This window comes from Marinomonas lutimaris (assembly GCF_019426345.1).
Taxonomy (GTDB): Bacteria; Pseudomonadota; Gammaproteobacteria; order Pseudomonadales; family Marinomonadaceae; genus Marinomonas; species Marinomonas lutimaris.
On record NZ_JAHLLW010000006.1, the window covers coordinates 173015 to 226905 of the forward strand.

At 42.3% G+C, this 53891-nt stretch carries 54 protein-coding genes and 6 tRNA genes (1 of these 60 cut by a window edge); 24 read left to right on the forward strand and 36 right to left on the reverse strand.

Annotation, left to right across the window (positions count from 1 at the left end):
- The 19 genes from KPL72_RS09445 to lptM all read right to left on the reverse strand — a co-directional run.
- Positions 1 to 610, reverse strand: partial view of a hypothetical protein gene (locus tag KPL72_RS09445; RefSeq protein ID WP_219702564.1) — the 5' portion only. It extends 191 nt beyond the left edge of the window; 610 of the gene's 801 nt are visible here — the first part of the coding sequence; the start codon lies at positions 608 to 610; its stop codon lies off the left edge, out of view.
- Positions 579 to 2129, reverse strand: a complete 1551-nt coding sequence (locus tag KPL72_RS09450; RefSeq protein ID WP_219702565.1) for an HD-GYP domain-containing protein — start codon at positions 2127 to 2129, stop codon at positions 579 to 581. Before KPL72_RS09450 ends, KPL72_RS09445 begins: the two co-directional genes overlap by 32 nt.
- 22 nt (positions 2130 to 2151) lie before the next feature.
- On the reverse strand, positions 2152 to 3462 hold the full coding sequence (gene flgL / locus KPL72_RS09455; protein WP_212916270.1) for a flagellar hook-associated protein FlgL: 1311 nt from the start codon (positions 3460 to 3462) through the stop codon (positions 2152 to 2154).
- Positions 3463 to 3465: 3 nt separating this feature from the next.
- Entirely contained in the window at positions 3466 to 5442 is a 1977-nt protein-coding gene (gene flgK, locus KPL72_RS09460) for a flagellar hook-associated protein FlgK (protein ID WP_219702566.1), read from the reverse strand.
- Between the two features lie 109 nt (positions 5443 to 5551).
- A complete protein-coding gene (gene flgJ, locus KPL72_RS09465; protein ID WP_219702567.1) occupies positions 5552 to 6538 on the reverse strand; it encodes a flagellar assembly peptidoglycan hydrolase FlgJ in 987 nt (328 codons plus the stop codon).
- Between the two features lie 8 nt (positions 6539 to 6546).
- Positions 6547 to 7635, reverse strand: a complete 1089-nt coding sequence (locus KPL72_RS09470) for a flagellar basal body P-ring protein FlgI (protein ID WP_212916273.1) — start codon at positions 7633 to 7635, stop codon at positions 6547 to 6549.
- A 49-nt stretch (positions 7636 to 7684) separates the two neighbouring features.
- Complete coding sequence (locus tag KPL72_RS09475; RefSeq protein WP_212916274.1) at positions 7685 to 8536, reverse strand: flagellar basal body L-ring protein FlgH; 852 nt, start codon at positions 8534 to 8536, stop codon at positions 7685 to 7687.
- Between the two features lie 13 nt (positions 8537 to 8549).
- Positions 8550 to 9335, reverse strand: a complete 786-nt coding sequence (flgG, locus tag KPL72_RS09480; protein WP_212916275.1) for a flagellar basal-body rod protein FlgG — start codon at positions 9333 to 9335, stop codon at positions 8550 to 8552.
- A gap of 62 nt (positions 9336 to 9397) precedes the next feature.
- Positions 9398 to 10141 carry a flagellar basal-body rod protein FlgF gene (gene flgF, locus KPL72_RS09485; protein ID WP_212916276.1) on the reverse strand — a complete coding sequence of 248 codons (744 nt, stop codon included), beginning with the start codon at positions 10139 to 10141 and terminating at the stop codon, positions 9398 to 9400.
- Between the two features lie 139 nt (positions 10142 to 10280).
- Positions 10281 to 11978 carry a flagellar hook-basal body complex protein gene (locus KPL72_RS09490; protein ID WP_212916277.1) on the reverse strand — a complete coding sequence of 566 codons (1698 nt, stop codon included), beginning with the start codon at positions 11976 to 11978 and terminating at the stop codon, positions 10281 to 10283.
- Between the two features lie 12 nt (positions 11979 to 11990).
- Positions 11991 to 12695 (reverse strand): flagellar hook assembly protein FlgD, encoded by a 705-nt coding sequence (locus tag KPL72_RS09495; protein ID WP_219702568.1) that lies wholly within the window; start codon positions 12693 to 12695, stop codon positions 11991 to 11993.
- A gap of 10 nt (positions 12696 to 12705) precedes the next feature.
- A complete protein-coding gene (flgC, locus tag KPL72_RS09500; RefSeq protein WP_048814395.1) occupies positions 12706 to 13155 on the reverse strand; it encodes a flagellar basal body rod protein FlgC in 450 nt (149 codons plus the stop codon).
- Between the two features lie 5 nt (positions 13156 to 13160).
- Entirely contained in the window at positions 13161 to 13553 is a 393-nt protein-coding gene (gene flgB, locus KPL72_RS09505; RefSeq protein ID WP_212916279.1) for a flagellar basal body rod protein FlgB, read from the reverse strand.
- Positions 13554 to 13801: 248 nt separating this feature from the next.
- Complete coding sequence (gene trxA, locus KPL72_RS09510) at positions 13802 to 14128, reverse strand: thioredoxin TrxA (RefSeq protein ID WP_212916280.1); 327 nt, start codon at positions 14126 to 14128, stop codon at positions 13802 to 13804.
- Positions 14129 to 14232: 104 nt separating this feature from the next.
- Positions 14233 to 14946 (reverse strand): HAD family hydrolase, encoded by a 714-nt coding sequence (locus tag KPL72_RS09515; protein ID WP_219702569.1) that lies wholly within the window; start codon positions 14944 to 14946, stop codon positions 14233 to 14235.
- On the reverse strand, positions 14943 to 15608 hold the full coding sequence (locus tag KPL72_RS09520) for a DUF484 family protein (protein WP_219702570.1): 666 nt from the start codon (positions 15606 to 15608) through the stop codon (positions 14943 to 14945). Before KPL72_RS09520 ends, KPL72_RS09515 begins: the two co-directional genes overlap by 4 nt.
- A 7-nt stretch (positions 15609 to 15615) precedes the next feature.
- Positions 15616 to 16446, reverse strand: coding sequence for a diaminopimelate epimerase (gene dapF, locus KPL72_RS09525; RefSeq protein WP_219702571.1), 831 nt, complete (start codon positions 16444 to 16446; stop codon positions 15616 to 15618).
- Positions 16447 to 16456: 10 nt separating this feature from the next.
- Complete coding sequence (gene lysA, locus KPL72_RS09530; protein ID WP_219702572.1) at positions 16457 to 17710, reverse strand: diaminopimelate decarboxylase; 1254 nt, start codon at positions 17708 to 17710, stop codon at positions 16457 to 16459.
- 14 nt (positions 17711 to 17724) lie between these two features.
- Positions 17725 to 17844: an LPS translocon maturation chaperone LptM gene (lptM, locus tag KPL72_RS09535; protein WP_212916285.1), complete on the reverse strand. Its 120-nt coding sequence runs from the start codon at positions 17842 to 17844 to the stop codon at positions 17725 to 17727.
- A gap of 224 nt (positions 17845 to 18068) precedes the next feature.
- Between lptM and KPL72_RS09540 the strand changes: the two genes are divergently transcribed.
- Positions 18069 to 18980, forward strand: coding sequence for a hypothetical protein (locus tag KPL72_RS09540; protein ID WP_219702573.1), 912 nt, complete (start codon positions 18069 to 18071; stop codon positions 18978 to 18980).
- An 87-nt stretch (positions 18981 to 19067) separates the two neighbouring features.
- Here the strand turns inward: KPL72_RS09540 and argH are convergent, their stop codons facing one another.
- Positions 19068 to 20468 (reverse strand): argininosuccinate lyase, encoded by a 1401-nt coding sequence (argH, locus tag KPL72_RS09545; protein ID WP_212916287.1) that lies wholly within the window; start codon positions 20466 to 20468, stop codon positions 19068 to 19070.
- A gap of 156 nt (positions 20469 to 20624) precedes the next feature.
- On the opposite strand from argH, the gene hemC reads away from it, so the two are divergent.
- The 5 genes from hemC to KPL72_RS21210 are packed head-to-tail and all read left to right on the forward strand — an operon-like array spanning position 20625 to position 24902.
- Positions 20625 to 21548 (forward strand): hydroxymethylbilane synthase, encoded by a 924-nt coding sequence (gene hemC / locus KPL72_RS09550; protein ID WP_219702574.1) that lies wholly within the window; start codon positions 20625 to 20627, stop codon positions 21546 to 21548.
- Between the two features lie 20 nt (positions 21549 to 21568).
- Positions 21569 to 22321 carry a uroporphyrinogen-III synthase gene (locus KPL72_RS09555; RefSeq protein WP_219702575.1) on the forward strand — a complete coding sequence of 251 codons (753 nt, stop codon included), beginning with the start codon at positions 21569 to 21571 and terminating at the stop codon, positions 22319 to 22321.
- A 1-nt stretch (position 22322) separates the two neighbouring features.
- Positions 22323 to 23576 (forward strand): uroporphyrinogen-III C-methyltransferase, encoded by a 1254-nt coding sequence (locus KPL72_RS09560; RefSeq protein WP_219702576.1) that lies wholly within the window; start codon positions 22323 to 22325, stop codon positions 23574 to 23576.
- Positions 23577 to 23635: 59 nt separating this feature from the next.
- On the forward strand, positions 23636 to 24112 hold the full coding sequence (locus KPL72_RS21205) for a heme biosynthesis HemY N-terminal domain-containing protein (RefSeq protein ID WP_430010739.1): 477 nt from the start codon (positions 23636 to 23638) through the stop codon (positions 24110 to 24112).
- A complete protein-coding gene (locus KPL72_RS21210; protein WP_249422171.1) occupies positions 24081 to 24902 on the forward strand; it encodes a heme biosynthesis protein HemY in 822 nt (273 codons plus the stop codon). Before KPL72_RS21205 ends, KPL72_RS21210 begins: the two co-directional genes overlap by 32 nt.
- A 91-nt stretch (positions 24903 to 24993) precedes the next feature.
- Here KPL72_RS21210 and KPL72_RS09570 read toward each other — a convergent pair whose 3' ends face one another.
- The 3 genes from KPL72_RS09570 to KPL72_RS09580 form a co-directional block, all read right to left on the reverse strand.
- Positions 24994 to 26541, reverse strand: a complete 1548-nt coding sequence (locus tag KPL72_RS09570) for a methyl-accepting chemotaxis protein (protein ID WP_212916292.1) — start codon at positions 26539 to 26541, stop codon at positions 24994 to 24996.
- 101 nt (positions 26542 to 26642) lie between these two features.
- Complete coding sequence (locus KPL72_RS09575; protein ID WP_212916293.1) at positions 26643 to 27554, reverse strand: hypothetical protein; 912 nt, start codon at positions 27552 to 27554, stop codon at positions 26643 to 26645.
- Positions 27555 to 27608: 54 nt separating this feature from the next.
- Positions 27609 to 27794 carry a hypothetical protein gene (locus tag KPL72_RS09580; protein ID WP_212916294.1) on the reverse strand — a complete coding sequence of 62 codons (186 nt, stop codon included), beginning with the start codon at positions 27792 to 27794 and terminating at the stop codon, positions 27609 to 27611.
- Between the two features lie 91 nt (positions 27795 to 27885).
- Between KPL72_RS09580 and yaaA the strand changes: the two genes are divergently transcribed.
- Positions 27886 to 28668 carry a peroxide stress protein YaaA gene (yaaA, locus tag KPL72_RS09585; protein ID WP_212916295.1) on the forward strand — a complete coding sequence of 261 codons (783 nt, stop codon included), beginning with the start codon at positions 27886 to 27888 and terminating at the stop codon, positions 28666 to 28668.
- Between the two features lie 28 nt (positions 28669 to 28696).
- Here the strand turns inward: yaaA and prmC are convergent, their stop codons facing one another.
- From prmC to hemA, 3 genes are read right to left on the reverse strand one after another with little or no spacing between them, the layout of a single operon-like run.
- Positions 28697 to 29551, reverse strand: coding sequence for a peptide chain release factor N(5)-glutamine methyltransferase (gene prmC / locus KPL72_RS09590; RefSeq protein ID WP_219702577.1), 855 nt, complete (start codon positions 29549 to 29551; stop codon positions 28697 to 28699).
- Between the two features lie 28 nt (positions 29552 to 29579).
- The gene (prfA, locus tag KPL72_RS09595) at positions 29580 to 30668 is read right to left on the reverse strand and encodes a peptide chain release factor 1 (RefSeq protein ID WP_212916297.1); all 1089 of its coding nucleotides are present in this window, start codon (positions 30666 to 30668) and stop codon (positions 29580 to 29582) included.
- 3 nt (positions 30669 to 30671) lie between these two features.
- Complete coding sequence (gene hemA, locus KPL72_RS09600) at positions 30672 to 31940, reverse strand: glutamyl-tRNA reductase (RefSeq protein ID WP_212916298.1); 1269 nt, start codon at positions 31938 to 31940, stop codon at positions 30672 to 30674.
- Positions 31941 to 32162: 222 nt separating this feature from the next.
- Here hemA and KPL72_RS09605 point away from each other — a divergent pair, with 222 nt between their 5' ends.
- The 14 genes from KPL72_RS09605 (at position 32163) to KPL72_RS09670 (ending at position 40242) form a co-directional block, all read left to right on the forward strand.
- A complete protein-coding gene (locus KPL72_RS09605; RefSeq protein WP_249422172.1) occupies positions 32163 to 33950 on the forward strand; it encodes a tetratricopeptide repeat protein in 1788 nt (595 codons plus the stop codon).
- The gene (gene lolB / locus KPL72_RS09610; protein ID WP_219702579.1) at positions 33947 to 34525 is read left to right on the forward strand and encodes a lipoprotein insertase outer membrane protein LolB; all 579 of its coding nucleotides are present in this window, start codon (positions 33947 to 33949) and stop codon (positions 34523 to 34525) included. Before KPL72_RS09605 ends, lolB begins: the two co-directional genes overlap by 4 nt.
- Positions 34510 to 35427, forward strand: a complete 918-nt coding sequence (ispE, locus tag KPL72_RS09615) for a 4-(cytidine 5'-diphospho)-2-C-methyl-D-erythritol kinase (protein WP_219702580.1) — start codon at positions 34510 to 34512, stop codon at positions 35425 to 35427. Before lolB ends, ispE begins: the two co-directional genes overlap by 16 nt.
- A 38-nt stretch (positions 35428 to 35465) precedes the next feature.
- Positions 35466 to 36413 (forward strand): ribose-phosphate diphosphokinase, encoded by a 948-nt coding sequence (locus tag KPL72_RS09620; protein WP_110577430.1) that lies wholly within the window; start codon positions 35466 to 35468, stop codon positions 36411 to 36413.
- A gap of 69 nt (positions 36414 to 36482) precedes the next feature.
- The gene (locus KPL72_RS09625; protein ID WP_012071272.1) at positions 36483 to 37061 is read left to right on the forward strand and encodes a 50S ribosomal protein L25/general stress protein Ctc; all 579 of its coding nucleotides are present in this window, start codon (positions 36483 to 36485) and stop codon (positions 37059 to 37061) included.
- Between the two features lie 21 nt (positions 37062 to 37082).
- A complete protein-coding gene (gene pth / locus KPL72_RS09630; protein WP_219702581.1) occupies positions 37083 to 37667 on the forward strand; it encodes an aminoacyl-tRNA hydrolase in 585 nt (194 codons plus the stop codon).
- Positions 37668 to 37692: 25 nt separating this feature from the next.
- Positions 37693 to 38784 (forward strand): redox-regulated ATPase YchF, encoded by a 1092-nt coding sequence (gene ychF / locus KPL72_RS09635; RefSeq protein WP_212916303.1) that lies wholly within the window; start codon positions 37693 to 37695, stop codon positions 38782 to 38784.
- 114 nt (positions 38785 to 38898) lie between these two features.
- Positions 38899 to 38973: transfer RNA gene (locus tag KPL72_RS09640), tRNA-Gln, on the forward strand.
- A 10-nt stretch (positions 38974 to 38983) separates the two neighbouring features.
- Positions 38984 to 39060 (forward strand) — tRNA-Met (locus tag KPL72_RS09645).
- Positions 39061 to 39171: 111 nt separating this feature from the next.
- A tRNA-Met gene (locus tag KPL72_RS09650) sits at positions 39172 to 39245 on the forward strand.
- Positions 39246 to 39259: 14 nt separating this feature from the next.
- Positions 39260 to 39334 (forward strand) — tRNA-His (locus KPL72_RS09655).
- Positions 39335 to 39359: 25 nt separating this feature from the next.
- Positions 39360 to 39433, forward strand: a tRNA-Met gene (locus KPL72_RS09660).
- A gap of 14 nt (positions 39434 to 39447) precedes the next feature.
- Positions 39448 to 39522: transfer RNA gene (locus KPL72_RS09665), tRNA-Gln, on the forward strand.
- Between the two features lie 114 nt (positions 39523 to 39636).
- The gene (locus KPL72_RS09670; RefSeq protein WP_212916304.1) at positions 39637 to 40242 is read left to right on the forward strand and encodes a TIGR04219 family outer membrane beta-barrel protein; all 606 of its coding nucleotides are present in this window, start codon (positions 39637 to 39639) and stop codon (positions 40240 to 40242) included.
- Positions 40243 to 40351: 109 nt separating this feature from the next.
- Here the strand turns inward: KPL72_RS09670 and clpB are convergent, their stop codons facing one another.
- From clpB to rluD, 3 genes are all read right to left on the reverse strand, one after another.
- Positions 40352 to 42940 carry an ATP-dependent chaperone ClpB gene (gene clpB, locus KPL72_RS09675; protein ID WP_219702582.1) on the reverse strand — a complete coding sequence of 863 codons (2589 nt, stop codon included), beginning with the start codon at positions 42938 to 42940 and terminating at the stop codon, positions 40352 to 40354.
- Between the two features lie 124 nt (positions 42941 to 43064).
- Positions 43065 to 43811 carry a peptidoglycan editing factor PgeF gene (gene pgeF, locus KPL72_RS09680; protein ID WP_219702583.1) on the reverse strand — a complete coding sequence of 249 codons (747 nt, stop codon included), beginning with the start codon at positions 43809 to 43811 and terminating at the stop codon, positions 43065 to 43067.
- A gap of 59 nt (positions 43812 to 43870) precedes the next feature.
- A complete protein-coding gene (gene rluD, locus KPL72_RS09685; RefSeq protein WP_212916307.1) occupies positions 43871 to 44854 on the reverse strand; it encodes a 23S rRNA pseudouridine(1911/1915/1917) synthase RluD in 984 nt (327 codons plus the stop codon).
- 159 nt (positions 44855 to 45013) lie between these two features.
- Between rluD and KPL72_RS09690 the strand changes: the two genes are divergently transcribed.
- Positions 45014 to 45856: an outer membrane protein assembly factor BamD gene (locus tag KPL72_RS09690; RefSeq protein ID WP_212916308.1), complete on the forward strand. Its 843-nt coding sequence runs from the start codon at positions 45014 to 45016 to the stop codon at positions 45854 to 45856.
- Between the two features lie 16 nt (positions 45857 to 45872).
- On the opposite strand, the gene KPL72_RS09695 is transcribed toward KPL72_RS09690, so the two are convergent.
- Together KPL72_RS09695 and KPL72_RS09700 are read right to left on the reverse strand one after the other, a co-directional pair.
- Positions 45873 to 46526 (reverse strand): glutathione S-transferase, encoded by a 654-nt coding sequence (locus tag KPL72_RS09695; protein WP_346729508.1) that lies wholly within the window; start codon positions 46524 to 46526, stop codon positions 45873 to 45875.
- 132 nt (positions 46527 to 46658) lie between these two features.
- Entirely contained in the window at positions 46659 to 46871 is a 213-nt protein-coding gene (locus tag KPL72_RS09700) for a cold-shock protein (protein ID WP_212916310.1), read from the reverse strand.
- Positions 46872 to 47345: 474 nt separating this feature from the next.
- Between KPL72_RS09700 and KPL72_RS09705 the strand changes: the two genes are divergently transcribed.
- Complete coding sequence (locus tag KPL72_RS09705) at positions 47346 to 48557, forward strand: ammonium transporter (protein WP_219702585.1); 1212 nt, start codon at positions 47346 to 47348, stop codon at positions 48555 to 48557.
- A gap of 105 nt (positions 48558 to 48662) precedes the next feature.
- Positions 48663 to 49139, forward strand: a complete 477-nt coding sequence (locus KPL72_RS09710; RefSeq protein ID WP_346729509.1) for a DTW domain-containing protein — start codon at positions 48663 to 48665, stop codon at positions 49137 to 49139.
- Here KPL72_RS09710 and KPL72_RS09715 read toward each other — a convergent pair.
- The 5 genes from KPL72_RS09715 to KPL72_RS09735 form a co-directional block, all read right to left on the reverse strand.
- Positions 49129 to 49836: a fumarylacetoacetate hydrolase family protein gene (locus KPL72_RS09715; RefSeq protein WP_219702587.1), complete on the reverse strand. Its 708-nt coding sequence runs from the start codon at positions 49834 to 49836 to the stop codon at positions 49129 to 49131. The two genes, KPL72_RS09710 and KPL72_RS09715, sit on opposite strands and share 11 nt — an antisense overlap.
- Before the next feature lie 27 nt (positions 49837 to 49863).
- Positions 49864 to 50502, reverse strand: coding sequence for a cupin domain-containing protein (locus tag KPL72_RS09720; protein WP_219702588.1), 639 nt, complete (start codon positions 50500 to 50502; stop codon positions 49864 to 49866).
- Positions 50503 to 50760: 258 nt separating this feature from the next.
- Positions 50761 to 51744, reverse strand: a complete 984-nt coding sequence (locus KPL72_RS09725; protein ID WP_219702589.1) for a porin — start codon at positions 51742 to 51744, stop codon at positions 50761 to 50763.
- 425 nt (positions 51745 to 52169) lie between these two features.
- On the reverse strand, positions 52170 to 52715 hold the full coding sequence (locus KPL72_RS09730; RefSeq protein WP_219702590.1) for a DUF2058 domain-containing protein: 546 nt from the start codon (positions 52713 to 52715) through the stop codon (positions 52170 to 52172).
- Positions 52716 to 52865: 150 nt separating this feature from the next.
- Positions 52866 to 53075, reverse strand: coding sequence for a cold-shock protein (locus KPL72_RS09735; RefSeq protein WP_012071288.1), 210 nt, complete (start codon positions 53073 to 53075; stop codon positions 52866 to 52868).
- Between the last annotated feature and the right edge of the window lie 816 nt (positions 53076 to 53891).

A 53891-nucleotide genomic window follows, 5' to 3' on the forward strand; every position in this document is an offset into this window, starting at 1 on the left:
AACGGTGAACGGTGAACGGTGAACGGTGAACGGTGAACGGTGAACGGTGAACGGTGAACGGTGAACGGTGAACGGTGAACGGTGAACGGTGAACGGTGAACGGTGAACGGTGAACGGTGAACGGTGAACGGTGAACGGTGAACGGTGAACGGTGAACGGTGAACGGTGAACGGTGAACGGTGAACGGTGAACGGTGAACGGTGAACGGTGAACGGTGAACGGTGAACGGTGAACGGTGAACGGTGAACGGTGAACGGTGAACGGTGAACGGTGAACGGTGAACGGTGAACGGTGAACGGTGAACGGTGAACGGTGAACGGTGAACGGTGAACGGTGAACGGTGAACGGTGAACGGTGAACGGTGAACGGTGAACGGTGAACGGTGAACGGTGAACGGTGAACGGTGAACGGTGAACGGTGAACGGTGAACGGTGAACGGTGAACGGTGAACGGTGAACGGTGAACGGTGAACGGTGAACGGTGAACGGTGAACGGTGAACGGTGAACGGTGAACGGTGAACGGTGAACGGTGAACGGTGAACGGTGAACGGTGAACGGTGAACGGTGAACGGTGAACGTTATGAAATGTGGTTAATAAACTGCAAACCATATGCTTGAGGATCTACTTCTTTTTCTATTCTCACCTCTGTTCTCAAGTTAGCAGATTTATTCAACTCAATATCAGAAGCTTCAACAAACGCCTTATTCGTAGCGCTATAAACCTGACGAACCAAAGAAGGCTGAAAAGATTTATTCAGCGTCAAAACAAACCCAACACGCCCGTTAGATAGGGAAACACAAGAACCAACTGGAATACTACCAATGCTTTTTAAGAAGACCATCAGCAGTTTTTTATCGAATGCTAAACCTGACTCTTTGCTCATCTGCTGACATGCCTTTATTGGGCCCATAGAAGGTTTATGCGGCTGCTCTGAGGTCATTGCATCATATGCATCAATGATTGCCGCAATCTTTCCATAGACTGAAATTTCTTGATCCTGCTTACCTGCAGGATAGCCAGAACCATCAATTTTTTCATGATGATCAGACAGCATTTGATATACCGCCTTAGGCACACCATCGCATTTTTGCAAGATCTGCTCTCCAAACTGAATATGCCTGCGAAATAAATCAAACTCACTATCCGTCATTTTTGTCGTTTTTGCTACCATTGCCGCAGGCAAACGAAAACGCCCCAAATCAAACAATAGAGCACCAAGCGTAATCACCTCTACATAGGCATTCGACAATTTCATTGCTTTGGCAAAGTGAATACCAAGTACAGCCATACCCATAGCGTGCTGCTCCAAATAAATTGAAGCATCTTTTATATGGCGTATTGCCATGAGCGAAAAATTATTACGGGTATGAGACTCAATAAGCCGACGACAGAACTTCATAAGCTCCAACATTTCTAACTGCTCACCGTGTTTAAAGCGCTCTACCTGAGTAGATAATAAAGAGTATCCATCCTGAAATATTTTAAGCGCGGTAGTGGTTTCATCATCAAATGAAGTTGGAATAAATTTACTTTCTATAGGAACTTTTTTGAGCGCTGCAGATTTTGACACTTGTTGTTCAATGTCGACCGCTGGCCCCAAGCCATTCGGTACACTGCCTTTATTTAGATCTCCACTCTTATCCATTCGAGCTTTATAACTCAGGATATATTCTCTGGTTTGCTCGTTTAATTCTTGTCGAAAATAACGAAAGAGACTTTGGCTTCGACCATGCTTACTGCGTAACTCTTTTGTGTTTAAATCCGGATTAAGCTTTTTAAGGCTTCTTACTGAGCGACCACTAGCAATAGACATACATAAAATAAGAAATCGCTCTTGAGCATCATATAAGCGTTCACGTCGACTGTTTAATAGCTTGTCGTCAGAAAAGTAAGGATCGTAGGGAAGGAACTCAGAATCTAAAGTGGGACGCAGCACATCAAAGGTTATTTGACGCATAGCCACACCGACAATGCGATCTTTTCGACCGTGCATTTTTATCAGGCTTTGAACCCGCTTACTGCCAACAATTGTATCTTTAATGTCCAAGATACTGAGTATTTCATCCATATCGAAATACCCAACATTGATATCAGCCCCAAAACAGGACTCCATTTTAAATACTGACATCTTTTACCTTATACCCTAAAACTTACATCTTATTAAATAGGGAAAGATTACTCATACGAGTAAACACCTTTTGTGAAGCTGTTAACGCCGACTCCTTCATTGACAATTCCGTAGCTGCTTCAGCCATATCCAAACCAGCTATACGATCTTGAGCGGTTGCGTTGGCCAGCTGATTTGCCAAACTGTAGCTCGATCGATCACGTAACACATTTAAACGCGCACCCACGGAGGATCGAGCATCCCCCACTTTTTGTTGCGCATTCTTAATACTACTGGAGGCCTCAAAGAATGCTCGCTCACGCTCAGCATGGGTTGAATAACGATCTTTCAAAACCGCTAAGGAATCGTTAATTTCATTCAACACATTATCACGAACAGGTTTGTCTAATTGAATATCAGCCACCGCACCTGGTTCGCCTCTCATCATAAAAGACATACCACCAAAGTTAATTGGCTTACCTGCAATGTATTTGCCTGATGCGAGAACCTCACCGTTATTGTTCGTGATGGCGTAAGTACCTGGTGTGCCATCAAAGCTTCGCCTTCTGTCTTGGTCTTCTTTCGTGTCAGAACCCAAGCGTAATGAATCCAAGGCTGGCGCAACTTCGCCCTCTTGCAATATAGGGGAAGTTGTCAGCTGAAATTGATTCAGCAATGGGTTTTCTGGGTCATAATTTTGCGCCATGAACTCATCAAAGTCGCGCTGCTCGGCAACTTCTGCGGTAAATTTCACGTCACCAAGTAATACCTCTGAAGAAAAACTACGACTTGTCCAGACATCTTGAAACAATGCTTTACCAGAATCGGAAACAGGGATTTTCATATCCTCAGAGATTTGAGCGAATTTCTGTCCTTCATTGCCGACCCATTCATAGCGACCTTCGCCATTTATGACAAAAGGCGGTCCCATGGTATCAGTACCAGCAAAAATATAGTTACCGTCGGCACTTTTGGAATTCATTAACTCCGCCATAGTACCTGTAATCAAGCTAATTTCTTGGGCGATTGCGTCAAGGTCTTCTTGGGTGTTGATATCATTTTGCCCTTGGATAAATAATTTACGCACATCGTCCATAGCATCATTTAAGCTGTCTAAGGCGACCTCCTGATACTCCAGATGACCATTCGCCATGGTAATAGCTTCGTCAAACTGTTTAAGGCGATTATTATTACCTTCGTACATTAAGACTTGGCTAGCACCAACAGGATTATCACTCGGCTTTACTATGTCTGTTTGCGCACCGATTTTACCTTGGATATTCAGGATCTTATCGTTAGCCTTGCTAATAGCTCTGCTTGATTGATCATAAATTAGATTATTCGTAACACGCATAAATTACCTCATAATCCCTAACAACGTTTCAAACGTGGTACGGGCAGCAGTTACCACCTGCGCAGACGCGGAATAAGACTGCTGGTATTTCATTAAGTTGACAGCCTCTTCATCGAGACTGACTGCCGATAAACGATCTCGGCGCTTAATACTGTCATTCATTATGACTTCACTCGATTCAGCATGGCCCGCCGATTCAGCTGCTTTGGTACCAATATAGGAAACATAACCTGCAAACGCCTTGGTCAAGCTCGCTTTTCCCTCCACTAAATGGGAATTTTGTAGATTCACCAAGGCCAAACCATTAAAGTTATCGGACGGACCTATATTTTCTGTAGTGATGGAAAATTCATCTCCTTTTTGAGGCACAGAAGAAATAGAAACATCAAAGCCAGCCTCTTTTGCTAAACCAGCCTGCTCTAGCAAGTTGGAGTATTGCTGCACATTATCCACTTTAGCCAGCTCGACACCGGAAACATCACGTATCACATAAGAGTTGGGGGAGGTAAAGTAAATTTGGTGCGGTGCACTTGGGTATAAACTTCCATCCATTGCAAAAGCAGAAGAGTCATGGCTCGTATTGGTGACCGCTGATAACGAAATTCTCGCATCGGATAAGTTATTTGAGCTTGTGGAAACCCCTACTGGAGCACTCAATGCCAAGGCATCGCCATTTTTGGCATTCATACTCAAACCGATCGCAGCTCCTGCGCTGGGAGAGAAACTAAACACATCATCTTCATCAAACTTACTTAAGTCAGCGACACGAAGATCTAAACCTAGTTCATCAATCTTATAATACCCTTTGCTATCTGGAGTCATTGCAGTTAGATCAAATACAACAGACTGACCCGCCGCCTTATCATTCAAGTCGTACTTAGTAATGGCAAAGCGATCATCATCCGTTCGAGTGAGCTTATAAGTATCGGTAGTAATTTTAGAGGACTCCCCACCAGAGACTTTTACTGAGATATTTGGCAACTTATCTATATTATCGCGAGTTGAAAAAATCTGAATAGGACGACGTTCAAATAAATCGATGCCAAATTCACCTTTTGCATCCAACCCTTTAGCATTTTGGGTATTCAAAGCATCAGACATCACAATAGCATGCTGCCCAAGAGTACGATCAGCTAATTCACCAAAACCAGAACGAAAATCTACTAAAGCACCAAGACTACCACCTAAGCCTTTGGTCTTTAGCGCAACATTATAATCACCAAAATTGACGACTAAATCGACTTTATTGGGACTAATCGCATTGGGTAGTGCTTTTAATTCGGTATGTTGTTGGTCCATAATCAAAGGCTGCCCACTCCCTAGTTGAACAGACATCAGTCCTTTTTCATCATACTGAACATCAATATCTATATATTTGGAGAGATCCTTGGCTAACAGTTCTTGCTGATCTCTTAGCTCATTAGCTGGCGATCTTGATAACCCTTCTTCACGCAAGACTTTGTCATTTAATTCTGAAATTTTGGAAGTGATCGCATTAATGTCTACTAATGATGTTTCCAACTGCTGATCAACCAAGTTTTCTTGATCCTCGATCATGCCCGATAGGGTCTTATATTGATTCACTAAGTTATTCAAACTGGAATGCGCCAACTCTCTTAATGAAGATGAAGTTGGATCGTTATTAGCGGCTTGAAGAGCACCAAAGGCTTTATCCAAATACCCAGTCAATGCAACACTGTCTTCCGCGAATAGACTGTCTGAAGCACTAAGTAACGAGCTATAGGTATCGTGATATGAATAATCAGACACGTCTGAACGTACTTGGGTACTAACAAACTTATCTACTAGTCGGGAGGTATCTTGAAGTACCACACCGCCCATAGGTGAAGTAACAGTATTAGTGCGCTGGCGGCTGTAACCTTCGGTATCCACATTGGCCGTATTTTGCCCAGTCGTATTAATACGGGCATTACTAGACAGTAGTCCAGACAAACCAATTGAATATAAATTTGAGCCCATAGCCCACACCCCTAGTACGTTTTTCAAAAATAACCTTGAGCTCTTCTTTAGCTCTATCGGCTATTAATGCAAGAACTTTACCAAAGCTGATAATTGAGTGATTTTATTATTACAAACCTTGAAACCACTGACTAGAAAGGATGTTGTCGATTTTTTCGGAGTACTTTGGATCTGTTGCGTAGCCGCCTTTTTGCAAAGAAGCGGCAAACATTGACGCGTCATCTCCAGCCTGCAAGGCATCTTTATACCGCTCACTAGAAGATAAGAAATCGGCATAATCATCAAAGCTTTGCGAAAAGGAATCATAAGCACGAAACGCTGCTTTTTCGCGCTTTGCCACGCCATCACGGAACTCTAAGGTATTCACAACCGCTCTATCGCCTTGCCAACGATTATCCGCTTTAATACCAAATAGATTAAAACTCGCTGCGCCATCTTCTTTGGCAATCGGATATTTCCCCCAACCAGTCTCTAATGCTGCCTGAGCCAATATTGCTTTGGGATTAACACCAAGTTTTTCAGCGACCTTCTGAGCATGTGGCCAAAGATTTTCAACAAACTCATCAGGCGAACTAAAAACAACAGAAACCGCTGAGGGGACGGAAGATACGCCAGTAGCGGAAATATTTTGGGCTTTTTGCTTAGCCTCTTGCTGGACTGATTGAATAAACTCTGTAGAAGCTCGATGAGCTAAAGCCTGAATTCGGACTAAATCTTGTTTGGCAACCTGATTTAAGAAATCAGTATCGCCTCGCTCTTTCGCCTCAGGTGAACTAATTCGACTTTGCTGTTGAGTTTGATACTGACGAATCAGGGCTTCGGATAAACCAATACCACCAGACTGCGCCATGCTCTGAGACATCTGCGAATCCATCATCTCTTGATATTGCTTAGTTTGAGCGCTAGAAAAAAGACCGCTGCCAATTGCTTCATTCGTGCTACGCATATTTTTCAGTAGCATATTAATAAAGATAGACTCAAACTGCTGCGCAACGTCTTTTAAGGCGGCATCGGGGTCTTTTTGCGCTTTGGTCTTTAAATCTGTAAGCGTAGAAAAGTCAGCAAAAAAATCTTGCTTTGGCGGCACTGAATTCATAACCAAACCTATATCACTACTAAGTCAGCGTTAATCGCACCGGCTTGCTTTAAGCCTTCCAAAATAGCCATAACATCGCCCGGCGCCGCACCAACCTGATTAACAGCACGAACAATATCATTAAGCGAAGCACCTGGATCAAACACAAACATATGACCACTATTCGGAGCGATCTCAATCCCTTCACGAGGCGATACAATCGTTTGACCACCAGTAACTATGCCATCTTTTCCTACAACTGGTGGCACATCTTTGATTGTCACCGTCAAACTACCATGAGTAATCGCGGCAGGAGACACTTTAACGTGTTGACCAATAATAATGGTTCCAGTACGAGAGTTAACCACGATGCGCGCACGCTCTTCAGCCACTTCAACATCTAGGTTTTCCAGAATCGACAAATAGGTAACACGCTGACTTGAATCTCTTGGTGCAGAAACTCGAATCGATGTCGCGTCAAGTGTCGTCGCGACACCAGGACCTAAAAGGTTATTGATTTTATCCGTCACTTGTTTCGCTGTTGTGAAATCTGGACGATTAAGGTTAAACGTCAAGGTATCCCCCGTATTAAAACTACTAGGCACGACACGCTCGACACTGGCACCATTTGGTATACGACCAACGGTAGGAACATTGCTTGTGGTTCGCGATCCATCTGCCCCATTCGCCCCCAAACCGCCAACAACCAAGTTGCCTTGAGCAATCGCATAAACCGCGCCATCGGCACCTTTTAATGTAGATAAAAGTAGCGTGCCACCACGTAGTGCACTCGCATTACCAATAGACGAAACAGTCACATCGATTTTTTGACCAGGCTTAGAAAAGGCCGGCAAGGTAGCCGTCAATGAAACTGCCGCAACGTTTTTAGACGTCGCATTGACACCTTCAGGCAAGGTCACCCCAAAACGAGACAGCATACTAGCAAAGCTCTGATTGGTAAAAGCGGTACTATCACCCGTCCCATTAAGGCCAATTACCAGACCATAACCAAACAATTGGTTTTCTCGGACGCCCTGAACACTAGCAATGTCCTTCAGACGCTCAGCCTGAACAGAAAAAGATAAAAAATATAAGACAATTAGCGCTATGTGCTTCATCGCGTCACCTATTAAGAGGTACAAACCTCTCAGCTGTTAGATCATTAAATTAATAAGGCATATCACTAGAATTAAGTAAACGACTCACCCAACCTTGCTCACTTCCTGCGGCAACATCTCCGGTTCCAGAATACGTAATTCTCGCATCGGCAACACGCTCAGATTCTACTGTATTGTTTGGCGAAATATCCTGTTTACGTACCACACCAGAGAAACGAATATATTCATCTCCTTGGTTTAAACGTAGCCACTTCTCTCCACGCACCGCCAATAGACCATTTGGATAGGCTCTGTAGACAGTCACAGAAATCGTTCCGCTTAAACTGTTATTTTGATTCGCTGATGCATTTCCAGTGAAATCCGTACCTTGCTGAGGAAGCGTGGTATCTACTTTCAATTCTTGGCCTAATACAGTCGGATTCTCAATCGTTGCCGAAGAGGATTTAGAAACAGTTGCCGCGTTAGCTTTCGTCGACGTCGTCGTTTCATTTAAATTAATGGTTAGAATATCCCCTACTTTACTAGCTTTCTGATCACCAAAAAATACATCTCCCATGCTAGTCTGATAAATACCGCCAGTTGGTGCTTGCGAAGGATTCATACCATTAGGATACACAGGTGCATAATAAGGGTCATCAGACTGAATAGATTGACTAATATTTGGTCCATTTAATGGGTCATTAGGATCTGGCACAAAACCTTTACGTGGAACATCTGGTGAAGACTCTGCCGGTGTTTCACTATCATCGCCAGCAACTGCATCAATGACCGCATCGGTTACTGCCGCTGCCGCACCAGCCGCTGCCGCATTGGCAACAGCTTGCTCATTAACATCCCAAGAGAGGCAGCCAGACAAACAAGCACTTAACAAAACCAAGAACGCAAATTTAATCTTCATCATATTCCACACGTTACTATAACTGCTGTATTGCAAAGCTCATCATGCCATCAGCGGATGCGATAACTTTTGAGTTCATTTCATAGGCACGCTGTGTCGTGATCATGTTGACAAGCTCTTCAATAGAATTGACATTGGAAGCCTCAAGCATCCCCTGAGCAATAGTACCTAATGAATCAGTGCCTGGCACTCCAACTATTGGCGGACCACTAGCATTCGTTTCAGTGAAAATATTTTGCCCTGCCGAATTCAATCCGGTTGGGTTAATAAAGCCTGCAATATTTATAGCCCCAACTTGCTGAGCATCCGCATCACCACTTTGTCGAACTGACACTATGCCGTCTTCTGCAATCATAATTTCGATAGCACCTGGGTCAATTTGGATACCAGGCTCAACCACCAAGCCGCCAGAAGTAACAAGCTGACCTTCACTATTAAGTTGAAGACTACCATCACGTGTATAAGCGATAGTACCGTCTGGCTGCAATACCTGTAAGAAGCCTTTACCTTGGATAGCAATATCAAGCTGCCTATCCGTCATATTGTAGTCGCCATTAGAAAAATCTTTTTGGGTCGCTCCTACTTTCACACCAGTACCTAACTGTAAACCTGATGGCAACTCAGCATTTTGCGCACTCAAGCCACCAGGTGCTCGTACTGTTTTGTACATTAGATCTTCAAATACCGCCCTATCTTTTTTAAATGCCGTTGTCGAAACGTTTGCCAAGTTGTTGGCAACGACGTTTAACTGCTTATCCATCGCACTCAAACCGGTTTTACTGACCCATAATGCTGAATTCATAAAAGCCTCTTAATTTATTCCGTTATTCTCTACGTTATTCTTGATGCAATTACAGGTCATGCTTAAGACGTACGCTGCAATATGCGAGCAGAAGAATCTGCATTTTCCCGAATTGAATCCATCATCTTCACGTTCATTTCGAAACGGCGTGATAAATTCATAATATGCGTCATCTCTTCAACTGCATTCACATTACTGCCTTCGATGAAACCACTTACTAGCTGGACATTTGGGTCAACATCATAGGCTTGACCATCACGGGAATGAATCAAACCATCTTCTTCTTTGCGTAAATTTTGTTTATCAGGATTGACCAATTTAATTTGATTAAGCACAGCAATTTCGTTACCAGCCCCCCCCTGCGGAACAATAGAAATAGAACCGTCGGCAGTAATGTTAATGCTATCAGCAGGCGGCAAAAAAATAGGCCCGTCCACACCAGCAACAGGCAAACCCCGTCCTGTTACTAATTGCCCTGCGGCATTAATTTGAAAGTCACCAGCTCGAGTATAAGCCTCTTGACCACCTTCATCATAAACAGCAATAAAACCATCGCCAGCAACGGCAACATCCAAATTGCGACCAGTCTGTATCATGTCACCTTGCGTATAACGTGTGGCTGGATTCTCTGTCATCGCATAAACACGACTGGGATGATAGTCACCATATACTTGCATAGAACGAGCTTGTTCAAAATCCGAACGAAAGCCAGTTGTGCTGACGTTCGCTAGATTGTTAGCGTGTATGGTTTGAGCGTTCATAGTTTGTACACCACCGCTCATTGCTAAATATAAGGCCTTATCCACTACAATTCTCCCAGAAGAATTTACATAACTAAGGTAACTACTATCAAAAAGCGTACCAACTTATAAAAACGATAAAAAAAGCAAAAAAAAGCCGAAACAGCGAAGCTGTTCCGGCATCAAATCTTCTCTCTCCAGAAAATTAGCGGAGGTTAATTATCGTCTGTGTAACAGTATTTTCTGTTTCTAATGTTTTACTGTTCGCTTGGTAATTACGCTGCGCCTCAATAAGCGCAACCAATTCAGACGTAAGATCAACGTTAGACTCTTCTAACGCGCCCCCTTGGATTTTGCCAAATGTTCCTGTGTTCGGACGGCCAATGTCAGCAGGACCGGACCCCTTACTTGCCAGCCATCCTGTGTGCCCAGACGGCACAAGACCGTCAGTACTATCAAATGTTGCCAAGGCAACCTGGCCAAGAGTTGCCGTTTGTTGGTTGGTGTAATTGGCCATTAAGAAGCCATCACTATCAAAAGAAACACCTTGCAACTCACCAGCAGAAAAACCGTTTTGCTCGAAGTTATCCGTATTATTTAACGCAAACTGCGTTGAGCCAGTTAAATCTAATGGCGTAACTTGACCTCGGTTTGTTGGATCTATCCCGTTAATCTCTAGTGTAATTGGCTGCGGAACTCCAAAAGGAGGAAGTCCCCGATAAGCCCCCATCAAATTACCAGCAGGATCAAAAGAGACAGTGGTATTTTTCTCTAAAAACCGCGTGTCTTCGCCTGTAAAAGGATCCGTATAACTTTCCTTCCCATCCATTGTGACACGAAGCTCGTAAGTATTATCTTCCCCTTGTTTAATGAAGTAATACCCTAGTGTATGAGGCTCTCCCAATGAGTCAAAAGTCGTTCTGGTATTGCCGTAGTTGTAAGTATCAGGACTTAACGGGTCAAATACCTCACGAGCAACCGAGCTAGGCTCTCTCATTTCTTCGGGCGCAAGCGCTGAAGCAATAGCAACACCACCTATTGTTCCAGCAACCGCTAAAGGTGTTTTTGTTGCGGCAGCTATATCGGCTTCACCAGGCTCAGTTGCACCGAGATACAGGAGTTCAAACGGCTGCTCTTCTGTTCCGTCGCCATTATAATCCGTACCACCTTCAGCAGAGTTAAAAGTAGCGTAAGTTTCACCTAAGAACGCAGCACCATTATCATCAGTCAGATTTCCATCAACTGTGGCATTTACTTTATAGGTATTAGGCAACTCACTTTTTGAATAATAGTAGGTAACTATATGTGTTTTACCATTACCATCTGCAACGCCTTGAGTTTGGGTGAAATTATAAGTATCTGGATTTAATGGATCAAAGTCCGCCTTAATAAAGGCTGGAATATCATCATTCTCTGAATTCAAGTTTACTTTTAGTTCCATCGCAGTGGTTGGCTCTGGCGGAATTCGATCCGTTGGCACTTTTAGATCCTCTAAATTCCCCCCCACAACACCATCAACAGCATTAAACCCCAAAACATTACTACCAGTATTTGTTACTAGAAAACCATTTTCATCAAGCTTAAAATTGCCTGCGCGGGTATAGGACTGAGCAATCCCTGAATCAAGAACAAAAAAACCACTGCCATCCACAGCAAGATCTAAGTTGTTGTCTGTGTAAGATATGTTGCCGGCAGAAAACTCTTGAGACACTTTACTCACGCTCACACCAGAACCAATATTGTTTCCACTCCCGGCACCAAGTACACTGGTATTATAGAGGTCATCAAATTCAATACGTGACTTTTTAAAGCCCGTGGTATCGGCGTTGGCAATATTATTACCTGTAACACTTAAATAATCGGCAGAGGCTTTAATGCCAGATAATGCAGTATTGAATCCCATAATGCTCTCCAATCACCCTAATATTTCTAATTCGTTCGTAAGTTTGATTTTGCCGTGGTTTTCCACGTTTAAAACCGTGCCATTTTCACCATTTATGGTGACGCCTTGAATTCGCGTAGGAACCTGAGTACTCATCGCCGATATTTCGCCTTGCTCATTGGTTGATGACGCGGCAAAACGATATTCACCAGGCGGCAAAACATTTCCGTCATCATCTAACTTATCCCACTTGTACTCACCCGTGCTAAGCGCGGCGGTACGAACAAGACGGTTATCCGCATCGTATATTTTTAATGTTGCAGCCTTAGAATTCTCAGGTATTACCGTTCTCAACTGAACAGCCTCAAGACCATCCGTCACTTTCACTTTACTACCGTCCATCAATATAGACTTACCCACCAAGGTAGAAGCACTAAGCGCCTGATTAGACGTAAGCGAAGTGGCCATGTTTTCTAATTGATCAGAGATACTAGTCAGCCGCTCTAACGAACTAAATTGAGACATCTGCGCCACCATGTCGTTAGTATCTTGCGGCGCGGTCGGATCCTGTCCTTTAAGCTGCTCTATATAAAGCTTCAAAAAGACATTTTGATCAGCAAGCGCCGCTTCGTCTTTCTGCACATCAGGCTTTTCAATACCAGCTTTTGTTTTAGCCGCTTCAGTCCCATATTGGGAAATCAACCCATTAAGACCTTTCGAGTCAGATATATTTGCCATCTGTCAGCTCCTATGACTGCCCAAGCGTGAGCATTTTCTGCATCATACTTTTGGCTGAGTTCATAATTTCTACGTTTGTCTGAAAAGAACGAGACGCTGACATCATATCTGCCATCTCTTCCATAGGATTTACGTTCGGATAAAACACGTAACCATCTTCATTTGCCATTGGGTGATCTGGTTCGTATCTAGGCTGTAAAGGTGCGTCTGACTCCACAATGCCATCTACTTTTACCCCAACACCAGCACCGGTATCATCTTTGTTTGCATTGTTCCAACCATATTCACGCATGCTGTCATTCATCATTTGCGAGAACACGGGCTTACGAGCTCGATAAGTCTGATCGGCTGAACTTGCTGCACTGTCAACGTTTGCCATGTTGCTAGCAATCGTATTCAAACGTATGGTTTGAGCACTCATTGCAGATCCAGAGATAGTAAAAATATTACTCAAAGACATCGTTATTAATTCCCAGTAAGCGCTTTTTTCATGCCGTTAATTTTTCGATCCAAGAACATAAAACTCGTATCAAACTGTAATGAGTTTTGAGCGTACTCAGCCTGCTCTCTTTGCATATCTACCGTATTACCATCCAAAGATGGCTGGTTAGCATTTCGGTACAACAACCCTTCTGGCTCACCAGAAAAACCTTCCCCAGAAATATGGCGCGAGTTCGTTCCAGCAAGCTGCAATTTTTTGCTTTCACTATTTAAAAATGAATCGAACGAGATATCTCTCGCCTTATAATTCGGCGTGTCAGCGTTGGCAATATTGTTGGCAAGGACAGCCGCTCTCGCACTGCGAAACTCCAGCGTCTTATCGTGTCCAGCAAATGCACTCGCAAAAGAAATAGCCATTCGATCCTCAAAGAAAAATATTATTCATCTGTACGAAACATATAAAGCAATTATGATGCCAAAAAATAATATTGATATTTTTCAATAACTTAATAAAAAATAGAATAGAGACGGCAAAAAGCGGCAACAGACATTAAGAAGAAAAAAAAGACAAAATTTTGATGCGTTTATTATAGAACAGGATAATAAAAACAAAAAAAGCAGCCATCAGGCTGCTTTCTTTTACACTAAAATCACCTAATCAGGCATTAGATAGCGCTGTTTACAAACTCTACCAATTGAGATTTGGACACTGCGCCAACTTTAGTCGCTACCACTTCGCCACCTTTAACGATCAACAAAGTAGGAATACCGCGAACATTGTACTTAGGCGCGGTTTCTGTGTTTTCGTCAACATTTAGCTTAACAACTTTCACTTTGCCAGCGTATTCAGCAGCCACATCTTCCAAAACAGGCGCGATCATTTTACAAGGACCACACCAAGGAGCCCAAAAATCTACAATTACAGGGATGTCTGAATTAAGCACTTCTTCTGCAAATTGAGCATCAGTGATTTGAATTGTGTTCTCACTCATAATAATTCCTCAAAATTCTATTTTTAACTAATGAATGTGGCTAGTGTATCACTAAATGATTAGGGTAAAAACGAGTTCCCGTTAATTATAGCGATAGAAAAATGCTATAATCTTAAAGATCGAATAACCGTTGGTAACTCAAGTAAAGAATGTATTTCTGCATGAGAGCGAGCCCCCCAGTCATCCCCCCAACGCTGCGCGCCATGACGGTTAAACCAAATACTTTTCGCGCCAGCATTGGACGCGCCAAACACATCATCCACAGGGTGGTCACCCACATGAATAAGCTCAGATATATCTACACCAGCCTTTTTTGCAGCCATTGAAAATACATCAACAGCAGGCTTTGCAACACCTACCTGATCAGCTCGCACTGCGAATTCGAAATACTGCCCTAAACCGACATAAGGATGAAATACATCAGCATTACCGTTGGTGATAACAGCCAAAGTATAGTTCTGACCCAAGGCTTCCAAGACATCAACAACGTGAGGATAAAGATCCACTTTTTGACGCCATTCACAAAAATGCGCCAATGCAGCTCCAGCGACAGATTCGGCTTCTTCAGTGGGCAATCCAAATTTTTTTAACGCCAACTGATATACCGCCAAACGAGTCGCAGTTAAGTTAGTGGTTAACTCGGGATTTTTGGACAAGACTTGGCTTTTTAATTCTTCTCGGGCGAGAAGCGAATATTGCACAGAGAAACCAGGGAAACGCTCTTCAAACCAAGATTCCATGGCATATTCTGCTCGCATAATAACTGGAGCGACATCCCATAATGTGTTATCAAGATCGAAGGTAATCAGCAGGCTCACGGCAATAACCTCAACAAGATAGCGCTCAATAAATCAGCAAGATACTGCAGAAACAAAGCGCCCTTTTCTTTATCAAAAGCAGACTTATTTTCTGCCCCTAATACAAGAACACCGCATTTCCTAACTTCTCCGCCTTCTCGTGACAAAAGCGGCAACACAGCAACAGAGCGAATAGAGGCAGCATCATCAGGAAAAAGAAAGCTCATTTCATTGGCAGGCAACGCACCACAAAAGCAGTCCGTAAACCCAGCAGCATGAGATAAAAACACATCATCTTCCACCAGTTTATGCGACCTGACCGCACTATCAGGGAATTCACCGTACAAAACCAATGCATGGTGAGACACTTCAAAATCGTCTCTCACCATGTCATCAATAATAACAGCAAAGTCATCCAAAGAGCTGCAAGTCAGACCCGCCAATACCAAGCGACGACTTTTTTGCATAGTAGACTCATTTTCACGAGCCACCTCTATTAGACGATCAAACTCTGCACGATAATCCGCTGTCGTTTTTCGCAGCGAATGTACTTGATATTCAAGTAACGAAATCACTTTTCCATTAATTGGATGAGGAAGCGTTAGACTCTCCAACAAATCAGTATTCCGAATAAAAAAATCCGGTGTGTTTGACAAATATTGAACAACTTCTTCTTCGCTCATAATCCCTCTATAGGTAAATTTGACCTTCGAATACTTTCTCAGCGGGCCCAGTCATAAGAATCGGCGCACCTTCGCCCTGCCATTCAATATGCAAATCGCCACCACGAAGATGAGCGGTCACTTTAGGTGACAACCATCCCTGCTTGATACCTGCCACAACGGCTGCACAAGCACCGGTTCCACAAGCTTGAGTTTCCCCCACGCCACGTTCATAAACGCGTAAGTTGATTTCATCAGGATTAATGACCTGCATAAAGCCAACGTTCACTTTTCTAGGAAAACGCTCATGACACTCAATCAGTGCACCAACGTTAGCAACCTCGTCATCTAACAGTTGATCGACTTTAATGACAGCATGAGGATTACCAACGGACACAGGCGTTATAAAATACTCAGTATCGCCAGCCATAATGCTGTAAAGACCATCACAAGGCTCTGCCGTAAATGGCAAATCCTGCGGTTCAAAACTTGGCGCCCCCATATCTACCGTAACTAAACCACCGTCCAGCACTCGCAATTGGATCGCGCCGCGTTTTGTTTCAACATTGATAATGCGTTTATTTGTTAACTCTCGGTCTAAAACAAACTTAGCAAAGCAACGAGCACCATTTCCACAATGCTCGACTTCGCTGCCATCCGAATTATAAATGCGATAACGAAAATCCATTTCAGGATCAGTGGGTGGCTCGACCACTAAAAGCTGGTCAAAACCAATCCCCCAATTACGGTCGCTCAGTCTCTCGATTTGTTGCTTATTAAAAAACACTTTACGAGACACTGCATCAACGACGACAAAATCATTTCCTAGACCATGCATTTTGGTAAATTTTAATAACACGATGAACTCCTTAGTCTGGCAAGATTTGCTCACCAGCCAGCTGATGTTCAATCGTTTCACGAGCACGAATCAAATAGGTTTTATCGCCATCGACCATGACTTCCGCTGCACGATTACGGCTATTGTAATTTGATGACATAGTGAAGCCATAGGCTCCAGCAGAACGCACAACCAAAAGATCGCCAGCTTGAATATCTAATTCACGATCCTTGCCCAAAAAATCACCCGTCTCACAAATAGGACCAACAAGGTCATAGCTGCGTTTGCCTTCTGGTGTTGGCAATAAAGACACAGGAACAATGTTCATCCAAGCGCCGTATAAAGATGGACGAATAAGATCGTTCATCGCACCATCAATGATGGCGAAGTTTTTATGCGGATTGCATTTCAAAAACTCAACTTGCGTTAATAAAACCCCAGCATTAGCTGCAATAGAACGACCTGGCTCAAACGCGAGTTCGAAGTTTTTGCCTTTGACTTTTTCAAGTAAAAGTTTGGCGTAATCTGCAGGCTCAGGTGGTACTTCATCACGATAACGAACCCCTAAACCACCACCTAGATCAAGATGCTTAATCGTAATACCAACTTCGGCAAGCTCATCAACCAAGCCGATCAAACGATCAAATGTATCCAAGAAAGGCTTTAGCTCTGTCAATTGTGAACCGATATGACAATCAACTCCCATGACATTTAAGTTAGGCAATTCATGAGCAATTTTATAGATGCGAACCGCGTCTTTGATATCAATACCAAACTTATTCTCTTTCAACCCAGTTGAAATATAAGGGTGTGTTTTAGCATCGACATCAGGATTAACACGCAAAGACACAGGTGCCACTTTACCCATTTCGCCAGCAACTTGATCTAATCGGTACAATTCCGCTTCAGACTCAACGTTGAAACAATGAATCCCCACTTCTAATGCTCGACGCATTTCCAAGGCTTGTTTACCTAAACCGGAGAACATCACTTTTGAAGGATCGCCACCCGCTTTTAAAACACGCTCAAGCTCACCAATAGAAACAATATCAAAGCCTGATCCTAAACGAGCCAATACATTTAGAATCGCTATATTAGAACAGGCTTTTACGGCGTAACAGATCAGAGTTGGGTGTGATGCGAAAGCATCAGCATACGCTTTATAGTGACGCTCAAGAGTGGCACGAGAGTATACATAACAAGGCGTACCATACTGATTAGCGACATCTGGCAAAGCAACATCCTCTGCATGCAGAGTCTGATTCGAATAATTAAAAAAGTCCAAAAGGGAATCCTCAGCTATAAAGACGATTCTTGCTGCGCTTCAGGTGCATCATCCGGCAAATAAAGCGCACCTTTATTTCCGCAAGCCGTAAGGAAAACAGCCAAAACACATACTGAAAGCAACTTAAACATCATCTTATCTCTTCTATTTTTGATTGAGACAGTATACCTTGCAGCAAGTTCGTTTCCCAACCCTAGCGAGCCAATTACATAGATATTCTTTACTTAGAATTCTTTACCTAGAATAGGCACGCGCTTTGGCTTGAATTTGCTATATTTACCTCAAGCTATAAAGATACTGACTTAAGTTGGATCCAAACATCGCTAACTTCAACAAAACGCAAAAAACAAGAAGCTTAATGAAAAACAGAATTGCCCCATGGATGGCTGCACTTGTCTGTGCCATCGCAATACACATACTAATAATTGAAATATCAGACAGCCAACATTGGTTTGATATAGACACGCAACCATCCAATTTCGAATTGTTTTTATTACCAGCACCAGCAACGCCGAATAATGAACAGACAGGCGCGGATACATTTCAGCAAAATGAAGATACTAAACCTGTGGAAAATCAATCTATAGACAATCAATCTGTAGATGCTCAGCCCGCAGACACAACGCTTATCACAGAAGAAGCTCAGACCGCAGCGTCTAAGGCAAAAAATACAAAGCCAGTAGAAAAAATAGAGCCCAAAATACCAACTGAATCCCCCACCAGCATTGTGCCTAAAAAACCCACAGGCAAAGAGCTAAGCGAAAGAAGCAATGGATTTGATCCTCAAGAAGTGATCAGCAATATGGACAATGAGCAAGCGCTTTCAGGAAGCCCTTCACAAAATGGCAAGCAGAACTCAAGCCTTGATTCAGCACGGTTAAGCTCTGATAAACCAGAGTTGCTCGACTTATCAAAAGTATCCTTGTCGCCGGATGTGGACGATGCCGCATTAACTGGCGTTTTCTCTGAAGAATTGAGGGATAAAATTGCGCAGTCGAAAAAAGCACAAAAAGACTACTTGAAAGGCCTAACAAAAGAAGTCGACTACCCAATCACTAAAGACGCGGATGGAACACGCTATGTCAATATTAAAGGCGTCTGCTGGCGACTCCCTAAAGAAGGTAGTAATGAAGGCTGGGCCATTGTATTTGACGGCTGTGGGGTAAAATCCAAGCTATTTCACTTTGAGCTAAACATTTCACCTAGCATCATCACTAATGAAATATTGGGCCCAGACTCACCATTTAACTTAGATCAACCCGTTAAATAACAGCCCGTTTAAAAATTTTTTAAACAAAAACGGCTGACCTAGGCAGCCGTTTTTAAATGATTTAATTCTTGTCTATCTAATCAAATCTTATCGCGTAGCAAGATCCGCTTTAGCGCGTTCAACCGCTTTTAACACTTGCTCTGGTGCTGTTCCACCGATGTGGTTACGAGCCGCAACAGAACCTTCAAGCGTCAAGACGTCAAACACGTCCGCCTCAATCATGCTACCAAAAGACTGAAGTTCTTCCAGCGTCATCTCAGATAAGTCCTTGCCTTCTTTCACACCGTAACCCACAGCCTTACCAACAACTTCATGAGCATCACGGAACGCAACACCATGACGAACCAAGTAATCAGCTAAATCGGTAGCCGTCGAAAAACCACGACGAGCCGCTTCATACATATGCTCTTTACGAGACTCAATAGCAGGAATCATGTCGGCAAATGCACGCAATGACCCTTTTAGCGTATCAACCGTATCAAACAATGGCTCTTTGTCTTCTTGATTATCTTTGTTGTAAGCCAAACATTGCGACTTCATCAAGGTTAACAAGCCCATCAAATGTCCATAAACACGACCAGTTTTACCACGAACTAATTCTGGCACATCAGGGTTTTTCTTCTGCGGCATTATAGAGGAACCAGTACAAAAGCGGTCAGGCAAATAAATGAAGTTAAACTGAGCAGATACCCACATCACCATTTCTTCAGCCCAACGGGACATATGCATCATGATGATAGAAGCTGTTGCTGTAAATTCGATGGCAAAATCTCGGTCACTTACAGAGTCTAATGAGTTATATGTTGGACGTTCGAAGCCTAACAACTCTGCTGTCATATGACGGTCAATTGGATAAGTGGTTCCCGCAAGGGCCGCCGCGCCAAGTGGTAAAATATTAATACGCTTACGGCAATCTGCTAGACGCTCGTAATCACGCTGCATCATTTCATACCAAGCCATCAAATGATGACCAAACGTCACAGGTTGAGCCGTTTGCAAGTGAGTAAAGCCTGGCATAATGGTATCGGCTTCTTTTTCCGCCAAACTCAAAATGCCTTGTTGCAGACGAGTCACTTCTTCCATTAAAAAGTCCACTTCATCACGCATATAAAGGCGGATGTCAGTAGCAACTTGGTCGTTACGAGAACGGCCAGTATGTAGTTTTTTACCGGTAATGCCGATTTTCTGCGTCAAACGAGCTTCAATGTTCATGTGAACATCTTCTAATTCAATCGACCACTCAAATTCGCCACGGGCAATTTCATCCTCGATTTCAGTCAGCCCCTGAATAATCTGATCTCGTTCTTCTTCGGTCAAAACACCTACACTAGCAAGCATTTTGCCATGTGCAATTGACCCTTGAATATCCTGCTTTGCCATACGTTGATCAAACTCAACAGATGCAGTGAAACGCGCTACAAACGCATCGACAGGCTCAGAAAAACGACCACCCCATTGCTGGTTCGTGGTTTTATTAGTATCAGTCATTCGGTTGGTTCCCACACAAATTCAAACAGCTGCCAAGAGTACATTAAGCGCCTCGACTTATAAAGCATTGAAAGATGACGGGCTCCTCCTTAGCGAGTATCATTAACACAGAAAATTGAAAGGTAATTATCCATCTACAAGTCATTAGGAGATGAAGTGAAAGATAAGATTGTGATCGCAACCAGAGAAAGTCAGTTAGCCCTTTGGCAAGCCAATAACGTCAAAGCGCAACTAGAAAGCCTCTACCCAGATATGAAAGTTGAATTGCTTGGCATGACAACAAAAGGCGATCAGATTTTAGATTCACCACTTTCTAAAATTGGCGGCAAAGGTCTTTTTGTTAAAGAGCTAGAGAGCGCTCTTATGGATGGTCGTGCAGATATTGCTGTTCACTCTATGAAAGACGTACCAATGGCCTTTCCTGAAGGACTTGGACTCGCTGTTATATGTGAACGCGAAGACCCGAGTGATGCTTTTGTATCCAATAAAGTTGAATCGTTGGATCAACTACAAAGCGGTGCTGTTGTTGGAACATCTAGCTTACGTCGTGCTTGTCAATTAAAAATGAATCGCCCTGACTTGATCATCAAAGACCTTCGCGGCAATGTGAACACTCGCTTAAAAAAAATGGACGACGGTGAATACGACGCCATTATCTTAGCAACCGCGGGGTTAGTTCGCCTAGAAATGTTTGACCGAATTAGGCAAAGAATTCCTGCCGAGACTAGCTTGCCAGCAGGTGGACAAGGCGCAATGGGGATAGAGTGTCGCTCTGATGACGTGCAAACTATTAATTTATTAGCGCCATTACAGCATGAAGAAACCGCTATTCGTGTGTCCGCCGAACGCGCAGTCAATGAGCGCCTTAACGGTGGTTGCCAAGCACCTATTGCCTGCTTTGCGATACTCACTGACGACTCGATTTGGTTAAGAGGCTTGGTCGGTAGCCCTGATGGTAAGACAATGATTCAAGGCGAAATTCGCGGCCATAAAGACGATGCGAAATCCCTTGGTGTGCAATTAGCTGATGATTTACTTGCCCGTGGCGCAGACGTCATTCTTGACGCTTTATACAAATAAATAAAGTAGGCTAAATATCAGTGCAAGACTGTCGCATCTTAATCACTCGACCCGAACCTGAAAACTCGCTTAGTCGTGAACGCGTTTGCGCCCATGGCTGGACAGCTGTTCCTTTACCTATGCTAGAAATAGCACCGATAGAAGACGCCGCTAAAAAGGCTATCATTCGGGCCCAAGTATTTGATATAGATACGTTTGATTACGTGATTTTTGTCAGCAAAAATGCCGCCAGACTTGCTTGCGATTGGCTAGATGACTGCTGGCCCATGCTACCTGCAAACGTGCATTGGATCGGCATAGGCCAAGGCACCACACAAACACTCATAGATGAAGGCATTCCAGCTCTATCAAATCCAGGGCATACAACGGAAGCCTTACTTGAATGGCTAAAACCTGCCAAAATGAAAGATCAGAAAATATTGATTGTTCGTGGCGAAGGCGGACGCCCAGAACTCGGCAACAAACTGGAAGAGCGAGGCGCAAGGGTTAGTTATCTATCTCTCTACAATAGAAAAAAACCTAACTACTCAGCTCAAACTTTCTTTATGCTGCCCGATATCGATTTAATATGGGTAACCAGTGGCGAAAGCTTAGACAATCTTTCAGAATACGTTATACAGCATAAGCCTGAATGGAAAGCCCTCCCTATACTCACACCCAGTATCAGGGTAAACCAGCAAGCAAAAGAAATGGGTTGGATTAATGCCTCGTGCGCAAATGGCGCTGACGATAATAGCTTGATCAAAGCGACAGAATTTCACACAGGAAAATAGAATGACTGAGAATAACAAGCAAGAGCAACATCCAAACAACTCTATTGAGACAACGCCTGAAGCTGAAATTAAAAGCAAAGAGAGTCAGCCAGGTTTATCTAATAAGTCTGAAGAAAAAAACACGCCACAAACAGCAACAAATCTACTTGCTTCATTTTCTCTTGGTCTCTCCGCTGTCGCTTTGGCAACAAGTGGCTGGCTTTATTTTCAAAGTACACAAAACACACTCCCCAGAGACGTTAAACAATTAGCCGTTCAGCAAACTGATTTAGACAATAGACTTAGTGCCAGTACACTCAATAAATCTCAGCTAAACCAATTGATTGAGCAAGCTAAAACAGCAGAACAAACAAGCTTGACGCAAAAAAATGAGCTTGCAGCCCAACAAACACGACAAGACGAGAAACTACTATCGCTTGAGTCAAAACTAAATAGACTAAACAACACTACGAAAGAAGACTGGAAACTGGCAGAAGCTGAATATTTAATTCGTCTTGCCAATCAGCGCTTATTACTTGAGTCTGACAGCAGTGGCGCGGCTACATTACTCATCAATGCCGATGACATCCTTAACGAGTTAGCAGACCCTATTGTTTTTGCCACTCGCAAAGCTTTAGCAAAAGATATCCAAGCCCTAAAGTCTATTAGTCAATTTGATTTGGAAGGCGCATACCTTAAGCTCAACGCTTTATATGACAGCGTGCAAACACTTCCTCAACGGGAACCATCAAAAGAGTGGCTAGCAAATACAACAAAGAAAACAACAGTAATCGACGACGCAACAACAAGCAAAATCACCTCAATTCTGGAAAGCTTTTGGAGCTCCATACGCTCATTAGTAGTCATCAACTATGACCACAAGCCTATTAGAGCTTTACTGCCGCCTGCGGAATATCAAGAACTCACTACAGGTATACAACTTCAGTTGGAAATTGCTCAAGTTGCCTTAATCAAAGGCGAACCAGCGATTTATCAACAAGCCTTATCACGTGTTGCAAAAGCAACAACCGAACATTTCGAAACCCAATCAAATATTGTTACAACATTTTTGGCTAGCCTAACGGCCTTACAACAGCTGAACCCATCACCGGACTTGCCACTACCTAGAGAGTCATTGATGGCAATGAAATCCTTGATGAAAGAATGGAATGATCGCAGCATAAGAAAGCCAAATAGCGCCGACAATGCAGAGCAGTCTCAAGTAGAAGGCGAAAACTCTGCTGCACCTCAAAAAAATCTAGGAGATAAGGTATGAGGAAACTCCTTTTCTTACTTGTCATTATGATGACAGTGGGCGGTGTATTAGGTTTGCTGATGCGCCAGGACAGTGGTTATGTGCTATTAGCTTATAATGGTGTCACAGTTGAAACCAGCTTGTGGGTCTTAGTTGTCGCCATGATTATCGCGCTATTTGTGCTAAGTTGGATAAAACGCATTTTATTTATCACTCTGAGGCCAAGCAACTCTTTGGCGAAAGTAACTGGTAATTTAGCGCAAAAAAGAGCGTCTCGAAATACCATTAGGGGCATGCTAGAACTCGTTGGAGGCAATTGGCACAAAGCAGAAAAATTGCTAACCAACAGCGCCGAAAAAGTCCCTTACCCATTAATCAACTACATCAGTGCAGCTTACGCTGCCAGCGAACAAGATGAACATGAACGTTCAAAAGCGTTATTACGTTCTGCGCATAAATCTACACCTGAAGCGGAGTTTGCTATTGGCTTTGCACAAAGCCAAATTCAAATGAAACAACAACATTATGAAGGCGCTNTTATTACGTTCTGCGCATAAATCTACACCTGAAGCGGAGTTTGCTATTGGCTTTGCACAAAGCCAAATTCAAATGAAACAACAACATTATGAAGGCGCTCTTGCCTCGCTTTTGCGACTGCAAAAGCTTAAACCAAAGCACAAGCAAGTGTTAAAAATGCTAGTCACCGTTTACACACAACTAAAAGACTGGGATGCCCTACTCCCCCTGACTCCAACGCTTAAAAAAGACGGCATTTTTGACGACGACAACATGCTCGAACTTGAACGCAATGCGTTCTTAGCGCTGCTGGATAAAATCAAATTCCGCAATAAACTAGGACAGAATCAGAAAGAACTGGTTAATGAGGTAGAAAACCTCTGGAACAAATTAGACACCTTGTCTCAAGATGACAGAATGAGACAACTTTATGCTCACACTCTTATTCGTTTTGGCGATGATGCAAAAGCAGAAAGTTTTATTCGCAATAGCCTAAATAATAGATGGTCTGAAGAGTTGGTTTATGAGTATGGCAACATCAAGCAAGACAACACCAAAAAGCTTTTAACAAATTGTGAGAACTGGCTTAAAAAAGAGCCTGCAAGCGCAAACTTATACCTCGTCTGTGGCCGCTTAAGCCAATCTATGATGTTGTGGGGTAAGGCCAGAGACTACTATGAACAAGCGTTGTCGCTTGATACGCAAAACGAAGCCCTTGCCGAGCTTAGTCGCTTACTGAAAGCCATGGGCGATACCAAAGCAAGCCAAGAACTCATGATGATTAATTTAAATTATGCAAGCAACCAACTAAAACCCTTGCCTCTACCTTAGTGATCTCACTAGCAAAATATGTAGACATAAAAAAACGCTGTTATTTTCATAACAGCGTTTTTTTTGATCTTACATAATACTCATTGAAACGTTATTTAAAGCGAACCACCAACTCATGCATATTATTCGCTACATCTTGTAACGCTCTGATACTGTCACTTGATTGGTTAGATTTCTCAGAACTCTCAACTGACAAATCAGAAATACGAACAACTTGTCGGTTAATATCTTCTGAAACATGCGCTTGCTCTTCAACCGCTGCCGACATCTGTATCGACATATCTGAGATCTTCGAAACAGCTTGAACTATATTAACGAAAGCACTTTCCATCTCAACAATTTTTTCCAAGCCTTGGGCTGCATCCTGTTTACCTTGATTGGCAATTGACACCGAATTTTTAGCACCACTACGCAAAGTTTCTATAATGTGATGAATATCCTTTGTCGAGCCTTGTGTTCTTTGAGCTAATTGACGCACCTCATCCGCAACAACCGCAAAACCGCGACCATGTTCGCCCGCTCGCGCTGCTTCTATTGCCGCATTCAGCGCCAAAAGATTCGTTTGTTCAGCAATTTGGTCAATCATCTGCGCAACTTGCGCAATTTGCTCAGAGCGCTCAGCCAATTCCTGCACCGTTGCACCAATATTATTTACGGTGTCGCTCAATTGACGAATCGAATGACGGGTATCTTCAACAATTTTTTGCCCACTCTCTGCTGACTTAGAAGATGATTTAGCACTATCAGCAGTCATTTGCACATGCTGAGCCACATCATTGATTGTGGTCGTCATTTGCTGCATTGCCGCAGCAACATCTTGAGTTTCATGTTGCTGACTCACCATACCTTTTGTCGTTTCAATAGTAAGCGCAAGGCCAATTTTAGATTGTTCGGATACTTTTAAAGATTCATCTTCAAAACGCGTCAACACTGCATCCATTCTCGATAACAAGCTTTTTACGCCTACATCAAGTGTTGCAATGTCCAAAGATGTATCTGAGTAAGTCACACCGGCCAATGGGTGAAGAAACGCTGTTGATAGCCGCTTTCTTAAAGTCGACTGCAATTTAGAGTGATTCAGCAGGAACAAACCATTCGCCAATAAACTCGTTACGGCAAGAACACCTGCTCCATAAAGAATATCAATACTACTCGCTGCAACCGCTAAGAGAACACCAATCACAGGCACTACTAGCTTCCACGACATAAATGCTCGTGGCAGAACATTTTTGCCTTTGTTTATTCGGTGGTAAATTTTCTCTGCTCGCTCCACATCTTCTCGTTTAGGAACCGTCCTCACAGATTCATAACCAATAACTTTCCCACCTTCAGTAACAGGCGTCACGTAAGCATCCACCCAATAAAAATCACCATTCTTACAGCGATTTTTTACTAAGCCCATCCAAGCTTTACCTTGTTTTAAAGTATCCCACATAATCTGAAATGCTTCTTTAGGCATATCAGGATGGCGGACAATATTATGATGACTTCCCATTAATTCGCTTTTATCAAAGCCACTAATTTTTACAAAGGCATCATTACAGTGAAGTATCTGACCTTTTAAATCTGTTGTCGTAATTAACTTATCATTTTGTGAAAAGGTTTTTTCTTGCTTTGTAACTGGCACATTTTTACGCATTAAACTAACCATCCTTAAGCTATCACCCTAACTAGTATCCCATCATAAAAAATATTAATACACAAAAAGCACTAGATGAGATGACATAAAAACACTAAAGATTACTTTAGTAAGACTCTGTTTAACCAGCGAGTGAAAATGGGTAATAAATATGTAGGAATTTGTAAAGCACCCGCTAAGGGTAAAAATGCAGGACCTAACAAAACGCCTGCAATACTGTATGTTAGTAAGACATTTCGATTACCAGAAGTAATTGCTGCAGTAAGCGCAATGGCTTTACCTTGCTTACGATAAAAAAGGTATGACAAGAAAAAAAACAAACAACACAATCCCGTGGCAATTAGAAAATAATTCAATGCCATCATTGGATCTTGATCAAATAGCATACGAAAACTACCGACCAATCCAAATGGAAAAGCAAACACCAATAAAATGGTATAAGGCGATATCTTCATCAAGAATCGACTTAATGCTTCCTCAGGAAAAAAACGATGAACTAAAAATGAGAACAACATTGGACCAAATATAAAAACAACTAAGCGAACAAAATAACTGGACCAATCCAGCTCAACGCTTTCAGCTTGAAAACATATCAGAGCAATAAAAATAGAAACAGGTAAAATTAATGTCGTTGCTATCGTCATGGCCATGGCTTGTAAACTATCAAAACCTAATGCTCGAACAATTGCTGGTGTTGCAAATAAAGATCCTGTCGCCGCCACAGCAACAACCGCTAGTAAAAGATCTGATCCAAAGGATAACCACCAGCCGATAACACCTACTACTCCCATAAGCACCGCAGAATGCAAGATTGCATACAGCCATATTTCTTTGCTGCTTAATCGTTTAATTAATTCATTCTGCTTCATACCCAATAACGTTAATGACATCAGGGTAAAAAGAACAATAGGCAAAAATGGGAAAAAAGCTAATGAAACAGAGGGAAGTAAAAAGCCAAGTATGGCAAACACAAACATAAAAGGAAGGGAGTTTCGAACAAGAAAAAGCAACATGGGTTAAACACCTTAATAGGCAGCCCATTATAAAAACAACCGAAGACTAGCTAATTATTTTTTAGAGCCGCAACAAATTTTATTATTTTCAGGTAACTCAGCGAGCTCCACCACCCAATCAGCACGAGCTTTATCAAAAGCAGCCCGAAGTTCTGCTAATTCATCGCTAGAGGCAAGAGAAACTTCTTTTTCGCCACGACTTTGACGAGAAGAAGGGAATGGTATCAGATTATTCTTCATAAATTGTCTCTATTAAAGCATTGTCTGGATATCTATCGACACTCTATGGATAATCTTTAGCAAACGCAATGATCAAGCAGATGGAATAATTATGAAGTTTTTAATATCACCAGCGAAAACGCTGGACCTAACCTCAACACCTAGCATTGATATGTTCAGCTTACCAGAGCTGTTGGATGACTCACAACAACTCATTGATACAATCAAACCCTATTCACCCGCTGATATCGCCTCTCTTATGAAGCTCAGCGACAAACTTGCTACACTCAATGTTTCTCGTTACCAAGAATGGCAAAAAGAGCATACAAAAGACAACAGCCGCCCTGCTATTTATACCTTCATGGGCGATGTGTACACAGGACTAGACGCTTATTCATTAAGTGAAAGCGATATGAGGTATGCCCAAGAGTCCCTGCGTATTTTAAGCGGCCTGTACGGATTACTAAAACCGTTGGACCTGATGCAAGCCTATCGGCTAGAAATGGGCACCAGTCTAAAGAACAATAGAGGCACTAACCTTTATCAATTCTGGGGAGACATCATAGTTAACAAAATCAATGACACGCTAGATAAAGATGAATTACTGGTTAATTTAGCCTCTAACGAGTACTTCAAAGCGGTTAACAAGAAAAAACTAACCTCACAATTAATCACCCCGAACTTCCTCGACGAAAAGAATGGCAAATTTAAAGTCATCAGTTTTTATGCAAAAAAAGCACGCGGCCTGATGGCTCGCTACCTAATTGAAAACCGTTGTGAAACGCTAGATGAACTTAAAGCATTTAATCTTGCGGGTTATCGCTATGACCCTCAGCAATCAACAAAAGACAGCCCTGTGTTTATTCGTCCAGAAAGCGCACAACCGAAAAAATAGAAAGCCCTATATAAAGTAAGCGCTAACTCTAGCGCTTACTTTTTTCTTTATACTGACCAATGGTAACCCGATCATTGCCACCCAAATCTTGAAAACTCTCGACGACAGCAAAGCCCGCTTCGATCAAACACTCTCGAACAGCTGCGGCCTGATCATAACCGTGCTCGAACATCAAATAAGCATCTGGTGTCATGAAATCAGGCGCAGTTTGAATGATATATTCGATATCCGCCATGCCATGATTATCCGCCACTAAGGCGCTTTTCGGCTCAAAGCGTACATCTCCTTGTGACAAATGTTCATCATCAGGGTCAATATAAGGCGGGTTAGACACAATAAGATCAAATGGATCGCAACCTTCCAGCGTATCAAACCAACTACTTTGCATAAACGTCACATTACTAAGCCGATTTCGCACTGCATTACGCTTAGCCAGAGCCACAGCCTCTTCAACCAAATCAACACCAATGACAGTCGATTTAGGTTGCTCTGACGCCAGCGATAAGGCAATCGCACCTGTTCCTGTACCAAGATCTAGGATACGGTTTGCTTTACTTATATCCAACACAGACAAAGCCACTTCCACCAGCCGTTCAGTGTCAGCCCGAGGAATCAAAGTACAAGGGTCAACTTCCAGGTCCAAGCTCCAAAAAGCCTGCTGCCCCAATAAATATGCAATTGGTTCACCAAGCTCCCGACGAGCCAATAAGTCATTAAAACGCTCTACGTCTGACGTACTGACCAGTTTTTCTGGCCAAGTATAAAAATAGGAAGTTGACACAGCCAAGACATGTGCAAGCAATAATTGTGCATCTAACTGAGCTGTCTCGGAGACAAAAGTAAGGCGCTCGTAAGCGCCTTTTAATAGTTCATCAATTCGCATATGCGATGATTACCTTCATTTATTCAGATTAATTGTCGCCACTTAACGCTGCCAGCTGCTCCGCTTGGAACTCGTTCACTAGCGGGTTGATCAATGAGTCTAATTCACCAGCAACAATTTCATCTAGCTTGTACAAAGTTAGGTTAATGCGGTGATCAGTCACTCGGCCTTGTGGATAATTGTAAGTACGGATACGTTCAGAACGATCACCACTGCCTACCAAGGATTTGCGTGCTTCAGATTGTTCACTTGCTGCCTTTTCTTGTTCAGCCGCTTGCAAACGAGACGCGAGCAAAGACATCGCCTTAGCACGGTTTTTATGCTGCGAGCGCTCTTCCTGACACTCTACGACAACGCCTGTTGGAATGTGCGTCAAACGAATAGCCGAGTCTGTTTTGTTTACGTGCTGACCACCCGCACCAGAGGCACGGAAAGTATCAATGCGCAAATCGGATTTGTTGATGATGATATCATCTAATTCATCCATTTCAGGCATAACCGCAACAGTACAAGCTGACGTATGAATACGACCTTGAGATTCCGTCGCTGGAACACGTTGGACTCGATGAGCACCGGATTCAAACTTCAGTTTAGAATAAGCACCGTCACCAACAATACGAGCAATCACTTCTTTGTAACCACCATGCTCACCATCGCTTGCACTGACAATTTCTACTTTCCAACGTTGTGTTTCTGCATAACGAGAATACATACGGAATAAATCGCCAGAGAAAATAGATGCTTCATCACCACCAGTACCGGCACGAACTTCTAGGAATACGTTACGAGAATCGTTCGGGTCTTTGGGCAAAAGCAATTTTTGCAATACCAGCTGAAGCTCTTCTTTTTGCGCCAGACCGGCTTTGTATTCTTCCACACCCATTTCTTTTATGTCTGGGTCCGCATCTGTCATCATCAACTCTGCTTCGGCAATGTTTTCGTCTATTTGCTGAAACTCATTAAAACACTTAACAACAGGCTCAAGCTCTGCATACTCTTTGGAATAAGCACGGAACAAATCTTGATCCATAATGACTTCAGCAACACCTAATAGTGCGGCTAACTCGTCATAACGATCAGATAAACTTTCTAATTTTAACTTTATGGATTCTTTCATTTTTTAATTATCTTTTTCTTCGTAAATGCCCAATACATTTGAGGCAATGATTAATGCATCTTGATCGGCGTCGGCACCAGCATCACGCAGATAGCGTGTTGGCGCATGAATGAGCTTATTCATTAAGCCATGAGCTAGTTTGTTAAGCACTTGCTCAGGAGACTGTCCCATTTCAAGACCTTTTAAAGCTTTTTCCAGTTCTGTATTTTTTATGGCCTCAGCGGATTGCCTAAAAGTCACTATTAGGTCAGATACTTTTCTCGACTCGACCACTCGCCGATAAGAATCAACCCCTTCTTCGATCATTTGTTCGGCCGCTTTCGCCGCATCTTGCCTTGCTCTGACATTTTCTTCAATCACTGAATGAAGATCATCGACGGTATAAAGGTAAGCGTCGTTAACTTCTTCTACTTCAGGCTCGATATCTCGAGGTACCGCGATATCAATTAACAGCATTGGCGAATGGCGACGTTGCGACGTTGCGCGCTCTACCATGCCTTTACCAATAATCGGTAATTGGCTAGCGGTAGAAGAAATAACAATATCCGCTTGAGATAAATAATCGCCAATTTCACCTAACATAATGGCTTCAGCATTAAGTTCATCCGCTAAAATCTGAGCTCGCGCCAAGGTTCGGTTGGCCACTATGATGCGCTTAATACCGTTTTCTTTAAGGTGTCTAGCTACCAGTTCAATGGTTTGCCCTGCACCAATTAACAAGGCAGTACTGTTTCTAATATCCGCAAAAATACGCTGCGCAAGACTCACTGCGGCAAACGCAATGGACACTGGATTTTCACCGATGGCCGTATCCGTACGTACACGTTTGGCAACGGAAAAAGTACGCTGAAATAAAGACTCTAACTCAGGACCAATACAAGAACCTTCTTGCGAAACCGCGTACGCAGACTTTACTTGCCCAAGAATCTGAGGCTCCCCTAGAATCAAAGAGTCTAGCCCTGAGGCCACTCGCATAACGTGACGCACACTATTGTCATCAGCGTGTGTATAGCAATATTGCTGCAATTCAGGCAAAGCAATGCCGTGATATTCGCCAAGCCAAGCAATAACCTCATCGACCTTACTGAAATCTTCAACAGAACAATAAAGTTCGGTGCGATTACAGGTCGATACTATTACTGCTTCATTCGCTTTATTCCCAGATATCAGAGAAGACAAGGCATCGATCATCTTTTCAGGCGCAAAGGCCACGCGCTCACGTATCGAGACCGGCGCAGTTTTGTGATTTACACCTACAGTAATTAGCGGCATTCAGGACTCTTCTCAAAGATCGAGATCTTAAGGTAATGACAGGAGCAAGCATTGCCCCAACATGACTCTTTACATAAAGAAGACACATTATACGAGAAATTCGCTTTTTTTCGCACCCCATATGATCAATAAAAGTAATAGGATTAGTTTATAGTTATGACTGACATAACGAGCCGCTAACGATACCATAAGGGTTGTATGAATTTAGCATCGAGAAAAAATATGCCTGCTGTTTTAGGCCCAGTTCAAAAAAAACTCTCTCAAAAGCCCGTTACAAAAGGGATTTTGTTGTTTTTCACTCTTTTAAGCTTGCCGTTCCTGAACGCATGCAGTCAAAACACGACACAACAAAATAGCTTGCCACCAAACAAAGAACCCCTTAAAGCGGATACCTTTGCCAATCAGGGTAAAATTAAGGAATTACTCAATGCCGAATTCACTTTACAACGAGAAGGTCCGAACAAAGCCTTTGAACCTTTCTACGAATTAGCCAGCCAATCAGATGATATAGAGCTGATAGAGAGACTCACACACATCGCCGTGGTATCTCAAAATCATCTTTATATAGAGAGAAGCGCAAACTTGTGGCTTTCCGCCGATCCTACTTCAGAAGCGGCCTACTCACTAAAGTTGCAGGTTCTTATCAAAGACAATCGGGCAGAAGAAGTCACCACGCTGCTCACTAACGCCATGAGACATAAGGTTTCATTGCGTTTCTTACCTATTTATCTTGAAGAAAATGTCCGTGATAGCGACCAAGTCAATACAATAGAAACGGCCATTTATGCACTGCCACCAGAATCAAAAAACAATCAGTACATACAGGTAAGCTACGCACATATTTTACTGCTTTCTGGCAAATATCAGCTTGCAATTAACACATCAGAGCAACTGTTAGCCAAACCCAATACAGACAAAAGTGAAGCGCTTTATCTCATATTGGCTTTTAGCCAAAAAAGCCTTGGCCAGCTAGACAATGCTATCAAAACACTACAAACGGCATCTCAACATTTCCCAAAAAACACCAGAGTAATCACACCTTTAATTGATTTCTTAGTGGAAAACGAGCAACCCAAAATTGCTAGCAATATCTATCAAAAAACAGATTTAGAGACGCCAGAAAAACTGCAAGTTGGCATCAATTTGATGCGTTCTTTGTTAGAACACAATCAACCAGGATTAGCGCTAGCGACGGCAAATAGCCTACCTGAGAAACAGCTAGGCTTATCAGACCAAATCCAATATTTAAGCGCGATTGCACTGGCTCAATTAAATAAGAAAGCGCAAGCCATAGAGGTAATGGAAAACGTTGACGGCGCCTTACGAACCAATGCGACCAATCAAATAGCCCTGTGGCTTTATGATGAAAACAAAGAGGATGACATCAATAACATGGTGCTGCGTAGGACGGCACGAGAAAATATGCCAGAGCAAGTCGCTGCTATCAGTCGCCTTCATGAGGAAAGAGGTCATATAAATTTATCATTCAAATTAGTCAACAATGCACTTATAGCCCTTCCTGAATCTGACGCTTTGCGCTACCACAAGGCACTACTCGCCGACACTTTAGGCAACTGGAAAATCACGGAAAAAGAGCTAAAAAACCTGCTACAAAAAGATCCAGACAACCCACAGTACCTAAATGCACTCGGCTATACATTGCTCACTCGTACTAAGCGAATAGATGAAGCGATGAACTATATAGAATCAGCTTATGAAAAAGCAGACAACGACCCCGCTATAATCGATAGCCTAGGCTGGGGATTCTTTCTGAAAGGAGAGTTTGAACAGTCTTCTTATTACTTGAAAAAAGCGTGGTCAATTTTACCAGACGCTGAAATCGCAGCTCACTATGGCGAATCACTATGGAAACAACGCCATTACAAAGAAGCGATAGCCGTATGGGAGGCCGCCTTAGAGACATCACCCGATACGCCACTTTTACTCGACACAATTAAACGACTGTCACCGTCGTTACTTGAAGAACGAAAACAGGATAAACCATCATGACTTATCGCACACTCTGTATACTAGCCTTTACTGTTCTTGTTAGCGCCTGTAGTACAAGACCAACAGGACCAACAACACCACCGCCGGAAAGCGTTGGCGCAATTTCTAAATGGGAAACCTCAGGCAGAGTCGGTATACGAACCAAGAATGATGCTGTCTCTGGCAATTTTAACTGGCAAAAAGACCCAAAAACATTTGCTCTAAGTATCGTCGGCCCTTTCGGTCAAGGTGCTACACATCTAAACCAGTCAAATAATGGCGTTGTGACACTAGCTTATGAAGATACTGTTGTCACAGGTAACGACCCAGCAACATTACTACAACAAGAATTAGGCTGGGAGTTCCCTGTCAATCAAGTCACCTATTGGATTAGAGGGCTAGCCTACCCAAATTCAGCCGCCAGAATAAGCAAAGACCCAGATAGCCAATTACCCAATAAAATAGAGCAAGATGGCTGGCTCATTACCTATAGCAATTTCACCAAGGTAGATGGCCTTTCTTTACCGCAAAAAATGCAGGTATCGAACCCACCGTTTAGAGTCAATTTAATTATTAACCAATGGACTATTCAGTAACCAAGATGCAATTACCTTCTCCAGCAAAATTAAATTTATTTTTACACATCACTGGTCGACGGGAAGACGGCTACCATGAACTGCAAACATTGTTTCAGTTTATCGATTTATGCGACACGCTTGATTTTTCACTAACTCGAAATAACCAAGTAACAATTACGCCCGTTATTGAGCATCTTCCTACCGAAGACAACCTCATTTATAAAGCGGCAAAACTGCTGACGCCATTCAAAAAAGACTCAACGTTCGGCGCTAATATTATCCTAACAAAACAATTACCTATGGGTGGTGGAATTGGCGGCGGCAGCTCAAACGCAGCAACCACCCTATTGGCTCTAAACGTATTATGGGGATGCCAGCTTTCTTTGGAAAAATTGGCTGAATTAGGCGTGCAACTAGGTGCCGACATCCCTGTTTTTGTCATGGGTTTCGCGGCCTTTGCTGAAGGTGTTGGCGAGAAGCTACAAAAAGTCGAGTTAGACACCCCGTATTTTTTACTCATCAAGCCCAATTGCCATGTCTCAACTGGTCAAATTTTTACCGATAAATATTTGACAAGAGACACCCCTCCCATCAGAATATCGCACGCCTTGAAGCTGGGTGGGCATAATGATTGCTTAGACGTGGTAAAAAAGCACAATCCTGAAGTCAATGAAGCGTATTTATGGTTGAAAAATCATGGCGACGCAAAGCTTACAGGAACTGGCGCTTGTCTATTTTTAGCATTCGATAATTTGCGCGACGCTGAACGAGTAAGATCGTCTACACCGACAAAATGGCAGAGTTGGGTTTGCCGTGGCTGTAACACTTCTCCAACACACGCTGCGCTAAACCAGTGGATTGAGCAAAATAGAGGTGTGCCACATAGACAACACCACCTCAGCCAGTCTTTTCTTGGCTAATAAATAGTCATCGCTACAAAATACAAAAGGTATACAAAGTGTCCAAGTTGATGGTTTTTACCGGTAATGCAAACCCTGAACTCGCTCGCAGGGTGGTACGCCGCCTAGGGCTACCTATCGGAAACGCAACCGTAGGTAAATTTAGCGACGGAGAGATTACGGTCGAGATCAATGAAAATGTTCGTGGTAAAGACGTTTTCATTATCCAATCTACATGCGCACCTAGTAATGACAATTTGATGGAACTTATCGTTATGGCAGACGCTTTACGCCGTGCATCTGCCACTCGCGTTACGGCTGTTATCCCATACTTTGGTTACGCTCGTCAGGATCGTCGTGTGCGTTCTGCTCGTGTGCCAATTACAGCAAAAGTAGTTGCAGATATGATTTCCGCAGTTGGGATCAATCGTGTATTAACGGTTGACCTTCATGCAGACCAAATCCAAGGATTTTTCGACATCCCTGTTGATAACGTCTATGCAACACCTTTATTGCTAGATGACTTGCAACGCCAAGGCCATGAAAACATTACGGTAGTTTCTCCAGATGTTGGTGGTGTTGTCCGTGCTCGTGCTTTTGCAAAATTACTTGATGATGCAGACTTAGCCATCATTGATAAGCGTCGCCCTCGTGCTAACGAAGCACAGATCATGCATTTGATTGGTGACGTAGAAGGAAAAACATGCGTCTTAGTAGATGACATGTGTGACACAGGCGGCACATTGTGCGCAGCGGCAAAAGCCCTAAAAGAACACGGCGCAGCAAAAGTGCTTGCTTACTGTACTCACCCTGTACTGTCTGGCAAAGCCATTGAAAACATTAAAAATTCCGTGCTTGATGAGTTGGTCGTGACTGATACCATCCCATTGACACAAGAGGCGCTTAACTGCCCTCAAATACGCCAATTGTCGATGTCTGACATTATGGCGGAGGCTGTTCGTCGCGTATGCAACGAAGAGTCTATCAGTGCCATGTTTGGGGCCTAAGCCAAACACTAACGCTCGGAACGGGTCGCATTTCTGGGCACAAACTTTATTAATTATTAGGAAAATACCATGTCATTATCTATTAATGCCGTAGCACGTACTCAAGAAGGTAAAGGTGCGAGCCGCCGCCTTCGTAACGAAGGCCTAGTGCCAGCTGTTATTTATGGCGGTGAGACTGCTCCAGTATCTATCTCTTTCAAAGACAACGAGCTACTTAAAGCTGTTGGCACTCCAGGCTTCCTAACAGGCCTAGTTGAAGTAACTGTTGAAGGCAAAACTGAACAAGTTCTTGTTAAAGCACTACAACGCCACCCATCAACTGGCGCTGTAATGCACATGGACCTTCAGCGCGCTCAAGCTGATAAAGCGATCACTACACGCGTTCCTTTAAGCTTCATCAATGCTGCACAAAGTGAAGGTGTTAGCAAGCAAGGTGGTCGTTTGACTGTTGAGTCTAAATTGGCTGAAGTTCGTTGTTTACCAGCGAATCTTCCAGAAGTATTGACAGTAGACGTGATCAAAGGCCAACTTGATCAAATCTTCCACTTGTCTGATGTTATCCTTCCTGAAGGCGTAGAGCTTGTGTCTTTGCTTAAAGGCGAAGATCACGACCAACCTATCGCTCGTATCGGTAAGTCTAAACGTTAAGATCTCATTGAAGGCAGTATTGTGGCAGGTTTCAGATTATTAGTAGGCTTGGGAAATCCAGGCAGCGAATACGAGAACACTCGCCACAATGCAGGCGCTCAGTGGATTGAGGCATTGGCTCGTCAGAGCCAATGCTCTCTTCGTTCTGAGAAAAAGTTTTTTGGTCAATTCGGCAAAGTTTATATAGCTGGTGAAGAGTGTTATCTCCTTATTCCCACCACCTATATGAATTTAAGCGGCAAAGCGGTTCAGGCCGTCTGTCAGTTTTATAAAATCCCTCCTGAAGAAATCCTTGTTATTCACGATGAACTAGACATCCCCCCAGGTACCGTCAAATTAAAACAAGGCGGTGGGCATGGTGGTCACAACGGATTAAAAGACATTATTTCAAAGCTGGCGAACAATAGAGAATTTGGTCGCCTCAGAATCGGCATCGGACACCCTGGTCATGCAAACCAAGTTGCCAATTACGTTCTGAAAAAAGCCGCTCCAGACGATTACACGAAAATAGAACAAACAATCGACGAATCATTGCGCTATGTGGATGACATCGTTCGCGGCAATCTAAATACCGTAATGAATCAGCTACACAGCTTCAAAGCATAATCACTTAATTATTAGGAATCTCACTATGGGTTTTAATTGCGGCATCGTTGGGCTACCTAACGTTGGTAAATCAACTCTATTTAATGCATTAACCAAAGCAGGCATTGGCGCAGAAAACTTTCCGTTCTGTACTATCGAACCAAATGCTGGCGTTGTTGCTATGCCAGACCCTCGCTTAGACGCACTAGCTGAGATTGTAAAACCTGAACGTGTACTAGCAACGACTATGGAATTCGTTGATATTGCAGGCCTCGTAGAAGGCGCGTCAAAAGGCGAAGGCCTTGGCAATAAATTCCTTGCTAACATCCGTGAAACAGATGCCATTGCTCATGTTGTTCGCTGCTTTGAAGACGAGAACGTTATCCACGTTTCAAACCACGTGAATCCAAAGCTAGATATTGAAGTTATTAACCTTGAGTTGATCTTTGCTGATATCGAATCCATCGACAAGCAACTGTTCCGCACTGCAAAAAATGCAAAGAGTGGTAATAAAGAAGCCATTGCTCATAAAGCATTCCTAGAGAGCATCAAAGAACACTTAGAAAACGGCTTACCAGTTCGCTCTATGGAACTGTCCGATGAGCAGAAAAAAGAAGTGCGTTCATTGCACCTTTTGACAACAAAACCAACAATGTACATAGCTAACGTTGCCGAAGATGGTTTTGAAAACAATCCATACCTTGATCAAGTACGAGAAATTGCGGAAGCGGAAGGTGCAATGGTAGTTCCTATCTGCAACCAACTTGAAGCGGAAATTTCCGAACTAGACACAGAAGAGATGCAAGAGTTCCTTGATGAAATGGGCATGGAAGAACCTGGGCTAGATCGAGTGATTCGTGCTGGCTATGAATTACTAGGCCTTCAGACGTACTTTACAGCAGGCGTAAAAGAAGTGCGTGCTTGGACTGTCAAACAAGGCGCAACAGGCCCACAAGCCGCTGGAGTGATCCACACAGACTTTGAAAAAGGCTTTATCCGCGCAGAAGTCATCAGTTATAACGATTTCATCCAATATAAGGGTGAAAGTGGCGCTAAAGAAGCCGGTAAATGGCGTCTTGAAGGAAAAGACTACATCGTGAAAGACGGCGATGTAATGCATTTCCGCTTTAATGTTTAACAGATAATAAAACATTTTAAGAAAAACACTTGACCCATTAACGGGTTATATGAATAATATCGCGCCACAGAGGCAGTAGATCGATTTGTATAAACTGTTTTTGTGTCAGTCTGTTGGGGTATAGCCAAGCGGTAAGGCAACGGGTTTTGATCCCGTCATGCGTAGGTTCGAATCCTTCTACCCCAGCCAACAGACTAAAGGCTATGTAGCTCAGTTGGTTAGAGCACATCACTCATAATGATGGGGTCACTAGTTCGAATCTAGTCATAGCCACCAACTCGATATGTTGGGGTATAGCCAAGCGGTAAGGCAACGGGTTTTGATCCCGTCCTGCGTAGGTTCGAATCCTTCTACCCCTGCCATCGATCTATTTAGTAGTAAAGTTAAGGCTATGTAGCTCAGGTGGTTAGAGCACATCACTCATAATGATGGGGTCTCTAGTTCGAATCTAGTCATAGCCACCTACTCTTTATGTTGGGGTATAGCCAAGCGGTAAGGCAACGGGTTGTGATCCCGTCATGCGTAGGTTCGAATCCTTCTACCCCAGCCATCGATATATTTAGTAGTAAAGTTAAGGCTATGTAGCTCAGTTGGTTAGAGCACATCACTCATAATGATGGGGTCACTAGTTCGAATCTAGTCATAGCCACCTACTCTTTATGTTGGGGTATAGCCAAGCGGTAAGGCAACGGGTTTTGATCCCGTCATGCGTAGGTTCGAATCCTTCTACCCCAGCCATCTATGTAAATATTCTTCACAATACGCCATCTCTTCTCCTTATTTCATTGGTTTTTACTTCTCTTCAACCTATAATTAGACAAATTTTATCCACTCGATATATGGACACTAATTATGAAATCAGCCCTTTTACTCTCGACTGCTTTATTAGCAAGTGCTGCTCACGCTGATGTACTTGGCTTAACCGCTGAAGCTGGCTCTTATATTACTAATGATGGCGAAGACTTTAACACCTACTTCGGTCTTGCTGTAGAACACCCAATCCCACTGATTCCTAATTTCCGTATTCAACACCAAGAACTAGAAGGCAAGTTCGGAAGTGCTAATACAAAAATAGACACGTCTTATAACGACTACACACTTTACTACGAATTCCTAGACGGCCTTTTATGGTTAGATCTAGATGCAGGTATTACTCTACGCAGCATTGATGGCTCTATCGGCTCAACAGATGTTAGTGACTCCTACCCACTAGGCTACCTATCTGCTTATGTCGCCCTGCCAGGAACAAGCATTTCCGTAGGTGGTGAATTTAAGGCTGGCGGCGGCAGCGATGCCAGCATTACCGACACCATGTTTAAAGTAAAATTCCAACCGCTATATTTTGGGGGCCTAGAAGCAGGCTACCGTAAAGTTCGTCACGACATAGACGATATTGACGGCTCAAGCTTTGATGCTGAATTCACTGGTGTATTCATTGGCGCCTTCGTAGACTTCTAAGCATTGTCTTTATAAACATCAATTTAGACATAGTTATTCCAAACAAAAATCCCGCTGAAATCAAAACGACTTCAGCGGGATTTTTTATACTATCAGCAACACATTAAATTTAGTGGTAATTAGCTTTTGAGAAACTAATTACACCTTCAGAAACATCCGCAACAATACGATCCCCCGTTACAAAATGGCCTGATAGCAACTCATTCGCCAAAGGGTTTTCTACCCACTTTTGTATCGCACGTTTTAGTGGTCGAGCACCATAAACAGGATCATAGCCAATTTCCGCTAACTGATCGGCCGCAGCCTCTGTTAATACCAATGTCATTCCCATTTCTTTCAATCTATCGTTCAAATGCGCTAGCTGGATGGTAGCTATACCTTTGATCTGAGATCTCATTAATGGATGAAATACAACCGTTTCATCGATGCGATTAATGAATTCAGGACGGAAATGCGTTCCGACCACTTCCATTACTTTCGCTTTGATCTCTTCATACTGATCAGCAGACTGATATTCTTGGATCAAATCAGAGCCCAAGTTAGACGTCATGACAATAACTGTATTTCTAAAATCGACTGTGCGACCTTGCCCATCAGTTAAACGACCGTCATCCAAAACCTGCAAAAGGATATTGAAAACATCAGGGTGAGCTTTTTCTACTTCGTCAAGCAGCAACACTGAATAAGGTCGGCGCCTTACCGCTTCAGTCAAATACCCACCTTCCTCATAACCCACATAACCTGGAGGCGCGCCAATCAAACGAGCGACAGAGTGCTTTTCCATGAACTCAGACATATCAATTCGCACCATCGCCTGCTCAGTATCAAACAAGAACCGAGCTAGCGACTTACATAATTCGGTCTTACCCACACCAGTAGGACCCAAGAAGAGAAAAGAGCCATTAGGTCTATTCGGATCAGCCAAGCCAGAACGAGAGCGACGAACCGCGTTAGAGACAGCTAGAACAGCTTCATCCTGCCCCATGACAGATTCATGCAATGCCTCTTCCATACGTAACAACTTATCGCGTTCGCCTTCAAGCATTTTATCCATTGGAATACCCGTCCATCGTGAAACGACCGTAGCAATCTCCTCTTCAGTCACACGTCTTTTCAGCAAGCGAGTTTCTGTACTTTCTTCGACTTTACTTGCCTTCTCTATTTCTGCTTCCAACATAGGAATCACACCATATTGGAGCTCTGACATTTTTGCTAAATTTCCGCTACGACGGGCTTCTTCCATCTCATGACGGACAGACTCAAGCTCTTCTTTAAGTTTTTGCGCACCTTGAACCGCAGCCTTTTCGGCATTCCAGATTTCTTCCAAATCGGAAAACTGCTTCTGTAAATTATCAATCTCAACACCCAACTCTTCCAAGCGAAGCTTAGACGCTTTATCTTTTTCTTTTTTAAGCGCCTCTTTTTCAATCTTCAATTGAATCAAACGACGCTCTAAACGATCCATATCTTCCGGTTTAGAATCCATTTCCATGCGAATGCGACTACCTGCCTCATCAATCAAATCAATCGCTTTATCCGGTAATTGACGATCGGTAATATAGCGCTGAGAAAGCTTAGCGGCCGCAATGATGGCAGAATCAGTGATATCAACACCATGGTGAACTTCGTAACGTTCTTTTAAACCACGCAGAATAGCGATGGAATCCAGCACACTTGGCTCTTCCACTAATACCTTTTGGAATCGTCTTTCCAAAGCCGCATCTTTTTCGATGAACTGGCGGTATTCATTCAGTGTCGTTGCGCCAACACAATGCAACTCACCACGAGCAAGAGCTGGCTTAAGCATATTACCAGCATCCATAGAGCCTTCTGATTTGCCAGCGCCCACCATGGTGTGGATTTCATCGATAAACAAAATTACTTGACCTTCTTGTTTCGCTAACTCATTAAGCAAAGCTTTTAGACGCTCTTCAAACTCACCACGATATTTAGCACCCGCAATCAAAGCAGCCATATCAAGAGACAAAACACGTTTATTTTTTAAACCTTCAGGAACTTCGCCATTAATGATACGCTGCGCCAAGCCTTCCACAATGGCGGTTTTGCCCACACCAGGCTCGCCAATCAGAACAGGGTTATTCTTGCGGCGACGCTGTAAAACTTGAATCGTACGACGAATTTCGTCATCGCGCCCAATAACTGGGTCAAGCTTCCCCTCTGCTGCTCTCGCTGTTAAATCGACAGTATACTTATCTAGCGCTTGACGACTTTCTTCTGCGTCAGGGTCATTTACAGAATCACCTCCTCGAATACTGTCAATAACAACGGCAATATCCGCCTTCGTAACACCACTTGATTTTAAACTTTTCGCAAGGTCATCCTTGCCATCGAACATCGCCATCAACACAAGTTCAGAAGAGATATACTGGTCTTTTCGCTTCTGCGCTTCTTTGTCTGCTAGGTTAAGCAAACGCCCCAATTCTGGAGACATCTGTACATTACCATCATGGTCATTCACTTTTGGAAGACGAGTTAACAACTCATTCAAACTTTCGCGAAATTTAGCGACAGGAATACCAGCTTGCTGGAGAATTGGACGAGTACTACCGCCCTGCTGATCCAACAAAGCCATCATTAAATGAAGCGGCTCTATATAAGAGTGATCTTGCCCAAGTGCAACAGATTGAGCATCGGAAAGTGCTAGCTGCAATTTACTGGTTAAACGATCTATACGCATAATCTGACATCCTTTGTAACATAAGATGGAATATTTCAATTAAAAGCTTAATAGCCCTTAAAAATGACTTTTCAAGATCTCTAGTGTCATTTTTTTGACACCCATCAATAAAACAGAGGACTATTTACTCATCAATCCAAATAACAGAGGCCATTCGCCCTGTTTTACCATCGCGTCGATACGAATAAAAACGCGCTTCATCAGTAAGCGTACAATAGTCGCCACCGTATATTTGTGAAACACCTGCGGCCACTAAACGCTGTTTCGCCAATAAATACAAATCACCTAGCCATTTGCCTTTTTTCTGGGCTGGTTTAAAAGCCGCGACAGCATCTGGAATAACAGGCATAAATGCTTCTCGCACCTCTTCTCCAACTTCGAAAGCGTCTGGTCCAATAGCCGGCCCAAGCCAGACCATAACACGCTCTTTTTCATCGAATTGCGCAAGGGTAGATTCCAAAACGCCAGCACAAAGTCCACGCCAACCTGCATGAGCCACCGCCACCTTTGTCCCTGCTTGATTGCAGAAAAATACTGGTAAACAATCCGCGGTAAGCACAGCACAAACCTGATTAATAGAACGAGAAAACGCCGCATCAGCACTGTTTGGTAATGTCTCACAAGGTAAGCTAACCACATCAGTACCATGCACCTGATTTAGCCAAATTGCGGAATCAGGCATATCAATATAAGAAGCAAACAATTGGCGATTCTGATGAACCGCAGCAAGATCATCCTGAACATGAAGCCCTAAATTCAGACTATTAAACGGTGCGCCACTCACACCACCAATCCGAGTAGAAACATAAGCACGAACAGAGGAAGGCGCAGGCCAAGTAGGACAAATATAAGAAGAGGCGTTAGAAGACATAACTATCTCCAAAAAAAATAAAAAAAGGCAGCCGAAGCTGCCCTTATAACACGACCAAATTAGAAATACTCAGAGTCATTACTACCAGACTCCACCATATCTCTCTTAAGGGCATCTAATAGTTTCTTCATATCATCTGGCAAATCAATTTCCCATTGCATCCACTCACCGGTAATCGGATGAGACAACTCCAGCTTCTTCGCATGAAGAGCCTGACGTCGGAAATGACGCAACTCATCCTGCAGCTCTGGAGAGCATGCCTTTGGCATTTTCAAACGTCCACCATACTGAGGATCACCAACCAATGGGTATTGGATAAATGCCATGTGAACACGAATCTGATGAGTACGCCCAGTCTCTAATTTTAAACGAATGTGTGTGTGGTTTTTAAAACGCTCAACTAAACGATAATGGGTTACCGCGTCTTTACCGTTTACGGGCTCTACCGCCTGTTTTTGGCGGTTATGAGGGTGACGGCCAATTGGCTCATCAACCACACCACCGCCAGTCATTACACCAATAGAAATTGCTTCATACTCACGTCCCATGCTGCGCTCTTGCAACTGAGTCACAAGATCTGTCTGTGCCGCTAATGTTTTAGCAACAACCATCAACCCCGTAGTTTCTTTATCAAGGCGATGAACGATACCTGCACGCGGAATATGTGCGGTCTCTGGTGCATGGTGAAGAATCGCATTCATCAAAGTGCCATCTCGGTTACCCACCGCAGGATGAACAACCAAACCAGCAGGTTTATTAATGATAATGATGTCGTCATCTTCATAAACAACATCCAGCTCCATTTCTTGAGCTTCATGTTCTTCTTGAGCTTCGATTACGATATCTAGTGTCACCACTTCACCGCCAAACAATTTCTCTTTTGGCTTAGTGATTTTACCATCAACCTTCAAGACACCTTCTTTAATCCAACTTTGGATACGAGAACGTGAGTAGTCGCTAAACAACTCTGTCGCGATCTGATCAAACCGGTTGCCACCCAAATCGAAAGGAACTTGGGCTTCTTTTACTATGCGCTCTGCCATACAATGTACTTTAGTCTGTTGTTTTTAACTCAATAATTTTATCATTGGGTTAAAAGTGAAAAAACGTGTAGCGCCTTGCACTTCATCATCTTTCGCAATTTAACGCTACAAAATGCCGATTGAGGCTAATCTACTACCATATCAAGGTTTTGATTATACATGGGATTTCATCACTCGTTGCTCCGATTCTCTGGAATAGTAAGTTTTTCTTTATTCATTGTCGCCTGTTCAAGCAAGCAGGTACAAGAACCAGACCTGCCTGAACGCGTCTATTACGACAAAGCTCAACAAGCTCTGGACGAAAATCTGCCATCCACTGCGATAAAACATCTGAAAGATTTAGACTCACGCTATCCATTTGGCGAATTCAGTACCCGCGCGGAACTGGACCTAATCTACGCTCAAATGGAAGCCAGTGACTTCATCGCTGCTCACGCTTCCGCTGAGCGATTTATTAAGAATCACCCAGAACACGATTCTGTCGATTACGCTTATTATATGAGAGCTTTGTCCACCTACAAAGGCGCCGAAAGCTTAATGTCACGCTACTTGAACCTCGATCCAAGTGAAAGAGATTCAAAAGAACTGGCAAAAGCCTTTAATGAGCTTGCTGATTTTACATCACGCTTCCCCAAGAGCACTTACGCTCCTGATGCTAAAGCACGTATGTACTATTTACGAGAGATGGTAGCGCGCCATGAAATACAAGTCGCACGCTATTATCTGAAAAGAAAAGCACCTCTTTCTGCATTACGTCGTAGCCAAGAAGTTATTCAAAACTACCCAAGTACGCGCTCTGTAGAAGAAGCATTAGCAATTAGTGTCCAATCTTATAATGACTTGAAGCAGACAGATTTAGCGCAAATCAATTTTAATGTGCTAAAACAAAGTTTCCCGAAATCATCATACATTGACAATCAGGGTAATTTTGTCGCCATCCAATTACCAAGCGACGCCGATCCAGGCTTTATATACTGGGTAACGTTTGGAATGATTAATTAATCGGGATACACACCGCTTAGTGAGCAGGAAAGAGTATATTCTCTTGCCCTGCTTGCCAAGCGGAATGCTTGACCATTACCACAGACTTGAACATACAGGAATTAACAAACCCTGCTAACCATCGTATTACATTATGGTATTGAGATGACTCAAACCATTCTTGATTAACACCAGCAAACTGACGCACAAATGGAAATAGTGCAATATCCGCCACACTAATGTCATTTCCAAATAGAAATTCATTTCTACTTAAACGCTTATCCAATCGACGTAAAAAAACTTCGCCTTTATTACGATAATAGTTTTCACTGAACTCAGGATGTCGATCCGCGTATTTATAACGGTCTAACCAATGTTTAAAAAAATTATCGTTATACGCTATCCATGCTTTTATCTTATTTTGTTGACTATTTTTCAACGGCCACAGTTGATTCACTAGATTGCTATCATTCGACTGCGAGAGCGCCCAGAAAATAATATCCAAACTCTCAGGGTACCTAACACCATCTACATCAACAAGTTGCGGTACACTTGATCGCCCACCCAACTTCAACAATGCGGCAGGTTTAGATTTCAAAATCACTTCACGTAAATGTACAGTTATCCCCAAGAGAGCAATGGTATATCTAGCTCTCATAGCATAAGGACAACGCCTAAACGAATACAACACAGGCAACAAAATAATCCCCTACTTTCTACAAACCATACAAATTACAAACATAAAAAAACCATGTTCATCATCAATACCTTATACAAAATAAAATATTTAAATGCATGGTTTTTTAGTAAATCAAAAGCTCAATTATACTGGGGTTACATTTTCAGCTTGAGGACCTTTTTGTCCTTGGGTAACTTCAAATGTTACTTTCTGGCCTTCCTGTAGAGTACGACGACCATTGCCATTTATAGAACGAAAATGAACAAAAACATCAGGACCGCCTTCACGCTCAATAAATCCAAATCCTTTTTCGTCATTAAACCACTTAACAATACCTGATACTAACTGACCTGACATAACAACCTCATTATTTGTGTTGCTCTTAAATAAGCAATCTTTTAACTATGCAAAAAGCAATTAAACTTTAAGCAACGCCTTAATGTTAAGTGCATTAAGTTAACACCAATCTAAAAATACACCAACCCATCGATAATATGTTGTAAAAAACAAAATAGAAAGTAAATGGAAAACAAGTATTGTTAAAAAAGGTAATAACTCTTAAATCAGATAATAAAAGCTCCTCTAGAGAATGGACAATAGCCTAAAGCCTCACCTCACAACCAAAGCAAGCAACCCGAAAAATACCAAAACAGTGCAAATGAAAAACCACCCATCCATTTAGCACCAAAAAAAAGCACAACTGGAACAATTATTGCTTTCCCAAAAATCAGTTCTAAAACCTCTCATAAAACAACTCAAAAAGCCCCAAAACAAAGCACTTATGGATAAGAGCAAACCTTTTCGGTGCAAAAAAAACATTAGGAGCCACTTGTGATATCCACAAACAGTGCAGTAGACACGCTAATATCCAGTTCAAACACCCTTTTTATACTACTCGGCGCCATTATGGTATTTGCTATGCATGCAGGATTCGCCTTTTTAGAAGTCGGAACTGTACGCCATAAAAACCAAGTAAATGCGTTAGTTAAAATAATGACAGACTTTGCTATTTCCGCTCTTGTGTATTTTTTTGTCGGCTACCAAATCGCTTACGGCATTAACTTTTTTGATAGTGCCGCCGTGCTATCGCAGGAGCATGGCTATAGCTTGGTAAAATTTTTCTTTCTCATGACCTTTGCAGCCGCAATACCCGCCATTATTTCTGGAGGCGTTGCTGAGCGAGCAAAATTTTATCCAATGCTTATTTCTGCCGCCATTATCGTTGGTGCAGCCTATCCTTTTTTTGAAGGCATCGTATGGAATGGTAATTACGGATTTCAAAATTGGTTAGAAAAACAATATGGCGCCCCTTTCCATGACTTTGCAGGCTCGGTTGTCGTCCATGCTTTTGGCGGCTGGGTTGCACTTGCAGCCATTATATTACTTGGAACGCGACGCGGTCGCTTTAAACACGGAAAATTAGTCGCATTCGCGCCGTCAAATATCCCATTTTTAGCATTGGGCGCTTGGATACTTTGCATAGGTTGGTTTGGCTTTAACGTGATGTCAGCGCAAACTCTCGATGGTGTGAGTGGATTAGTCGCAGTCAACTCTTTAATGGCTATGGTAGGCGGCATTATCGCCGCCATGCTATTTGGAAAAAATGATCCAGGTTTTATCCATAACGGCCCATTGGCAGGCTTAGTTGCCATATGTGCAGGCTCCGACATCATGCATCCTATTGGAGCCTTAGCTACCGGAGCAATTGCAGGTGCGATATTTACAACTCTATTCACTATCATCCAGCAAAAATTCAAACATACAGATGATGTACTTGGTGTTTGGCCACTGCATGGCGTTTGTGGAGCCTGGGGGGGCATTGCTGCAGGCGTTTTTGGATCAGAATCACTTGGTGGACTAGGTGGCGTTAGTTTTACCTCTCAGCTGTTAGGGAGCCTAGGAGGCATTATGATAGCAACGCTAAGTGGATTCATTGTTTACGGAATAGCAAAAGCAATCAGTGGCATAAGACTCAGTGAAGAAGATGAATTTAATGGCGCGGATTTATCAATCCACAAAATTGGTTCGATTGGTAAAGAATAAGTCCCATTTTAAAAAGTAGCCTGATGTCACTTTAATTTTCAACTAAAGTGACATCAGGCTTTTTTATTTTCTAGTTAATATTGAGATTGCTATAATCACCCATTTATTAGAGTAAAAGCGGTAATGAAAATTTGGCTAATAACGCACAGCGAAGAACTAAAAAAAAACTCAGGAACAGGAAGGCTAGTAAAAGAGACCTTAGGAAAAGAGTGCGAAATTATTGTCTGGTCCAGAATCGCGCCAAACGAAGCTATATTAAACCTATCACCATCCGATACTTTGCTGATTTATTTGTGTGAAAATGAAGAACAAAGAGCAGTTAATGATAGCCAGATACCTAAGGATAACATCATCATTATTGACGGAACTTGGCAACAAGCGAGAAAAATGTATAACCAGTCACCTTATCTGAAAAAATTCCAGCACCATGAAATTAAAGATATCAAATCCTTATACACAAAACGTCGTAATCAAAAAAATATCGGTCTTTGCACTGCTGAAGTCGCTATTCATATTTTGACTGAATATAAACATCCAGCAGTGTCAGAATTATCTGATAAATTCACTGAATTTAATCAGTAACTCTTACTCTAATTTCACCCAAATGCTCGACCCAAGCCTGCATTTCGTCCCCAACAACGACAGCCCCAACATTCTCAGGTGTACCTGTCATAATTAAATCACCTGGTCGTAACTCAAAGACCTCTGACAGTTTACAAATAACCTCTTCAATAGACCAAGTTAAGTTTGAAACATGGCTAATTTGCTTAAGATCGCCATTAACTTTTAATCCAATTTCGGCTTCTGACACCTTAGAAGCAAGTTGGTCTGTTTTTAAATAAATAGAGCTTATTGGTGCGGATTCATCAAATGATTTACCCACCTCCCAAGGACGGCCTTTCTTTTTAGCTTGAGTCTGAAGATCCCGACGAGTCATATCCAAACCGACAGCATAGCCTAAAATAGAGGCTCCAGCTTGCTCCATCGTTAAATTACGACCACCCTCACCGATAGCCACGATGAGCTCTACTTCATACTCAAACTGCGACGTAGCCATAGGATAAGAAACACAAATAACTTCAGAAAAAGCAGCGGGAACAACGCAAGATGCATCTTTGGCAAAAAAAAATGGAGGGTCTCTTTCAGGATCATCACCCATTTCCTTTGAATGCGCTGCATAATTACGACCAACACAATAAACACGGCCAACAGGAAATACTTGATCACTTTCAACAATAGGTAAATAGACCCGAGATTGTTCCGCTACAATATTTTTCACTTAAACCTCAATAGAATATAGAAAGACCTAGAAATGACCTGACTTTAACCAGATAAAACAACCTGAAGCGACACTCCAGCGATCTAATCTAAAATCAGGCTCACGAAGCCAAGCTCCTGAAGACATTTGGATATCACCATATTTAGCCAGACCAGAAATAATAAATAACTCAACAGAAGCACATAAGTCCAATTCGTCTAATATATCTTCACTATTCTGAATACGAACCAGCCAAACTCGTTCATCTCCAAATTGATAAAGAGATAGAATTTCTGATTTTTCAGACGACCAGATACTAGGAGTATCTACATAGACCTGATTTAAATCATGGGGTTGAAACTGATGCAATTTGACGAATAAAAAGCAGCCATCACGACTATGAGGAGCATGGCTACTGCCAGGAGGATTTCTAAAATAGCTACCAGCTTTGAAGTCACCCTTTTCATCGGAAAAAACACCATTTAAAACAAGTATTTCTTCTCCCAAAGGATGGGGATGAGGACGAAACACAGAATCAGCTTCATATTGAACTAAACTCGTCGCATGACCCCGCTCTGTTTCTTCCCGCGCTAGAGGTTTTCTATAAACACCAGACATAGGACTGGCTACCCAATCAATTTTATCTGTATCCATGAATACTGTCTTAGCAAAATCCATGTTAAGCATAACTGACCGCCAACCTAATATTAAAAAATAAGTTTAACGGTTTGATCAAATAACAATCAAGTTTTTATTGTTCATTGAAATAGAAACAGCAGGCATAAAAAAAGCACCAGATGCTGCCACCTGGTGCCAAAAAATGCTCCAATAAATCCGCCTACAAGAGAAGAAATATGGAACCTTGAATGATCTTACTTAACGTAAGGCTCCTAGCCTTATTAGATCAGGAGCCTTAGAGTAAATAAAATCCTCTAGGAGAAGATCTTAGAAACCGTAGTAAACACCAACAGCGGTTTGAGTGTCTGTAGTGCTAGATGTAGCATTTTCATATTCACCTAGTTCAGCAAATACATAGATATTTGATGCTAGGTTGTAAGTCACACCAGCAGCGTATTCATTGAAATCATCAGAGCCAGCAGCTTCAGGGTCTACATTTTGGTAAGAACCATATACATCACCAGCACCGTAACCGTAACGAGCAGCTAGGCCTACAATATCTTGAGTACTTTCAGTTGTTTCGTACTTAGCCGTAACAGAAAGATTCTCTACTGGAGTAACAGTAACAGCTAGACCTGTAGTTGCTTTAGCATTACCTGATGTTGTAACTGTATTCAATGAGTTACCACGAGTATCATAACCCAATGCAACAGATACCATGTCAGTAGAGTATTTTAGAACAGTCATGCTAGATAGTTTGTCATAGTTTTTATTTGTACTAGTTACGCCATCTTCGGTAATAGTTTCACCTTCACTGGCATCACCTTTAACTTGAATAGCCACTTGTATTTCAAAGCCATTCATAGACGGAGTAAAGAATGCAATAGTATCACCTTCTGAAGTTTTATCAGCATTTGTAACACCTAGGTATTCAAACTGATCTACAGCATCTTGGATAGCGTTGTTGTAAATAGTGTCAAATGAACCAATTTGAACTTTACCAAAGCTACCTTTCAAACCAACGTAAGCTTGGTCAAGATCAGCTTTATCTTCGCCTGGACCACCAGATTTCTGATCAGCATCAAATTCTATTTCATATTTGAAGAAAGCAGTCAGATCATCATTGATTTTAGTTTCACCTTGCAAACCAATAGTCGAACCATTGTCTTCAAAGTTTCCACCTTTATCTGTGTCAATGTATGCGTACTGGATGTTACCGTAAACATCTACTGTAGAGCCTTCTGCAGCTTGAACAGATACAGAAGCAAGTGCCGCACTTGATACAGCAATAGCAATAATCGATTTTTTCATTCTCGTTTCCCTTTTAAATGTTTGTACGCTTTTCTTGTAGGCGCTTGGATTTGTGCAAGCAACAGTCAAACAATCTAAACAATTCACAGAAATAGACAACCATACGCAAGCTAATTGCATAAAGTATCCACCATGCGTGACATTTACTTGAAATATGTCATATAAAAAGGATTATCAAACATTTACACAAAACAAAAAAACCATAAGAATCAAAACCCTATATTGAAATAAAATATAATGTGCATTAAATAAACAAAACAATGAAGTAGCAAAATATTCTAAAAAATACCTATTGTGCAACTGCCAGCTAAGTCCTAATAAACGCTGTCTAGCTAATGAAGAGAGAATAAGAAAAAGAGTAAAGCAAGTGAAAGGAAGGTTAAACTAGAGGGTCGAAAAAACCCTCTTAAACATAAAAAATGTACTTACCACATCAAGTCATCGGGAATCTGAAAGTCCGCATAAGGATCATCATCAACACTTTCAACACGATTATTACAAACAAGCACACAAGATGGATCACGCTCATTTATCTTTACAGCGACAGGTTCAGGAATAATTTCGTACTGCTGGTCAAGCTTAACAATAGCTAGCCGGCCTCGACTCAAGTCATCATGCATAGATTGGCTAATATATAGCTGCTTCACTTTTTTATTATCAGTAAAATGATAAGCAATATCGCCATCCTGCTTTCGAACACGGTTTTGTTCTATCATTTGTCGAATCTGACCCTGTACTGCTTTTTGCTCAACAAGCTTCTGACGCTCCATATTCAAAGCCCGATCTTTCTCTACTTTCTCTTCCCTTTGGCGCTTCAACTCTTCTTGACGCCCATCATCTCCAGCAGCTGCAACCTTGCCCTTTTTCACCTTCTGTTTAAGCTGCAAAGATTCTGCTTTTAATTTCTTAACCTTCTTTTTATCAACAAGCCCAACGCCCAATAATTGCTCTTGTAAAGACTTCGCAGCCATTAAAACCTCCTAACCACTAACAAACACGCATCAGTCCAACTTAGAAAGCTAGATCATGCTGTAAATCACAACCTATAAAAACAAAAAAAGCGACTTTAAAAGTCGCTTTTTAGCATTCGCACTGCTGAGAGTATCCTCAGCAACGTTACATTATAGAGGTGTAACGTTTTGAGCTTCAGGGCCTTTTTTGCCTTGAGCTACTTGGAATTCAACTTTTTGGCCTTCAGCCAAAGTTTTGAAACCAGAAGTGTTGATTGCAGAGAAATGAACAAAAACATCAGGACCTTGATCCTGAGTGATGAAACCGAAACCTTTAGTTTCGTTGAAAAATTTTACTGTACCAGTTACTACGTCAGACATGTCTGTTTATCCTGTAGGTTAAGTTAATTTATACGAAGATGTAAATCATCTACGTTATAGTGCTAAAAAAACTCGGTATTACTTATGACTTAACAGGACCGAACATACATGACGTAATATTCGCAACTCTGGACATAAATATTGCCAACTCTTTTAAACGAAACTGATTGTAGTCCGCTTTAAGCCACGGGGTCAATCATGTTCTACATAAATTTAACAAAATAAGCTAAATAAAAATACAAGCATATGTATGCTATTTTCCTATCTATATGTATTGTAAGACTTTTTTTCTATTTTGATCGGAAAAAAATATTAGAGAAAATATATAAAAATCTTTAACTTTTACATTTTTATTAGATAAGTTCTGTTAAATTAGTAACAACCTAGAATACTCTCACTCTTGTTTGCTCTGAACACCTATATATGCGCCCCTATATCAAAAAAGCATACAATCTAATATGGTGCATAAGGAAAATTCACAATACTTCTAATACTTCTAATACTTTAGTTTGTGCTACGCATACGCTATAGAATTAGCCGTTCATTTTAGGGTAACAAAAAATAAAATATGTATATGAAGCAATAACTTAAATATTATATAACGCCAACAATTCAAGATTGATTCCCAACTCTTAAATTGCATCAGCTAAGAAACAGCGGACACAATAGCATCCAGCCCTATCCACCTAAAATCAGCTGACAACCCTCCTAGTGAAGCAAATAACAAGCGTAACTCTGAAATAGGCATTTTTGTGAATAAAAACAACACCTATTTCCAAGATTATTTAACACATTTTGTCACCTGCCATTAACAAT

What these genes read in the sequence shown, in the direction of transcription:
- flgJ (WP_219702567.1), bottom strand. Translation starts at nt 6,538, where the DNA reads ATGAATTCAGTGCCGCCAAAGCAAGATTTTTTTGCTGACTTTTCTACG.
- yaaA (WP_212916295.1), top strand. Translation starts at nt 27,886, where the DNA reads ATGAAGTTTTTAATATCACCAGCGAAAACGCTGGACCTAACCTCAACA.
- trxA (WP_212916280.1), bottom strand. Translation starts at nt 14,128, where the DNA reads ATGAGTGAGAACACAATTCAAATCACTGATGCTCAATTTGCAGAAGAA.
- flgL (WP_212916270.1), bottom strand. Translation starts at nt 3,462, where the DNA reads ATGCGTGTTACGAATAATCTAATTTATGATCAATCAAGCAGAGCTATT.
- lptM (WP_212916285.1), bottom strand. Translation starts at nt 17,844, where the DNA reads ATGATGTTTAAGTTGCTTTCAGTATGTGTTTTGGCTGTTTTCCTTACG.
- KPL72_RS09450 (WP_219702565.1), bottom strand. Translation starts at nt 2,129, where the DNA reads ATGTCAGTATTTAAAATGGAGTCCTGTTTTGGGGCTGATATCAATGTT.
- KPL72_RS09560 (WP_219702576.1), top strand. Translation starts at nt 22,323, where the DNA reads ATGACTGAGAATAACAAGCAAGAGCAACATCCAAACAACTCTATTGAG.
- argH (WP_212916287.1), bottom strand. Translation starts at nt 20,468, where the DNA reads ATGACTGATACTAATAAAACCACGAACCAGCAATGGGGTGGTCGTTTT.
- KPL72_RS09580 (WP_212916294.1), bottom strand. Translation starts at nt 27,794, where the DNA reads ATGAAGAATAATCTGATACCATTCCCTTCTTCTCGTCAAAGTCGTGGC.
- KPL72_RS09605 (WP_249422172.1), top strand. Translation starts at nt 32,163, where the DNA reads ATGCCTGCTGTTTTAGGCCCAGTTCAAAAAAAACTCTCTCAAAAGCCC.
- clpB (WP_219702582.1), bottom strand. Translation starts at nt 42,940, where the DNA reads ATGCGTATAGATCGTTTAACCAGTAAATTGCAGCTAGCACTTTCCGAT.
- KPL72_RS09735 (WP_012071288.1), bottom strand. Translation starts at nt 53,075, where the DNA reads ATGTCTGACGTAGTAACTGGTACAGTAAAATTTTTCAACGAAACTAAA.
- KPL72_RS09490 (WP_212916277.1), bottom strand. Translation starts at nt 11,978, where the DNA reads ATGGGATTCAATACTGCATTATCTGGCATTAAAGCCTCTGCCGATTAT.
- KPL72_RS09725 (WP_219702589.1), bottom strand. Translation starts at nt 51,744, where the DNA reads ATGAAAAAATCGATTATTGCTATTGCTGTATCAAGTGCGGCACTTGCT.
- KPL72_RS09625 (WP_012071272.1), top strand. Translation starts at nt 36,483, where the DNA reads ATGTCATTATCTATTAATGCCGTAGCACGTACTCAAGAAGGTAAAGGT.
- flgG (WP_212916275.1), bottom strand. Translation starts at nt 9,335, where the DNA reads ATGAATTCAGCATTATGGGTCAGTAAAACCGGTTTGAGTGCGATGGAT.
- KPL72_RS09730 (WP_219702590.1), bottom strand. Translation starts at nt 52,715, where the DNA reads ATGGCTGCGAAGTCTTTACAAGAGCAATTATTGGGCGTTGGGCTTGTT.
- ispE (WP_219702580.1), top strand. Translation starts at nt 34,510, where the DNA reads ATGGACTATTCAGTAACCAAGATGCAATTACCTTCTCCAGCAAAATTA.
- KPL72_RS09700 (WP_212916310.1), bottom strand. Translation starts at nt 46,871, where the DNA reads ATGTCAGGTCAGTTAGTATCAGGTATTGTTAAGTGGTTTAATGACGAA.
- lolB (WP_219702579.1), top strand. Translation starts at nt 33,947, where the DNA reads ATGACTTATCGCACACTCTGTATACTAGCCTTTACTGTTCTTGTTAGC.
- KPL72_RS09520 (WP_219702570.1), bottom strand. Translation starts at nt 15,608, where the DNA reads ATGAGCGAAGAAGAAGTTGTTCAATATTTGTCAAACACACCGGATTTT.
- flgK (WP_219702566.1), bottom strand. Translation starts at nt 5,442, where the DNA reads ATGGGCTCAAATTTATATTCAATTGGTTTGTCTGGACTACTGTCTAGT.
- prmC (WP_219702577.1), bottom strand. Translation starts at nt 29,551, where the DNA reads ATGCGAATTGATGAACTATTAAAAGGCGCTTACGAGCGCCTTACTTTT.
- KPL72_RS09575 (WP_212916293.1), bottom strand. Translation starts at nt 27,554, where the DNA reads ATGTTGCTTTTTCTTGTTCGAAACTCCCTTCCTTTTATGTTTGTGTTT.
- pgeF (WP_219702583.1), bottom strand. Translation starts at nt 43,811, where the DNA reads ATGTCTTCTAACGCCTCTTCTTATATTTGTCCTACTTGGCCTGCGCCT.
- KPL72_RS09570 (WP_212916292.1), bottom strand. Translation starts at nt 26,541, where the DNA reads ATGCGTAAAAATGTGCCAGTTACAAAGCAAGAAAAAACCTTTTCACAA.
- ychF (WP_212916303.1), top strand. Translation starts at nt 37,693, where the DNA reads ATGGGTTTTAATTGCGGCATCGTTGGGCTACCTAACGTTGGTAAATCA.
- rluD (WP_212916307.1), bottom strand. Translation starts at nt 44,854, where the DNA reads ATGGCAGAGCGCATAGTAAAAGAAGCCCAAGTTCCTTTCGATTTGGGT.
- KPL72_RS09495 (WP_219702568.1), bottom strand. Translation starts at nt 12,695, where the DNA reads ATGGCAAATATATCTGACTCGAAAGGTCTTAATGGGTTGATTTCCCAA.
- hemA (WP_212916298.1), bottom strand. Translation starts at nt 31,940, where the DNA reads ATGCCGCTAATTACTGTAGGTGTAAATCACAAAACTGCGCCGGTCTCG.
- flgB (WP_212916279.1), bottom strand. Translation starts at nt 13,553, where the DNA reads ATGGCTATTTCTTTTGCGAGTGCATTTGCTGGACACGATAAGACGCTG.
- KPL72_RS09720 (WP_219702588.1), bottom strand. Translation starts at nt 50,502, where the DNA reads ATGCTTAACATGGATTTTGCTAAGACAGTATTCATGGATACAGATAAA.
- KPL72_RS09540 (WP_219702573.1), top strand. Translation starts at nt 18,069, where the DNA reads ATGAAAAACAGAATTGCCCCATGGATGGCTGCACTTGTCTGTGCCATC.
- prfA (WP_212916297.1), bottom strand. Translation starts at nt 30,668, where the DNA reads ATGAAAGAATCCATAAAGTTAAAATTAGAAAGTTTATCTGATCGTTAT.
- KPL72_RS09470 (WP_212916273.1), bottom strand. Translation starts at nt 7,635, where the DNA reads ATGAAGCACATAGCGCTAATTGTCTTATATTTTTTATCTTTTTCTGTT.
- flgC (WP_048814395.1), bottom strand. Translation starts at nt 13,155, where the DNA reads ATGTCTTTGAGTAATATTTTTACTATCTCTGGATCTGCAATGAGTGCT.
- KPL72_RS09475 (WP_212916274.1), bottom strand. Translation starts at nt 8,536, where the DNA reads ATGATGAAGATTAAATTTGCGTTCTTGGTTTTGTTAAGTGCTTGTTTG.
- KPL72_RS09690 (WP_212916308.1), top strand. Translation starts at nt 45,014, where the DNA reads ATGGGATTTCATCACTCGTTGCTCCGATTCTCTGGAATAGTAAGTTTT.
- KPL72_RS09670 (WP_212916304.1), top strand. Translation starts at nt 39,637, where the DNA reads ATGAAATCAGCCCTTTTACTCTCGACTGCTTTATTAGCAAGTGCTGCT.